This window comes from Variovorax frigidus (assembly GCF_051216515.1).
In the GTDB taxonomy this organism is placed as follows: domain Bacteria; phylum Pseudomonadota; class Gammaproteobacteria; order Burkholderiales; family Burkholderiaceae_C; genus Variovorax.
This window is the reverse complement of the sequence record NZ_JBPJZF010000001.1, coordinates 781887-836711: the sequence shown is the minus strand read 5'-3', so window position 1 is coordinate 836711 and position 54825 is coordinate 781887. Positions and strand designations below refer to the sequence as shown.

Annotated in this window: 57 protein-coding genes and 1 pseudogene (2 of these 58 running past the window's edge); 46 read left to right on the top strand and 12 right to left on the bottom strand. The window is 68.7% G+C overall.

Annotation, left to right across the window (positions count from 1 at the left end):
* The 4 genes in view from ACSFBC_RS03960 to ACSFBC_RS03945 are tightly spaced (at most 46 nt apart) and all read left to right on the top strand, a layout consistent with a single transcriptional unit that may run on beyond the window.
* Positions 1-1842 carry the 3' portion of a TonB-dependent siderophore receptor gene (locus ACSFBC_RS03960; RefSeq protein ID WP_435508994.1) on the top strand. Its footprint begins 558 nt before the window's first position, so only the last 1842 of its 2400 coding nucleotides appear in the window; its start codon lies beyond the left edge, outside the window; it ends in the stop codon at positions 1840-1842.
* A 46-nt stretch (positions 1843-1888) separates the two neighbouring features.
* Positions 1889-2134 carry a DUF3649 domain-containing protein gene (locus ACSFBC_RS03955; protein ID WP_435508993.1) on the top strand — a complete coding sequence of 82 codons (246 nt, stop codon included), beginning with the start codon at positions 1889-1891 and terminating at the stop codon, positions 2132-2134.
* Positions 2135-2168: 34 nt separating this feature from the next.
* Positions 2169-3725: a PepSY-associated TM helix domain-containing protein gene (locus ACSFBC_RS03950; RefSeq protein WP_435508992.1), complete on the top strand. Its 1557-nt coding sequence runs from the start codon at positions 2169-2171 to the stop codon at positions 3723-3725.
* The gene (locus tag ACSFBC_RS03945) at positions 3725-4003 is read left to right on the top strand and encodes a DUF3325 family protein (protein ID WP_435509261.1); all 279 of its coding nucleotides are present in this window, start codon (positions 3725-3727) and stop codon (positions 4001-4003) included. Before ACSFBC_RS03950 ends, ACSFBC_RS03945 begins: the two co-directional genes overlap by 1 nt.
* An 18-nt stretch (positions 4004-4021) precedes the next feature.
* Here the strand turns inward: ACSFBC_RS03945 and ACSFBC_RS03940 are convergent, their stop codons facing one another.
* Positions 4022-5083, bottom strand: coding sequence for an NAD(P)H-dependent flavin oxidoreductase (locus ACSFBC_RS03940; RefSeq protein ID WP_435508991.1), 1062 nt, complete (start codon positions 5081-5083; stop codon positions 4022-4024).
* Between the two features lie 88 nt (positions 5084-5171).
* Between ACSFBC_RS03940 and ACSFBC_RS03935 the strand changes: the two genes are divergently transcribed.
* From ACSFBC_RS03935 to ACSFBC_RS03905, 7 genes are all read left to right on the top strand, one after another.
* Positions 5172-6056, top strand: coding sequence for a LysR family transcriptional regulator (locus ACSFBC_RS03935; RefSeq protein WP_435508990.1), 885 nt, complete (start codon positions 5172-5174; stop codon positions 6054-6056).
* Between the two features lie 9 nt (positions 6057-6065).
* Positions 6066-7232, top strand: coding sequence for a YbfB/YjiJ family MFS transporter (locus ACSFBC_RS03930; protein WP_435508989.1), 1167 nt, complete (start codon positions 6066-6068; stop codon positions 7230-7232).
* A gap of 33 nt (positions 7233-7265) precedes the next feature.
* Positions 7266-8201: a LysR family transcriptional regulator gene (locus ACSFBC_RS03925; RefSeq protein WP_435508988.1), complete on the top strand. Its 936-nt coding sequence runs from the start codon at positions 7266-7268 to the stop codon at positions 8199-8201.
* A gap of 169 nt (positions 8202-8370) precedes the next feature.
* Entirely contained in the window at positions 8371-9081 is a 711-nt protein-coding gene (locus tag ACSFBC_RS03920; protein WP_435508987.1) for an SDR family NAD(P)-dependent oxidoreductase, read from the top strand.
* 9 nt (positions 9082-9090) lie between these two features.
* Complete coding sequence (locus ACSFBC_RS03915; RefSeq protein ID WP_435508986.1) at positions 9091-9327, top strand: tautomerase family protein; 237 nt, start codon at positions 9091-9093, stop codon at positions 9325-9327.
* Between the two features lie 182 nt (positions 9328-9509).
* A complete protein-coding gene (locus ACSFBC_RS03910; protein WP_435508985.1) occupies positions 9510-9971 on the top strand; it encodes an Rrf2 family transcriptional regulator in 462 nt (153 codons plus the stop codon).
* Positions 9961-10884 (top strand): NAD(P)/FAD-dependent oxidoreductase, encoded by a 924-nt coding sequence (locus ACSFBC_RS03905; protein WP_435508984.1) that lies wholly within the window; start codon positions 9961-9963, stop codon positions 10882-10884. The genes ACSFBC_RS03910 and ACSFBC_RS03905 overlap by 11 nt, the downstream gene beginning before the upstream one ends.
* A 76-nt stretch (positions 10885-10960) precedes the next feature.
* On the opposite strand, the gene ACSFBC_RS03900 is transcribed toward ACSFBC_RS03905, so the two are convergent.
* The 3 genes from ACSFBC_RS03900 to ACSFBC_RS03890 form a co-directional block, all read right to left on the bottom strand.
* Positions 10961-12013, bottom strand: a complete 1053-nt coding sequence (locus ACSFBC_RS03900; RefSeq protein ID WP_435508983.1) for an alpha/beta fold hydrolase — start codon at positions 12011-12013, stop codon at positions 10961-10963.
* Between the two features lie 30 nt (positions 12014-12043).
* Positions 12044-13030 (bottom strand): Bug family tripartite tricarboxylate transporter substrate binding protein, encoded by a 987-nt coding sequence (locus ACSFBC_RS03895; protein ID WP_435508982.1) that lies wholly within the window; start codon positions 13028-13030, stop codon positions 12044-12046.
* A 119-nt stretch (positions 13031-13149) separates the two neighbouring features.
* Positions 13150-14184 carry a LacI family DNA-binding transcriptional regulator gene (locus ACSFBC_RS03890; protein ID WP_435508981.1) on the bottom strand — a complete coding sequence of 345 codons (1035 nt, stop codon included), beginning with the start codon at positions 14182-14184 and terminating at the stop codon, positions 13150-13152.
* Between the two features lie 171 nt (positions 14185-14355).
* Between ACSFBC_RS03890 and ACSFBC_RS03885 the strand changes: the two genes are divergently transcribed.
* Complete coding sequence (locus ACSFBC_RS03885; RefSeq protein WP_435508980.1) at positions 14356-14961, top strand: hypothetical protein; 606 nt, start codon at positions 14356-14358, stop codon at positions 14959-14961.
* Positions 14962-14965: 4 nt separating this feature from the next.
* Positions 14966-15421, top strand: a complete 456-nt coding sequence (locus ACSFBC_RS03880) for a hypothetical protein (RefSeq protein ID WP_435508979.1) — start codon at positions 14966-14968, stop codon at positions 15419-15421.
* Here the strand turns inward: ACSFBC_RS03880 and ACSFBC_RS03875 are convergent.
* A complete protein-coding gene (locus ACSFBC_RS03875; protein WP_435508978.1) occupies positions 15418-16296 on the bottom strand; it encodes an ABC transporter substrate-binding protein in 879 nt (292 codons plus the stop codon). The two genes, ACSFBC_RS03880 and ACSFBC_RS03875, sit on opposite strands and share 4 nt — an antisense overlap.
* An 82-nt stretch (positions 16297-16378) precedes the next feature.
* On the opposite strand from ACSFBC_RS03875, the gene ACSFBC_RS03870 reads away from it, so the two are divergent.
* The 4 genes from ACSFBC_RS03870 (at position 16379) to ACSFBC_RS03855 (ending at position 20434) form a co-directional block, all read left to right on the top strand.
* On the top strand, positions 16379-17206 hold the full coding sequence (locus ACSFBC_RS03870) for an NAD-dependent protein deacetylase (protein ID WP_435508977.1): 828 nt from the start codon (positions 16379-16381) through the stop codon (positions 17204-17206).
* Positions 17203-17475: a hypothetical protein gene (locus ACSFBC_RS03865; protein ID WP_435508976.1), complete on the top strand. Its 273-nt coding sequence runs from the start codon at positions 17203-17205 to the stop codon at positions 17473-17475. The genes ACSFBC_RS03870 and ACSFBC_RS03865 overlap by 4 nt, the downstream gene beginning before the upstream one ends.
* 216 nt (positions 17476-17691) lie before the next feature.
* Positions 17692-19821, top strand: a complete 2130-nt coding sequence (locus tag ACSFBC_RS03860; RefSeq protein ID WP_435508975.1) for an EAL domain-containing response regulator — start codon at positions 17692-17694, stop codon at positions 19819-19821.
* A gap of 220 nt (positions 19822-20041) precedes the next feature.
* Positions 20042-20434 carry a response regulator gene (locus ACSFBC_RS03855; RefSeq protein WP_435508974.1) on the top strand — a complete coding sequence of 131 codons (393 nt, stop codon included), beginning with the start codon at positions 20042-20044 and terminating at the stop codon, positions 20432-20434.
* Positions 20435-20560: 126 nt separating this feature from the next.
* On the opposite strand, the gene ACSFBC_RS03850 is transcribed toward ACSFBC_RS03855, so the two are convergent.
* Positions 20561-21862: an amidohydrolase family protein gene (locus tag ACSFBC_RS03850; RefSeq protein ID WP_435508973.1), complete on the bottom strand. Its 1302-nt coding sequence runs from the start codon at positions 21860-21862 to the stop codon at positions 20561-20563.
* Positions 21863-21920: 58 nt separating this feature from the next.
* Entirely contained in the window at positions 21921-22835 is a 915-nt protein-coding gene (locus ACSFBC_RS03845) for a LysR family transcriptional regulator (RefSeq protein ID WP_435508972.1), read from the bottom strand.
* Between the two features lie 101 nt (positions 22836-22936).
* On the opposite strand from ACSFBC_RS03845, the gene ACSFBC_RS03840 reads away from it, so the two are divergent.
* Genes ACSFBC_RS03840 through ACSFBC_RS03830 form a run of 3 tightly spaced genes read left to right on the top strand, consistent with a single transcriptional unit; the run spans position 22937 to position 25694 of the window.
* Positions 22937-24328, top strand: coding sequence for an acyclic terpene utilization AtuA family protein (locus ACSFBC_RS03840; RefSeq protein ID WP_435508971.1), 1392 nt, complete (start codon positions 22937-22939; stop codon positions 24326-24328).
* Complete coding sequence (locus tag ACSFBC_RS03835) at positions 24325-24687, top strand: AtuA-related protein (RefSeq protein WP_435508970.1); 363 nt, start codon at positions 24325-24327, stop codon at positions 24685-24687. The genes ACSFBC_RS03840 and ACSFBC_RS03835 overlap by 4 nt, the downstream gene beginning before the upstream one ends.
* A gap of 35 nt (positions 24688-24722) precedes the next feature.
* Positions 24723-25694 (top strand): Bug family tripartite tricarboxylate transporter substrate binding protein, encoded by a 972-nt coding sequence (locus tag ACSFBC_RS03830; protein ID WP_435508969.1) that lies wholly within the window; start codon positions 24723-24725, stop codon positions 25692-25694.
* A gap of 137 nt (positions 25695-25831) precedes the next feature.
* Here the strand turns inward: ACSFBC_RS03830 and ACSFBC_RS03825 are convergent, their stop codons facing one another.
* The gene (locus ACSFBC_RS03825) at positions 25832-27172 is read right to left on the bottom strand and encodes an MFS transporter (RefSeq protein WP_435508968.1); all 1341 of its coding nucleotides are present in this window, start codon (positions 27170-27172) and stop codon (positions 25832-25834) included.
* Positions 27173-27331: 159 nt separating this feature from the next.
* On the opposite strand from ACSFBC_RS03825, the gene cyoA reads away from it, so the two are divergent.
* From cyoA to ACSFBC_RS03790, 7 genes are read left to right on the top strand one after another with little or no spacing between them, the layout of a single operon-like run.
* Positions 27332-28417, top strand: coding sequence for a ubiquinol oxidase subunit II (gene cyoA / locus ACSFBC_RS03820; RefSeq protein ID WP_435508967.1), 1086 nt, complete (start codon positions 27332-27334; stop codon positions 28415-28417).
* 18 nt (positions 28418-28435) lie between these two features.
* Positions 28436-30439: a cytochrome o ubiquinol oxidase subunit I gene (gene cyoB, locus ACSFBC_RS03815; protein ID WP_435508966.1), complete on the top strand. Its 2004-nt coding sequence runs from the start codon at positions 28436-28438 to the stop codon at positions 30437-30439.
* Positions 30432-31067, top strand: coding sequence for a cytochrome o ubiquinol oxidase subunit III (cyoC, locus tag ACSFBC_RS03810; protein ID WP_435508965.1), 636 nt, complete (start codon positions 30432-30434; stop codon positions 31065-31067). Before cyoB ends, cyoC begins: the two co-directional genes overlap by 8 nt.
* On the top strand, positions 31064-31465 hold the full coding sequence (gene cyoD / locus ACSFBC_RS03805; protein WP_435508964.1) for a cytochrome o ubiquinol oxidase subunit IV: 402 nt from the start codon (positions 31064-31066) through the stop codon (positions 31463-31465). The genes cyoC and cyoD overlap by 4 nt, the downstream gene beginning before the upstream one ends.
* Complete coding sequence (locus ACSFBC_RS03800; RefSeq protein ID WP_435508963.1) at positions 31462-32307, top strand: SURF1 family protein; 846 nt, start codon at positions 31462-31464, stop codon at positions 32305-32307. Before cyoD ends, ACSFBC_RS03800 begins: the two co-directional genes overlap by 4 nt.
* Positions 32288-33622: an ATP-binding protein gene (locus ACSFBC_RS03795; RefSeq protein WP_435508962.1), complete on the top strand. Its 1335-nt coding sequence runs from the start codon at positions 32288-32290 to the stop codon at positions 33620-33622. Before ACSFBC_RS03800 ends, ACSFBC_RS03795 begins: the two co-directional genes overlap by 20 nt.
* A complete protein-coding gene (locus tag ACSFBC_RS03790) occupies positions 33609-34169 on the top strand; it encodes a response regulator transcription factor (RefSeq protein WP_435508961.1) in 561 nt (186 codons plus the stop codon). Before ACSFBC_RS03795 ends, ACSFBC_RS03790 begins: the two co-directional genes overlap by 14 nt.
* On the opposite strand, the gene zigA is transcribed toward ACSFBC_RS03790, so the two are convergent.
* Positions 34162-35364, bottom strand: coding sequence for a zinc metallochaperone GTPase ZigA (gene zigA / locus ACSFBC_RS03785; RefSeq protein ID WP_435508960.1), 1203 nt, complete (start codon positions 35362-35364; stop codon positions 34162-34164). The two genes, ACSFBC_RS03790 and zigA, sit on opposite strands and share 8 nt — an antisense overlap.
* Before the next feature lie 77 nt (positions 35365-35441).
* Entirely contained in the window at positions 35442-35897 is a 456-nt protein-coding gene (locus ACSFBC_RS03780; RefSeq protein ID WP_435508959.1) for a Fur family transcriptional regulator, read from the bottom strand.
* Positions 35898-36091: 194 nt separating this feature from the next.
* Between ACSFBC_RS03780 and ACSFBC_RS03775 the strand changes: the two genes are divergently transcribed.
* From ACSFBC_RS03775 to ACSFBC_RS03740, 8 genes and pseudogenes are all read left to right on the top strand, one after another.
* Entirely contained in the window at positions 36092-36604 is a 513-nt protein-coding gene (locus tag ACSFBC_RS03775; protein WP_435508958.1) for a sigma-70 family RNA polymerase sigma factor, read from the top strand.
* Positions 36604-37602: a FecR family protein gene (locus ACSFBC_RS03770; RefSeq protein ID WP_435508957.1), complete on the top strand. Its 999-nt coding sequence runs from the start codon at positions 36604-36606 to the stop codon at positions 37600-37602. Before ACSFBC_RS03775 ends, ACSFBC_RS03770 begins: the two co-directional genes overlap by 1 nt.
* A 140-nt stretch (positions 37603-37742) precedes the next feature.
* A complete protein-coding gene (locus ACSFBC_RS03765; RefSeq protein WP_435508956.1) occupies positions 37743-40229 on the top strand; it encodes a TonB-dependent siderophore receptor in 2487 nt (828 codons plus the stop codon).
* A gap of 1 nt (position 40230) precedes the next feature.
* Positions 40231-40518: pseudogene (locus ACSFBC_RS03760) on the top strand (metal ABC transporter permease); the annotation flags it as partial.
* A gap of 134 nt (positions 40519-40652) precedes the next feature.
* Positions 40653-42314, top strand: coding sequence for a hypothetical protein (locus ACSFBC_RS03755; RefSeq protein ID WP_435508955.1), 1662 nt, complete (start codon positions 40653-40655; stop codon positions 42312-42314).
* 11 nt (positions 42315-42325) lie between these two features.
* Positions 42326-43054, top strand: coding sequence for a hypothetical protein (locus ACSFBC_RS03750; protein WP_435508954.1), 729 nt, complete (start codon positions 42326-42328; stop codon positions 43052-43054).
* Entirely contained in the window at positions 43051-43788 is a 738-nt protein-coding gene (locus ACSFBC_RS03745) for a hypothetical protein (RefSeq protein ID WP_435508953.1), read from the top strand. Before ACSFBC_RS03750 ends, ACSFBC_RS03745 begins: the two co-directional genes overlap by 4 nt.
* Positions 43789-44019: 231 nt before the next feature.
* On the top strand, positions 44020-44379 hold the full coding sequence (locus tag ACSFBC_RS03740) for a hypothetical protein (protein ID WP_435508952.1): 360 nt from the start codon (positions 44020-44022) through the stop codon (positions 44377-44379).
* 203 nt (positions 44380-44582) lie between these two features.
* Here the strand turns inward: ACSFBC_RS03740 and ACSFBC_RS03735 are convergent, their stop codons facing one another.
* Positions 44583-45323 carry a hypothetical protein gene (locus ACSFBC_RS03735; protein WP_435508951.1) on the bottom strand — a complete coding sequence of 247 codons (741 nt, stop codon included), beginning with the start codon at positions 45321-45323 and terminating at the stop codon, positions 44583-44585.
* 41 nt (positions 45324-45364) lie between these two features.
* Here ACSFBC_RS03735 and ACSFBC_RS03730 point away from each other — a divergent pair, with 41 nt between their 5' ends.
* Together ACSFBC_RS03730 and ACSFBC_RS03725 are read left to right on the top strand one after the other, a co-directional pair.
* A complete protein-coding gene (locus tag ACSFBC_RS03730) occupies positions 45365-45619 on the top strand; it encodes a helix-turn-helix domain-containing protein (RefSeq protein WP_435508950.1) in 255 nt (84 codons plus the stop codon).
* Between the two features lie 214 nt (positions 45620-45833).
* Positions 45834-46811, top strand: coding sequence for a Bug family tripartite tricarboxylate transporter substrate binding protein (locus tag ACSFBC_RS03725; protein WP_435508949.1), 978 nt, complete (start codon positions 45834-45836; stop codon positions 46809-46811).
* Between the two features lie 9 nt (positions 46812-46820).
* On the opposite strand, the gene ACSFBC_RS03720 is transcribed toward ACSFBC_RS03725, so the two are convergent.
* Positions 46821-47264, bottom strand: coding sequence for a universal stress protein (locus ACSFBC_RS03720; protein ID WP_435508948.1), 444 nt, complete (start codon positions 47262-47264; stop codon positions 46821-46823).
* A gap of 108 nt (positions 47265-47372) precedes the next feature.
* Here ACSFBC_RS03720 and ACSFBC_RS03715 point away from each other — a divergent pair, with 108 nt between their 5' ends.
* From ACSFBC_RS03715 to ACSFBC_RS03675, 9 genes are all read left to right on the top strand, one after another.
* Positions 47373-49673 carry a heavy metal translocating P-type ATPase gene (locus ACSFBC_RS03715; RefSeq protein WP_435508947.1) on the top strand — a complete coding sequence of 767 codons (2301 nt, stop codon included), beginning with the start codon at positions 47373-47375 and terminating at the stop codon, positions 49671-49673.
* Positions 49673-49810, top strand: coding sequence for a cbb3-type cytochrome oxidase assembly protein CcoS (gene ccoS / locus ACSFBC_RS03710; protein WP_435508946.1), 138 nt, complete (start codon positions 49673-49675; stop codon positions 49808-49810). The genes ACSFBC_RS03715 and ccoS overlap by 1 nt, the downstream gene beginning before the upstream one ends.
* A 66-nt stretch (positions 49811-49876) precedes the next feature.
* Complete coding sequence (ccoN, locus tag ACSFBC_RS03705) at positions 49877-51319, top strand: cytochrome-c oxidase, cbb3-type subunit I (protein ID WP_435508945.1); 1443 nt, start codon at positions 49877-49879, stop codon at positions 51317-51319.
* 13 nt (positions 51320-51332) lie between these two features.
* A complete protein-coding gene (gene ccoO, locus ACSFBC_RS03700) occupies positions 51333-51959 on the top strand; it encodes a cytochrome-c oxidase, cbb3-type subunit II (RefSeq protein WP_435508944.1) in 627 nt (208 codons plus the stop codon).
* Between the two features lie 23 nt (positions 51960-51982).
* Positions 51983-52120 carry a cbb3-type cytochrome oxidase subunit 3 gene (locus tag ACSFBC_RS03695; RefSeq protein WP_435508943.1) on the top strand — a complete coding sequence of 46 codons (138 nt, stop codon included), beginning with the start codon at positions 51983-51985 and terminating at the stop codon, positions 52118-52120.
* A 10-nt stretch (positions 52121-52130) separates the two neighbouring features.
* A complete protein-coding gene (gene ccoP / locus ACSFBC_RS03690) occupies positions 52131-53042 on the top strand; it encodes a cytochrome-c oxidase, cbb3-type subunit III (RefSeq protein WP_435508942.1) in 912 nt (303 codons plus the stop codon).
* A gap of 13 nt (positions 53043-53055) precedes the next feature.
* Complete coding sequence (ccoG, locus tag ACSFBC_RS03685; RefSeq protein WP_435508941.1) at positions 53056-54483, top strand: cytochrome c oxidase accessory protein CcoG; 1428 nt, start codon at positions 53056-53058, stop codon at positions 54481-54483.
* A gap of 34 nt (positions 54484-54517) precedes the next feature.
* A complete protein-coding gene (locus ACSFBC_RS03680) occupies positions 54518-54793 on the top strand; it encodes a FixH family protein (RefSeq protein ID WP_435508940.1) in 276 nt (91 codons plus the stop codon).
* Between the two features lie 8 nt (positions 54794-54801).
* Positions 54802-54825, top strand: the 5' portion of a protein-coding gene (locus ACSFBC_RS03675) for a hypothetical protein (RefSeq protein ID WP_435508939.1). Its footprint extends 228 nt past the window's final position; the window shows 24 of its 252 coding nt (coding positions 1-24); its start codon is at positions 54802-54804; its stop codon lies off the right edge, out of view.

Here is a 54825-nt window from a genome sequence, read left to right as displayed (position 1 = left end):
AACGACCCCTCGGTGCGCAACACCTACTCGCGCGGCGCCGGCCGGGATGAATTCAACATCCGCGGCTTCACGCTGTTCAACTACGACGTGTCCTTCAACGGGCTCTACGGCATCTCCCCGCGCAACGCCAGCTCCTTGATCGGCATCGAGCGCGTCGAAGTGCTGCGGGGACCGAATGCCCTGCTCAACGGCATGGCGCCTGCCGGTTCGGTCGGCGGCTCGATCAATCTCGTGCCGAAGCGGGCCGGCATCGAGCCGCTCAATCGCGTGACGCTGTCGTACATGGACGATGGCCAGTTCGGCACGCAGTTCGACATTGCACGCCGCCTCGGCGAGGACCAGCGATGGGGCGTGCGCGCCAACATCCTCAAGCGCTCGGGCGACACGCCGGTCGATCATTCCAAGGAAGAGCTCGACGCCTTCACGCTGGGCGTCGACTACCAGGGCGACCGCGTGCGTCTGGAGGCCGACCTGAGCTACCAGAACCGGCTCACGCATGCGCGCAGCGGCCTGTTGTTCCCGCCGGAAGCGGGCACGGCCATCGGCCCCGCGCCCGACGCCAGGACCAACTTCCTGCCGGCGTGGACCTACTGGAAGTCGAAGGAACTCTCGGCCATGGTGCGCGCCGAAGTGGACCTGGCACCGAACCTGACCGCCTTCGGCGCCGTCGGTGCGATGCGCTACGACTTCAGGAGCCTGCAGACCAGCTGGCTGATGCAGGACAGCCTCGGTGCGATCGCCGGGCGCCCCGCGCGGCTCAACGAAGAGGTCGACACCCAGACCGCGGAGGCCGGCCTGCGCGGCAAGTTCGCGACCGGGTCGCTGCGCCATGAAGCGGTGGTGAGCGTGAGCACCCTGAATTCCGAGCAGGGCACGCGCCGGCAGAACGGGGCCTTCATCTTCTCCAATCTCTACCAGCCGGCCGACATTGCGCAGCCCCACATCACGGTCGATGCGTACATCCCGAAGGTGGCCGAAACGAAGCTGCGCAGCGTGGCGGTGGCGGACACCATTTTCTCCAGCGACCGGCGCATCCAGCTGACGCTCGGCGCACGCCACCAGCAGGTCGAGACCTCGGGCTTCGATGCCGCGAGCGGCAACCGCAACGCGCACTACGACAAGTCCGCCGTCACGCCGGTGGCCGCGCTGGTGGTGAAGGCGAGCGACGTCTTTTCGATCTACGGCAACTACATCGAAGGCTTGAGCCAGGGCCCGACCGCACCGTCGGGCGCCTCCAACGCCGGCGAGGTGTTCCCGCCGACCAAGGCCAAGCAGATCGAGCTCGGCGCGAAGTACGATTTCGGCCGTTTCGCCACCACGCTGAGCGTGTTCCAGATCGAACGCGCCAGCAGCTTCCTCGATCCGGCGACCCTGCGCTTCAGCGCCGACGGCCAACAGCGCAACCGGGGCGTCGAACTCATCACCCAGGGCGAGGCCGCGCGCGGCGTGCGCCTGCTGGCCGGCTTCGCCTACACCGAGGGCGTGCTGACGCGCACCGAGGGCGGCGAGAACAATGGCCGCACCGCGCCCGCGACGCCGAAGTTCCAGCTCAACGTCGCCGGCGAATGGGACGCCCCCTTCCTGCCCGGCCTGAGCTTCACCGCCCGCGCGCTGCGCACCAGCGCGCAGTACGTGGACGTCGGCAACACGCAGCAGATCCCGGGCTGGACGCGCTTCGACCTCGGGGCGCGCTATCGCTTCGTCACCGGCAACGTGCCGATCACGGTCCGCGCCACCCTCGAGAACGTGGGGGACAAGAACTACTGGCAGTCCGCGGCGCGTGAAGGCCTGACGATCGGCGCACCCCGCACGCTGCTGGTGTCCGTGTCGGCGGACTTCTGAAGCGTCGGCGGTGCGGTCTGCGCGCTGGGGCGTTCTCTCGCGATGCGTGGCCGCCGCGGTCGGCGGCTATGCACTCGCGACCACCCTGTCCACGGCCATCGTCGCGCTCGTCGAGTCCGGCTTCGGCGCCATGCCGCGCGCCGATGCCGTGCTGGTCGCGATGCCACTGAGCTTCGTGGTCTACACGGGCGCGGTGATGTGGGCCTTCGCGGCCCGCAGTGCCGCGTCCGCATGGCTCGGGCTCGGGCTGCCGACCTTGCTGAGCGCGCTGGTCGCATGGACGCTGCTGTGATGCGCGGGCCCTTGCACGCGACGGCGGAGCGGCGATGAAAGAGCAATTCCGGCAGTCCATGGCATGGCTGCACACCTGGCTGGGCCTGCTGTTCGGCTGGGTCCTGTACTTCATCTTCGTCACCGGCACCGTCGGCTACCTCGACACCGAGATCGATCGCTGGATGCGGCCCGAACTGCCGGTCGCCCGACGTGCTTCGTCCGACGCGCCCGCGATCCTGCAGGCGCTGCGCTATCTGCAGGACCATGCCGCGCAGGCAAGGCGTTGGAACATCACGCTGCCCATCGATCGCAACGAGCCTCATCTGCGCGTGTCCTGGCAGGCGGCGCGCGGTGCGCCGCCCGATGCGTCGGGTACGGCCTACCTCGATCCCGTTTCGGGTCGACCCATCGCGACGCGCGACACGGCCGGCGGCCAGACGCTCTACCAGATGCATTGGCGGCTGCACTACCTGCCGGCGCTGGCCAGCGAGTGGATCGTGGGCATCGCGACGCTAGTGCTGCTGATCGCACTGGTCACCGGCATCGTCGTGCACAAGAAGATCCTTGCGGACTTCTTCACCTTCCGTCCCGGCAAGGGGCAGCGCTCCTGGCTCGACGCGCACAACGTGGCGAGCGTCGTGACGCTGCCTTTCCAGCTGATGATCACCTACTCGGGGCTGGTCTTTCTGATGTTTTCGTTCATGCCGCTGGTCGTGACCCCGTGGTACGGACCGGGCGAAGCGAAGCAGGAGGCCTTCCTGAACGAGGTGTTCCCGCCGCTGGCGCCGAGCCGCAGCGCTGGCCGGTCCGCCCCGCGCGTGCCGCTGGACCGTGTGCTGCACGACGCGCAGCAGCGATGGGGCACGAAGCCGGTCGCCACGCTGACTTTCGAGAACCCCAACGATGCCAACGCCCGCATCCATGTCGTCGGCAACTTTGCCGCCGGCCCGCTGCGCGCCACGGACATCCTGGTCTACGACGGCGTGAGCGGCGAACTGCTCACGCAGCGAGACGCGTGGCAATCGGGCCCCAAGGCCTTTCGGGATTTGATGCTGGGCCTGCACGAAGGCATGTTCGCGGCGCCGATCCTGCGGTCGCTCTATGTGCTGTCGGGCCTGCTGGGCGCGGTGATGATCGCGACGGGGCTGGTGCTCTGGTCCGTCAAGCGCAGGCAGCGCGTCGAACGGCATCGGGGCGTGCCCCACATCGGCCTGCGCCTGGTGGAGCGGTTGAACGTCGCCGTGGTCATCGGCTTGCCGGTGGCCATCGGCGCCTATTTCTGGGCCAATCGGCTGCTGCCCGTCGACATCGCCCACCGCGCCGAATGGGAGGTGCACAGCTTGTTCGGCGTCTGGCTGCTGATGTGCCTGTGGGCCGGGCTTCGCCCACCCCGGAGCGCGTGGAAAGAGCAGGCCCTTCTTGCAGCCATCGTCTTCGCCTCGCTGCCTGTGCTCAATGCCTTGACCACCTCGCGCGGCCTGGTGCAATCACTGACCGATCACGACGCGGTCATGGCCGGCTTCGACCTGGCCGCGCTCGCCATCGGCGCTGCGTTCGCCGGCGTCGCCTGGGCTGTGCGGCGAGGGCAGGCGAGGGCTGCACCGTGCTGATGGCGTTGTGGGTGCCGGCCTTGCTGCTGCTCGGTCTCGCCGCATGGGCGCTCGCCATGGACAGGCATCACGAACACCTGCCGCGCCGTTGGCGTGGCGGCCTCGCACGGTCGATGCTGCGCGCTCTCGGCATTGCCGGAATCGCTTCTTCCTTGGCGTGCGCCGTGACCGACAGCGGCGGATCGCAGGGCGTGCTGCTGTGGCTGGGCTGGGTGGCGCCGTCGGCCCTGGCGGTCATCGGCGTGCTTGCCCGGCGTGCACGCAGGCGGACGCCGTAGCCTGAGCGAGGCCGCGTTTCAGCGGCCCGCCGCCCGCCATTCCTCCGCCAGCACCGCGATCAGTTCTCCGGCAGGCAGTTCGCGAACCATCGACACCCCTTGCCCCGCCCACTGCGCGGCGAAGTCGCTGTTGCCCTTGGCGACGGCCGCGGCAGTCAGCGCCTTCGCGGCGTCGTAGGCGATCGGGTAGTCGGGCAGCGTGGCCAGCGCCTGGGCGTCCGCGTCGAGGTAGAGGCGGTTGGGAATGCCGCGCGCGGCGCGGCCCGAGAGCGTGGCGGTCACGGCCGTCCGGGGCGCAGACTTCAGGGCCGTGCGGTAGGCCGCGTTGGCCGACGATTCCGGGCACAGCAGAAAGGCCGTGCCCATCTGCACGGCCGAGGCACCGAGTTGCAGTGCGGCGGCGATGCCCTGGCCGTCCATGATGCCGCCGGCCGCGATCACCGGCAGCTTCGAACGGCGCGCGATCGCGCGGACGAGTGCGAAGGTGCCGATCTGCGGGTCGCCCTGTTCGGGATCGAACACGCCGCGATGGCCGCCGGCCTCGTAGCCCTGCGCGACGATCCAGTCGATGCCGGCGGCCTCGATCTGCGCGGCTTCCTCCAGCGAGGTGGCGCAGGCGGCCAGCACGATGCCTTCGCCGTGCAGCGCGTCGATCCAGGCCTGCGGCGGGAGGCCGAAATGGAAGCTCACCACGGCCGGGCGTTCGGCCAGCAGCATGTCGAGCATCTCGCGGTCGACCGTGAAGCTCTTGTAGATCTCCGTCAGGCCGGTCGGCGGTGTGGCGCCGAATTCCTCGAAGCGTGGGCGCAGCAATGCGAGCCAGGCCGCCTCGCGGACCGGGTCGGCGACGGCGGGCCGGTGGCAGAACAGGTTGACGTTGAAGGGCTTGTCGGTCAGCGCGCGCGTGGCCGCGATCAGGGCCCGGGCCTGCGCGGGCGCGCCGGCGCCCAGGGCCACCGAGCCGAGCGCGCCGGCGTTCGACACCGCGGCGGCCATCTCCGGGGTGGAGACGCCGGCCATCGGGGCCTGCACGATGGGAAGCGGGATGTGGAGTCGCGCGAGCGCGTTGGAGGCTTGCATGTCGAGGGTCCTTGGATGCGATGACGTCGGACTGTATGATCTCAATAAGAGAACAAGTTGATTTTATACATCTCTTTCAAGGAATGATGTGGAACACGCGACCCTGGAGATATTTTGCGCGGTGGCCGAGGAGCTGAGCGTGACCCGTGCCGCCCAGCGCCTGGGCCGGGTCCAGTCCAATGTCACGACACGGGTGCAGCAGCTCGAGGAAGAACTGGGCGTGGCGCTCTTCCTGCGCGACAACAAGCGCATGGCGCTGTCGCCGCAGGGCGAGCGCTTCCTGCACTACGCCAAGGCCCTGCTGGCGCTGGCCGAGGAGGCGCGCCAGGTGCTGCACCCCGCGGAGCCCGCGGGCGTGCTGCGCATCGGTTCGATGGAAAGCACCGCCGCGAGCCGCCTGCCCGAACCGCTGGCGTCCTATCACCGCCAGTTCCCGAAGGTCCGGCTGCGCCTGTCCGACGGCCCGTCGCGCCAGTTGGTCGCGGCGGTGCACGACCGAATCCTGGATGGCGCATTCGTCGCGCTGCCTCCGGTGGCCGAAGGCGATGCAGCGATCGACCTGGCGGCGCTCGGCCTGGCCTCGGCAACGGTGTTCAAGGAAGAGCTGGTGCTGCTGCTTCCCGCCGGCCATGCGCCTGTCAGGCGCGCGGAGGACGTGACGATCCGGTCGGTTGCCGCATTCACGACCGGTTGCACCTACCGCGCGATCACCGAGCGTCTGCTGGAACGGGGCCCGGCTGCGCCGCCGCTCGATGTGCAGGAGATGGGCTCCTACCACGGCATGCTCGCCTGCGTGGCCTCGGGCGAGTGCGTGAGCCTCATGCCGCGCAGCGTGATCGCGCTGATGGGCAAGCCCAAGGGCATGCGCGAGTTGCCGATCATGAAGATCGACACGTTGCTGGTCTGGCGCCAGGGCTACGAGACGCCGGCCTTCGAGGCATTGCGCGGACTGTTCGCCGCGCCGCGGCGCTAGGTGCACGCCATGAAGACCGTGTCGACTTCCAGGCCGGTGGCGCGCACCACGCTCGGCCCCGCGCTGGCCGCCTCGCTGATCCTCGCGATCGGCATGGGCTTCGGCCGCTTCGCCTTCACCGGCCTGTATCCGGTGATGGTGAACGACGGCTTCCTCACGGTGCACGGCGGCACGCTCGCGGCCTCGGCCAACTATGCGGGCTATCTGCTGGGGGCGCTGCTCGTCAGCAACGCGAAGCCTGTGCATGCGCGCAGCCTGTGCATCCGGGCGACCGCGGGCAGCATCGTGTGCATGGCGCTGCTCGGCCTGCTGCACTCGGCGGCCATGATCATCGCGGTGCGCGGGCTGGCGGGCATCTGCAGCGCGGTGTCGATGGTCGCGGCCTCGCTCTGGCTGCTGCAACACATGGGGCAGGGGCACAGCGCCCCTGTTCTCTACGCGGGCGTCGGCGCGGGCATCGTGCTCTCGGCGGAGCTGATCGCGCTCGGTCACCACGCGGGCCTGGCCAGCCCGGCGCTGTGGATCGTGCTCGCGCTCGCGAGCCTGGTGCTCGCGATGGCCGCATCGCCGGCACTGGGGTTGCCGCCCGTCTCGGCGCAGGCCTCCGATGCCGGCCCCGAGGCGCGCGCCGCCGGTGCCGGCACGCCGCTTGCGCAGGCGGTGCGGCTGATCGCCATCTATGGCCTGGCCGGCTTCGGCTACATCGTGACCGCGACCTACCTGCCGCTCTTCGTCCAGGGCGCTCTGGGCCCGGTGGACCCGATCCACGTCTGGGCCGTGTTCGGTTTCGGCGCGGTGCCCTCGTGCTTCTTCTGGCACTGGCTGCGGGTGCGCCTGGGCACACGCCACAGCCTGGCCTGGAACCTCGGGGTCCAGGGCATCGGCGTCGTGCTGCCGGTGTTCAGCGACAGCGCAGCCGCCTACCTGCTGAGCGCCTTCCTGGTCGGCGGCACCTTCGTCGGCACCGTGACCATCGCGATGCCGGCCGCGCGGCGCGTGGCCCATGCGGTGCGCTTCAACATGCTGGCCGTCATGACCGCGGTCTACGGCGTGGGCCAGATCATCGGCCCGCTGGTGGCCAACGCGATCCTCGCGTCGACCCAGTCCTTCACCGGCTCGCTGCTGGCGGCGGGCGGGGCGCTGGTGGTGGCGGCCGTGCTGAGCGCGGGGCTTTGAAGGCGCCGGAAGCGCCGAACAAGGAGGCCGCGCATGGACCGTATCGACGCGATGAAGGTGTTCGTCGCCGCGCTGGACGCGGGCAGCCTGTCGGGCGCGGGCCGGCGGCTGGGCCGTTCGCCCGCGGCGGTCAGCCGTGCCATCGCCTTCCTCGAGCACCACGTCGGCACCGAGCTGCTGCACCGCACGACACGCATGCTCAAGCTCAGTGAGGCAGGCGAGCGCTATGCCTTTGCCTGCCGCCGGATCCTGAGCGATCTCGAGGAGGCCGACCTGAGTGCGGCCGGCGAGCGTTCGGCGCCGCGCGGGACGCTGACGCTGAGCGCGCCGCCCATCAGCGGCGAGCAGATCCTGCAGCCGATCGTCGACGCCTACCTCGATGCATTCCCCGGCGTGTCGGTGAACCTGGTGCTGCTCGACCGGCCGGTCAACCTCGTGGAGGAGGGCATCGACATCGCGCTGCGCGTGGGCGAGTTGCCCGACTCCTCGCTGGTGGCACTGCGCGTCGGCGGCGACGTCAAGCGCGTGGTGGTCGCGGCGCCGCGTTATCTGGCCGCGCATCCGCGCATCGCCGAGCCCGCCGATCTGCTCAAGCACCGGATCGTGACGACCACCCACTTCGGCCACGACAGCTGGAGCTTCCCGCCGCTAGCGGGCGGTGCCGTGCCGCGCACCGTGCACTTCAAGCCGCGCCTGGTGGTCAACAGCGTGCGGGCCGCGCTGGCGTCCGCGGTCGAGGGGCATGGCGTGACGCGGCTCTACACCTACCACGTGGCCGAGCGGGTGCGGGACGGGTCCCTGACGATCCTGCTGCGTGACGCCGAGGCCGCGGCCATGCCGGTGCACCTGGTCGTGCCGCAAGGGCGGCTTTCGGTGCCGAAGGTGCGCGCATTCGTCGACTTCGCGGCGCCGCGCCTGCGGATCGAATTCGCACGGCTGTCGGCCGAGGCCGGCGCTTTCGGCACGTAGGACGCACGGGCCGCACGGGTGGCGTCTCGCCGATTCTTCCCCTTTCTGCAAAGGTCCTCGCCGTACGACGGCGCTTCTCGCAGCGAGCCCCGAAGCCCAGAATTTCCGGACGGTCCAGACGGGCCGCCGGCGGCAATACCGCCAGCCGGAAGACATCTCCGAGGACATCATGGGCATCGAACAGAAAGTCGCCATCATCACTGGCGCATCCCAAGGCATCGGCGCGGCACTGGTGAAGGCCTACCGCGATCGCAACTACCGCGTGGTCGCCACCTCGCGCTCGATCCAGCAGGGCGCGGACACCGACGTGGTCGCCGTGGCCGGCGACATCGGCGAGGCCGCGACGGCCGAGCGCGTCGTGACCGAAGCCATCGCGCGCTTCGGCCGCATCGACACGCTGGTCAACAACGCCGGCATCTTCACCGCCAAGCCCTTCGTCGAGTTCACGGCCGAGGACTTCGAAGCGAACATCGCGACCAACGTGGCCGGCTTCTTCCACCTCACGCAGCGCGCCGCTGTGGAGATGCTCAAGCAGGGCTCGGGCCATATCGTGAGCATCACGACCAGCCTGGTCGACCACGCGGTCGCGGGCGTGCCGACCGTGCTCGCGAACCTGACCAAGGGCGGCATCAATTCGGCCACCAAGGCGCTCGCGATCGAGTACGCGGCGCGCGGCATCCGCGTCAATGCGGTCTCGCCCGGCATCATCAAGACGCCGATGCATGCACCGGCCACGCATGACTTCCTTGCGGGCCTGCATCCGGTCAAGCGCATGGGCGAGATCCAGGACATCGTGGACGGCGTGCTGTTCCTCGAGTCGGCCGGCTTCGTCACCGGCGAGATCCTGCATGTGGACGGCGGCCAGAGCGCCGGTCACTGAGGTCGCGCCATGCCATTCGTCACCATCCAGGTCACGCGCGAGGGCAGCACGCCCGATCGCGATCGCGTCACGGCCGAAGAGAAGGCCAGGCTCATCGCGGGCGTGAGCCAACTGCTGCTGGACGTGCTGCACAAGCCGCTCGATGCAAGCTTCGTGGTCGTCGAGGAAGTCGAACTCGACAACTGGGGCGTGGGCGGACTGCCTGTCGCCGAGTACCGCCGGCGGCAAGCGTCGCCACCCCGCTGATGCAGCGCTACGGCATGTGCGGCAGCCCCGGCTCGCAGTGCGCAGCACCACCAGCCGGCCCAGCGTCTCGAGGTCCTGCACCACCTCCGCCGGCACGGCGCGCCGCGACAGTCTCCCCATCCGCCGCAGGGACAAGACGACGCTGCGCTGCATCCTTCAACTCATGAAACAAATAATGTTGCATGAAACGAGACAGCAAATTATCCGGCGTGCTGCACGTGCTGCTGCACATGGCCGAGAGCGAGTCGCCCACGACCTCCGAGTCGCTGGCCGTGGCGATGAACACCCATCCCGTGGTGGTGCGCCGCGTGATGGCCGGGCTGCGTCAGGCCGGCTTCGTGAGCTCGGCCAAGGGGCACGGCGGCGGTTGGGTCATTTCGTGCCCGCTGTCGGAGGTGACTCTGGCCGACATCCATGCGGCTTTGGGCGCGCCGTCGCTGCTGGCCCTGGGCAATCGCACCGAGAGCCCGGGCTGCGTGGTCGAGCAGGCGGTGAATGCCGCGCTGGACGACGCCTGCCAGGCGGCCGAAGCCGTGCTGCTGGAACGCCTGGGCCAGGTCACGCTGGCCACGCTGTCGAAGGATTTCCATCGCCGGATGGTGGCCGGCCGTTTTTCTGAAAAGGACATTTCTCATGCGTCATGACGCTCTGGTGATTGGTGGCAGTTTTGCCGGTCTTTCGGCGGCGATGCAATTGGCACGCGCGCGCCGGTCGGTCTGCGTGGTCGACGCAGGCGAGCCGCGCAACCGCTTCGCCGCGGCCGCGCACGGCTTCTTCGGGCTCGACGGCGTGCCGCCGATCGAACTGATGGCGCAGGCCCGCGCCAAGCTGCTGGCGTATCCCAATGTCCACTTCGTGCAGGGCCGCGCCACCGGCGCCCAGGCCGATGAGGCCGACGCTGCCGACGGGGCGGGGGGCTTCACGGTCACGCTCGATTCCGGCGCGCAGCTGTCGGCGAAGAAGCTGCTGTTGGCCTTCGGTGTGGCCGACACCCTGCCGGCACTCGACGGCCTGCGCGAACGTTGGGGCCGAAGCGTGCTGCACTGTCCCTACTGCCACGGCTACGAAGTCGGCGGCGGCCCGCTGGGCGTGCTGTACGCCTCTCCACTGTCGGTGCACCAGGCGGTGCTGATCCCCGACTGGGGGCCGACCACCTTTTTCCTCGACGGCCACGACGATGCACTCGACGAGGCCACACGCGTCAAGCTGCTGGCGCGGAGCATCACGCTCGAGCCGGCGCGGGTTGTCGGCCTGGAGGGCGTATCGCCACGATTGACGGGCGTGCGGCTGGCCGACGGGCGCGTGGTGCCGATCGATGCGCTGTTCGTCGCCTCCCGCACGCGCATGGCGAGCCCGCTGGCCGAGCAGTTGGGCTGCGCCTTCGACGAAGGCCCGCAGGGTCCGGTGATCCGCACCGAAGCCTCGAAGCTGACGACCGTGCCCGGCGTCTACGCGGCGGGCGATGCGGGACAGATCCCGCAGAACGCCACCCTGGCTTCGGCCGATGGGCTGATCGCAGGCGTGTCGCTGCATCAGGCGCTGATCCACGGGCTCTGACCCTCGTGCTGGTGGGCAAGGACGGTGGCTTGAAGATGACCGAGGGCGCGGACGTCGACCTGGACGCGGTCTTTGCCTAACCCATGGCGCCGTCTCCCAGAAGCTCGCGCAGCGCGTCGCTCCACAGCGCGTGCGCCGGCCCCGAGGCCTGGTGGCCGAAAGGCGTGTCCATCTCCACATAGCGCAGCGCGCGCCGGCCGCGCGTGCCGGCCAGCGTGCCGCGCACCGCGGAGGGAGCGAACAACGCATCGGTGCGGGCCACGACGTGCAGCACGTCGCTGCGTATGCGGTGCAGTTGCGCGCGCACATCGAAGGCGAGTGCGGCCTTGAGCAGGACGATGAGTGCATGCGCATCGAATTCGCCGGCCCAGGACCGCGCCATGCCGTCGATCTTCCGCCGCCGTGCTGCGGCATCGAGGCCCTGCGCGCGCAGTACCTCGTCCATGCCGTAGGCCTCGAGCGTGGCCACGCGCAGCCGGCAGAGCGTGCCGCGCACGCCGTCGGGTTCAGGGCGACCGTCGTTCCAGCCCGGGTCGCGGGCAAAGGCCTGCAGCAGCGTGGGCAGGTCCATGTGCGGGCTTGGCGGCAGGAAGGGGGCCGACACCACGGCTGCGATCGCATCGACCTGCCCGGGGTGGTCGAGGGCCCATTGCAGCGCCTGGAATCCGCCATACGAGGGACCGACGACGGCGCGCAGATGGCGCACGCCGAGCCGGTCGAGCAGCCGGTGCTGCACCGCCACGATGTCCTGCAGCGTGATGTCGGGGAAGTCGGGGCCGTAGGCCCGGCCCGAGCGCGGGTCGATGCTCGCGGGCCCGGTGCTGCCGTAGCAGGAGCCGAGCATGTTCGCGCAGACGATGTAGTAGCGCTGCGTGTCGAGCACGCGGCCGGGGCCGATCAACGGCGCCCACGATCCTTCGGCCACGCCGTCGCCGTGGGCGAGCATCCGATGGCTGGCGGTGTAGCCGTGCGTCACGAGGATCGCGTTGCGCCCGTCGGGCGCGAGTTGCCCGTAGGCGGCATAGGCGACGTCGACCGCGGGCAGGATGACGCCGGACGACAGACGGAAGGCGCCGAGGGCGTGTTCGAACTCGGTCGGCGCGGAGGTCGTCGGGATCGGAGAGGGCATGCTTCTTCGAGGGGATGGCACCGCGGGGGGCTATTGATCGATGCGGATGCCGGCGCTCTGGATGACCTGCACCCAGCGCGCCGCGTCCTTGCGCACGAAGGCATCGAACTCGGCCGGCGTGCCGTCGAAGGGGATCCAGCCGTCGGCCTCGAGCGGCTGGCGCACCTCCGGCAACCGGGTGGCGTGGGCCACGGCGGCAGCGATGCGCTCGACGATGGCGGCGGGCGTGCCTTTGGGCGCGTCGATGCCGGCCCAGGAGGTCACGACCATGTCGGGAAAGCCGGCTTCCTTGAAGCTCGGTACCTCGGGCAGGGCGGGGTTGCGCTGGACGCTGCTGATGGCGAGCGCCTTGAGCTTGCCGGCCTTGAGGTAGGGCAGGGCAGTGTCCTGGTTGAGCGCGATCACGCGCACGGTGCCGGCGAGCACGTCCTGCAACGCCGGCGCCGCGCCCTTGTAGGCCACGTGGTTGAGGCGGATGCCCGCGGCGCGCTGGAACATCTCCATCGCCAGATGGCCCGAGGTGCCGTTGCCGCCGCTGGCGAAGTCGATGGCGCCCGGCTGAGCCTTGGCGCGCGCGACGAATTCGGCGAGCGTCGCGGTGCCGAAGTCGGGCCGCACCACCAGCACGTTGGGCCCCTGCGTCATGGGCGCGACGTGCACGAAGTCGTTGAGGTAGTCGTAGGGCAACTTGGCATAGAGGCCGGGGTTGATGGTGTTGAAGGCACCGGTGAAGAGCAGCGTGTAGCCGTCCGCCGGCGACTTGGCGGCCACGGCCGTGCCGAGGGTGCCGCCCGCGCCGCCGCGGTTGTCGACCACGAAGGTCTGGCCGAGGAACGGCCCCATGCCGTGGGCCAGCAGGCGGGCCAGCCGGTCGCTGGCACCGCCGGGCGCGGTCGGCACGATCAGCCGCACCGGGCGGTTGGGCCAGGCCGCAGCAGGTTGTGCGTTGGCGAGCCCGGGCAGCAGGCTGGCGCCTGTGGCGAGCAGCAGCGCGCGCCGGCTTGGGGAAATCGTCATGGGGTGTCTCCGGATCGTTGTGTGTCTGCGGTCAATGGTACCGGTACCATTTCAATGGAGTCTGCTCGTTTTCCATGAGATTGCATGCCCTCGGCGGGCTGCCACGACCGCAGGGGCCGCTATGCCGTGGCGCGTTCGATGATCGAGAAACCCAGGTCCCAGACGCCGGGCGGCGCATCGCGCCCGTCGATGCGGTCCAGCAGCAACCGGCCCGCGCGGGCGCCGATGGCCTGGCCGTCGAGGTGCACGGTGGTCAGCGCCGGCTGCACGTCGGCCGAGAAGGGCAGGTCGCCGCAGCCGACCACCGCCATGCGCGCCGGAATCTCCACGCCGCGGGCCTGGGCCTCGATGAGCACGCCCATGGCCATGAGGTCGGAGTTGCAGAAGATTCCGTCGACCGCTTCGCCGCCATCGGCCAGCAGCCGCGCCAGGCCGTCGCGGCCGCTGCGCAGGGTGGCCGGTGCGGGCACCGCATGGCGAACCGGCGCGGGCATGCCCAGCGCGCCCGCGGCCGCCGTGAAGGCCTCGGCGCGCGCCTGCGAGCGCGCATCGTCGGCACCGAGAAAGGCCAGCCTGCGCCGGCCGCCCGCGTGCAGGAAACGCACCACGGCGCGTGCCATCTCGGCATGCGAGAAGCCCACGAGCATGTCGATCGGGTCGTCGATCAGGTCCCAGGTCTCGACCACCGGCACGCGGCTGGCCCGAAGGCGCTGCCGCCACTGCGGCGAATCGAGCGTACCGGTGAGCACGATGCCGGCGGGCCGGCGGCCCAGCACGGTCTCGAGGATGCCGTCGCGGCGCGCGTTGTCGTAGCCCGTCTGGCCCAGCAGCATCTGGCAGCCGCCGGCTTCGAGCACGTCGCCCAGGGCCTCGAGCATCGGGTGCAGCGTCAGGGTCGAGATCGTCGGCACCAGCGCGGCCACCAGCCGGCTCTGCCCGGACGACAGCGCGCCGGCGATCAGGTTGGGGACATAGCCGCTGGCAGCCACGGCCTCGCGCACGCGTTCGCGCACGGCCGGCGACACCTGCGCAGGCGTGCTCAGGGCGCGGGAAACGGTGATGGGCGCGACGCCCGCGAGCCGCGCGACGTCGCGGATGGTCACATGGCCGGTGCCGCGGCGTCGGCTCACGGGGGCTTGCTCGGGAGAGTCCATGGGCGATTCTAGAAAGGGGTTGCCGCCGAAGGTTCGCGCGTTCGCGCAGACGGCCGTGCCGGACGAAGACGCGTCGTTGCCCGGGCCCTCTCGCGAGAGCGCCGGCCGCACCCGACGCCCTACACTCGAAGCTCGCCACAACGAACGTCTGAACGTCTCTCACCGCATTCCATGGAATTCTTCACCCTGGTGGTCCTGATCGCCATCGGCACCTACGTGCTCAAGACGCGGGACCAAGCCCGCCGCATCCGCCTGCTCGGCAGCCACCTCGGCCAGTACCAGATCGAGAAGCTCATGGAGACGCTCACCGATGGCTACCTGCGCTGTCTCGGCGAGACGGACGAGGCACGGCGCGAGCAGATCTGGGCCTTGCTGGCGCAGAGCGAGCTGTCGCTGAGCTCGCAGTTCGACAAGTTCGCCGCGGGTTTCGCCAAAGTCGATGCCGCGCAGACCCGCGTGAGCAAGTTGCCGATCGCCTTGCCCTTCGCCGACCGGCTGCTGCCCGGCGCGACCTTCGACGTGCGGCAGGTGTTCTCGGTGCACGCGCGCGGCATCGCGGCCGTGGCGGCCAACACGGCGCAGCAGTCGCCCCGGGACAAGGCCTTCATGCTGTCGGCAGAGCTGTTCCTGATGCAGCACACCTGCCACTGGTTCTGCCGCTCGCGTGCGGTGGCCTCGGCCCGGCTGCAGGTGCGCCACCAGACCTCGCACGCGATGGCGCTGGCCTCGGTCTCGCCGGCCACGCGCGAGGCATATCGCGCGCTCACCGGAGTCTGATGCCATGGCCCTTTCCGACAAGCTCCAGGTCCCGACCGCCAATGCCGACGGCAGCTTCGCCGCCCCTGTGGCCGACGGCGCTGCCGCGGCCGAGGCGCTGCGCGAGGCCACGGCACGCCACGAGGCGATGCGCGAGCAGCTCGACGCCGTCAACGAACTGCTGGCCAAGCCGCTCAACGAGATCCTGGCCGACCGCGATCACTTCAAGGAGGCCGCCGCCGCCTGGGACGCTTTCGGCGCCATGTGGATGCTGTCGCAGCGCGCGATGAAGCGCGTGGCACTCGACCTGGCCGCGCAGCAGGGCGTGAGCGAGGAAGAGGTGGTGACCCGCGCCATGACCCATGCCAATGCGGTGCTCAACGGCGACGGCGAAGACCTGGGCGGCACGGTGGCCGAAGCGCAACTCGTGCACATCGGGCGGCACAAGGCGATGCTGCGCAAGCAGTTCCGCCAAGGCTAAGGCTGGCTGCTCCCGAGGGTCTGCAAGCACGCCACCACCGCGTCCGCCGCCTCGTCGAGCCGCGGGCCGGCGCGCATCATGACGTCGAAGCGCGCGGGCGGAAAGCTGCAGCTGCGGCCGCGCCTGATGGCGCTCATGCCCGCCCAACCGGGCCGCGCGGCCATCGCGTTCAGGTCGGCGCTGGCCGGTGCCAGCAGCAGGTCGGGGTCGGCCCGCACCACGAACTCGGGGCTGAGGCGCGGGAACGGCCCCATCGCGGCCGGCACGATGTTCGCCAGCCCGAGCCGGGTGAGCGTCTCGCCGATGAACGAGGCCTCGCCGGCGGCAGAAACCCCATGCACCTCGAAGTAGACGCGCCGGCCCTGCCAGCCCGCGGGCACGCGGGCGCGTGCCGCATCGAGCCGGGTTTCGATGCGGCGCCAGGCCGCCTCGCCCGCCCCAGGGTGGCCGGTGAGCTTGGCCACGCTTTCCATCACGCGGCGCATGTCGGCGTGCGAACGCGCGTCGAAGGCCACCACCTTCACGCCCAGCGCTTCGAGCTGGTTGAGCACGCGGCTGCGCGGGCGCAGCAGCACCACGTCGGGCCGCAGCGCGACGATGCGTTCGAGGTTGGCGTCGTCCATGCCGCCGACCCGCGGCAACTGCCTGACCGACGCCGGCCAGTTCGCGTGCCGGTCGACGCCCACCAGCCGGTCGCAGGCGCCCAGCGCGCAGACGGTTTCGGTGAGGGAGGGCACGAGCGAGACGATGCGCTGCGGCGGGCGTGGCAGTTCGAGCACGTGGCCGCGGTCGTCGACCACGGTCAGCGCGGCGGCCTGCGCCAGGCCGGCCAACGCGAAGAAGAGGAGGAGGGAAGTGACGGCGAAACGGCGCATGGGCCCGTACTGTGTCAGATTCCAGATTTGCGCGAGCAACCCCGCGCCAGCGCGCCGCATGGCCGCACCTTATGCTCGGCGCATGGATGCCGCCACCTCCGCGCTCGCCGATTTCACCACCCGCCACCGCCGGCTGTTCGTGCTCACGGGTGCGGGCTGCAGCACCGACTCCGGCATCCCCGATTACCGCGATGTCAACGGCGACTGGAAGCGGCCGTCGCCGGTCACCTTCCAGGCCTTCACCGGCGAAGATGCCACCCGCCGCCGTTACTGGGCGCGCAGCCTGGTCGGCTGGCCGACCATGGCCCGCGTGCGGCCGGGCGCGGCGCACCGGGCGCTGGCGAAACTCGAGGCGGCCGACCGCGTCGGCCTGCTGCTCACACAGAACGTCGACGGCCTGCACGAAGCCGCGGGCAGCCGCCGCACCATCGACCTGCATGGCCGCATCGACACCGTGTGCTGCATGGCTTGCGATACGCGCAGCACGCGGGCCGAACTGCAACAGGCCTTGCGCGAACGCAATCCGCCCTGGGCCGCGCTCGAAGCGCGCGCCGCGCCCGACGGCGATGCCGACCTCGACGGGCTGGATTTCTCGACTTTCGACGTGCCCGCCTGCACGCGCTGCGGCGGCATGCTCAAGCCCGACGTGGTCTTCTTCGGTGAGAGCGTGTCGCGCGATCGCGTGGCCACGGCTTTCGCCGCATTGGCCGACGCCGATGCGGTGCTGGTGGCCGGTTCGTCGCTGATGGTGTATTCGGGCTTTCGCTTCGTGCAGGCCGCGGTGGCCGCGGGCAAGCCGGTGGCGGCGGTCAACCTCGGGCGCACGCGCGCCGACGATCTGCTGACGCTCAAGGTCGAGCGGCCGGTGGGCGAGTCGCTCGAAGCGCTGGCGGAGGCGCTGAGCGCATGAGCGTCAAGGCGCTGCGCGCGACCTTCGGCCCCCAGTGCCACTGGTGCGGTCTCGCGATGGACTTCGAGCCGCCGGCCGGCCGACCCGAGTCGGCCACCATCGAGCATCTCAACGACGCCACGCTGGGCAGCGTGCGCAAGCAGTCGCACCGGCGGCTCTCGCACGCGGATTGCAATCGCGCACGCAACGAGTTTCGGCTGCAGGCCGAACGGCAGTTCGCCGAGTGGATCCGGCAGCGCGTGGCGGCCGCGCAGGCGCCCGAGTCCTGACGCTGCCGCGCGGTGCCGGCTGACGTCTTTGTTGTGTCAGCGTGTTAATGTGAATTCAGTCACCACCCGTGTGCGCCGACGTGCGTGCGTGCGCATCTTCTCTTTCCCCGCGTCTGCCTCAGTTCCTCGCTGGAGGACGATCCCCATGACCCATCCTTGCGCCTCCGCCTGCACCGCCTGCGTGCACACGCTGCTGGGCAGGCGGGTTCCGTCGCCATGAAGAAAAGCGCGGCGAAGATCCTCATCGTCGACGACCAACCGACCAACCGCCGGCTGCTGGAAGCACTGCTGGCGCCCGAGGGCTACACGACCTGGAGCGTGGCCAGTGGCCGCGAGGCGCTGGCGCGCATCGCGCTCGAACCGCCCGATCTGATCCTGCTCGACGTGACGATGCCGGACATGGACGGCCACGCGGTGGCCCGCCTGCTGAAGTCCAGCCTCGCCACCTCCAGCATCCCGATCATCATGGTGACGGCGTTGGTCGATCGGCAGGCGCGCCTGGGCAGCCTCGAGGCCGGCGCCGAAGACGTGCTCACCATGCCGGTGGACCGCTCCGAACTGTGGCTGCGGGTGCGCAACCTGCTCCGGCTCAAGGCCCTGAGCGACTTCCAGCGCAACCATGGCGTCATCCTCGAGCAGGAGGTGCGCACGCGCACCGCCGATCTGCAGCGCTTTCGTACGGCGATGGATGCCACCGCCGACGGCATCTTCCTGATCGATCGCGCGACCCTGCGCTTCGTGGAAGTCAATGCGACCGCCTGCAGCCTCACGGGCTACACGCGCGAAGAGTTGTTTTTGCGCGGCCCGATCGATCTCGGCATCGGCGAGCCCGACGCGGTGCGTGCCATCGTGGAGGACATCGTTGCCGGCCATGAAGCACACCGTCTGGCCGACATCCTGCTGTGCCGCAAGGACGGCGTGATGGTGCCGGTGGAAGTCACCCGGACCGCGCACCGCTTCGGCGACAACTGGGTGGTCGTGGCGGTGGCACGCGACATCACCGAGCGCAAGAAGGCCGAGCGCCGTCTGCACCAGATGGCGTACTACGACTCGCTCACCGGGCTGCCCAACCGGGCGCTGTTCTACGAGGTGCTGGGCAAGGCCATCGCGCAGGCGTCCGACGGGCGCGGCCAGGTGGCCGTGCTGTTCATCGACCTGGACCAGTTCAAGCAGGTGAACGACACGTTGGGCCACCCGGTCGGCGACCAACTGCTGGTGCAGTTCAGCGACCGGCTCTGGGGCTGTCTGCAACTGCGCGATGCGGTCGGGCGGCTGGGCGGTGACGAGTTTGCGGTGATGCTGGTGCGTGATGACCCGCAGGCCGGCGCGATGGCGGTGGCCCAGGCGCTGCGCGAGGCGATCCGCGCACCCTTCGAGCTGGGCGGGCGCAGCGTGGTGTCGACGGCCAGCATCGGCATCAGCATCTTTCCGGACGACGCGAGCAACGCCGAGCAACTGATGCAGTACGCGGACATCGCGATGTACCAGGCCAAGCAGGGCGGCCGCGATGCCTGCCGCTTCTTCACGTCGCAGATGAACGCCGATGCCATGACCCGGCTGGAGCTCGAGATGGCGCTGCGCCGAGCGCTGGACAACGAAGAGTTCGAGCTGCACTACCAGCCCAAGGTGGCGCTTGCGAGCGGCCGCGTCGTCGGGGTCGAGGCGCTGTTGCGCTGGAACCGCCCGGGGCACGGCGTGATTTCGCCCTCGGAATTCATCCCGGTGCTCGAGGACTGCGGGCTGATCGTGCGCGTCGGCGACTGGGTGATCGAAGCCGTGTGCCGGCAGATCCGCCTGTGGCGTGCCTCGCCCATCGGCGACCTGCCGGTGGCGGTGAACGTCGCACAGCGGCAGTTCATCGGGGGCGACCTCGAAGCGACGATCGCGCGCATCCTGGCCGAAAACGACGTGCCAGCCCCTCTGCTCGAACTGGAGCTGACCGAGAGTTCGCTGATGGCCAACACCGCGCACACCGTGTCGGTGCTGCAGAGGCTGCGCCGCCGCGGCCTGCAGATCTCGATCGACGACTTCGGCACCGGCTACTCCAGCCTGGCCTACCTGCGACGCTTTCCGGTCGACAAGCTCAAGATCGACATCGACTTCATCCGGGACATCACGACCCGGCCCGACGATGCCGCGATCACGCTGGCCATCATCGGCCTGGCCCACAGCCTGAAGCTCGAGGTGATCGCCGAGGGCGTGGAAACCGCGGCGCAACTGGACTTCCTCCTGCGGCACGGGTGCGATCAGGTGCAGGGCTACTACTTCAGCCGCCCGCTGCCATTGGCGGCGCTGGAAGCCCTGCTGCACGGCGGCGGGGGCATCGCGCGGCTGGCGACGGCCTGAGGGATGGGCTCGTTTTCACGGACCGAAACGTGTCCGCGTGTTAACGTTGGGGTATCGGACGCGAGCTCCCGGGTTCGCGTGCACCTTTCCATGCAATCCCCTGTTCGCCTCAATTCCGGGGCGGCGGCGTTGGTGGAGAAGGTGGCGGACTTCGACCGCGCCGATGCGTCGTGTCGGTGCGATGCGCATCACCGCCCGCCGACCTCCACGGAATATCCTCTTGGCTCTCGTCCTGATCATCGAAGACAACCCGGCGACCATGAAGTTGGCGTCGTTGCTTTTGCACAACGCCGGTCATGCGACGTTGCGAGCGTCCGACGCCGAGCGTGGGCTGACGCTGGCCTGCTCCGAGCAGCCCGACCTGATCCTGATGGACGTGAAATTGGCGGGCGTGGATGGGCAGGCGGCGACAGCGCTGCTCAAGGCGACGCCGGCCAGCGCCGGCATTCCCGTCATCGCATTGACGCCGACGACCATGGACAACGAGCAGCAGAGGACCGAGGCGGCCGGCTGCGATGCCTGCATCGTCAAGCCCATGCGCTACCCCGATCTCTACGCGACGATCGATGCCCTGCTGGCCAGGAAGCGCGCGGCCGTTCCGAACGAGATGTGACCGGGCGGTTCAGATCGTGTCCGCACGATCGACGAATGCCTTGAACTGAAGCGCTGACGGGGGATTCCGCGATTCCCCGGGTTCGGCCGACCCGATGCCTCGCCCGATCGATGCCCGACAGGCACTCTATCGCGTGATAGCTGCGCTCGCGGTCCGCGACGGCATGAAGGCGGTGCCGCCGTCGCGCCCGGCGATGTGCAGGTTCGCCACAACCGGCGGTGTCTCGGCCAGCAGCACGCCCTTGCGGTACACCTTGAGTCGCGTCGCCCGCAACCGGATTGCCTCGACCGGATCGCGCGCTTGCAGCAGCACGAAGCTCGCGTCGCAGCCGGCTTCGAGGCCGTAGTTCGGCAGGTGAAAGACCTTGGCGGCGTTGGTCGTCACCGCATCGAAGCAGCGCCGGATGCCGGCCTGGCTGGTCATCTGCGCGACGTGCAGGCCCATGTGCGCCACCTCGAGCATGTCGCCCGAGCCCATGCCGTACCAGGGGTCCATCACGCAGTCGTGGCCGAAGGCGACGTTCACGCCCGCGGCCATGAGTTCGGGCACGCGCGTCATGCCGCGGCGCTTGGGGTAGGTGTCGTTGCGGCCTTGCAGTGTGATGTTGATCAGCGGGTTGGCGATCACGCTCACGCCGCTCTCGGCAATCAGCGGGATCAGCTTGCTCACGTAGTAGTTGTCCATGCTGTGCATCGAGGTGCAGTGCGAGCCGTTGACCCGGCCCTGCAGGCCCAGGCGCTGGGCCTCGAAGGCCAGCGTCTCGATGTGGCGCGACAGCGGGTCGTCGGACTCGTCGCAGTGCATGTCGACCAGCTTGCCGCGCTCGGCCGCGATCTCGCACAGCAACTTCACGCTGGTGGCGCCGTCGGCCATGGTGCGCTCGAAATGCGGAATGCCGCCCACCACGTCGACGCCCTTGTCGAGCGCGCGCTTCAGGTTGTCGAGCCCGCCCTTGCTGCGCAGCACGCCGTCCTGCGGGAAGGCCACCAGCTGCAGGTCGAGGTAGGGCGCGACGCGGCGCTGGACCTCGAGCAGCGCATCGACCGCCAGCAGGCTCGGGTCGCTGGTGTCGACGTGCGTGCGGATCGCAAGCAGGCCCTTGGCCACGGCCCAGTCGCAGTACGCCAGCGCGCGCTCGATCAGCGCCTCCTGCGTGAGCAGCGGCTTGAGCTCGCCCCACAGCGCGATGCCTTCGAGCAGCGTGCCGCTTTCGTTGACGCGCGGCAGGCCGTAGCTCAGCGTGGCGTCCATGTGGAAGTGCGGATCGATGAAGTGCGGCGTGAGCAACTGGCCCTGCGCATCGAGTGTCTGGTGCGCCGGCGCGTCGAGGCGGGCCATGACCTCGGCGATGCGACCGTCCTGCACGGCGATCGACATGCCGGTGCGGCCGTCGGGGAGGGTGGCGTTGCGTACGAGCAGGTCGAGCATGGGCGGTGCGATTCTTTGGGGTGATCGGGGGGTGCGGGGATTATCGGCCGCGTCCCGTTCAGCGCAGCGCCAGCGAACCCAGCCGCGCCACGATCAGGTCGTGCAATGTCTGCGCCGCCACCGACAGGCTGCCTTCGCGCCGCTGCACGATGTAGACCGTGCGCTTCAGGCCCGGCAGGGGCAGCGGCCGCGTGACCAGCGTGTCGCGCTGGAAATGGAACAGGGTGAGGGCCGGCACCACGCTGATGCCCAGCCCGGCCTCGACCAGGCCCATGACCGTGGCCAGGTGCTCGACCTCGAAGGCCGTGTGGAGCCGCAGCGGATGCAGGGCCGCGTCGAGCGACTGCCGCACGCTGCTGTGACGCGCCATCTGGATGAAGGGCCAGGGCGCAAGCTTGCGGGCATTGAGCCTGGATTCGGTCGCGAGCGGGTGGTCGGCGCGGCACACCAGGTGGAAGCCGTCGCTGCACAGCTTGCGGCTGCGCAGGTCGCTGGCTGCTGCGCTGCCGGCGCCCGAGGCCGCCAGCGCGAAATCGGCCTCGCCGCTGCGCACGCGCGCGATGCAGGCGTCGGACAGCGCATCGTCCAGGCCGACCGTGATGCCGGGCCAGGCGGCCATGAACTCGGCGAACACCGCGGGCAGCCAGCCGGCCGCGAGCGAGGGCAGAGCGGCCACGCGCACCCGGCCTGTGCGGCGCTCGACGTGGTCGGCCAGGTCGGTGACCGCGTCGCGCATGTCGTCGAGCAGGCGCTGCGCCGCGGGCTCGAACAGCCGGCCCTCGGGCGTGAGCTGCACGCTGCGCGTGTCGCGGTCGAACAGGCGCGCGCCCAGCGCCTCTTCCAGTCCGCGGATCAGCGCGCTGAAGGCCGGCTGAGACAGGTGGCACAGCTGGGCCGCGCGCGTGAAGTTGCGCTGCGCCGCCAGCGCGACGAAGGCGCGCAACTGGCGCGACGAGAGCTCGGGTGTTTTCATGTTGGTGATCCGAATTTCAGATGAATCAATCTGAATTTTCGATTTTACGGATGGCTATTGCAGCCCTACATTGAATCCAAGACGAGACAAGAGAAAGCGCCATGACAGCCCAGGCCACCTTAGCCCCACCCTTGCTGATCGGCTGCGCCGCCGGCTTCTCCGGCGACCGCACCGACGCGGCCGGCCCGGTGGTCGACACGCTGATCGCCCGGCTCGCCGACGGCCCTGCGGGCCAGCGCGCCTTCCTGATCTTCGAGACCCTCGCCGAGCGCACGCTGGCGCTGGCGCAACTTCGCCGCCGCGCCGACCCCGAGGCCGGCTACGAACCGCTGCTCGACGCGATGCTGCGCCCGGTGCTGGCGCGCTGCCTCGCGCACGGCATCCGCATCGTGAGCAACTTCGGCGCGGCCAACCCGCGCGCCGCGGCCCGCCACATCGCACGCATGGCGCGCGAGCTCGGCCAGCCAGCCCCGCGCATCGCGGTGGTGGAGGGCGACGACCTCTCGTCGCCCGCGCACCAGGCGCTGTTGCGGGCGGAACTCGGCGCGGCACTCGACGGCCTGCGCATCGTCAGTGCCAATGCCTACATCGGTGCCGAACCCATCGCCGCCGCGCTCGACGCTGGCGCGCAGATCGTGGTCTGCGGCCGCGTGGCCGATCCCTCGCTGACCGTCGGCCCCGCGATGTCGCACTTCGGCTGGGCCGCCGACGACTGGGACGTGCTGGGCCGCGCCACCATGGCCGGCCACCTGCTGGAATGCGGCGCGCAGGTCTGCGGCGGCTACTTCGCCGATCCGGGCTTCAAGGACGTGCCGGGCCTGGCCGAGGTGGGCTTCCCGATCGCCGAGATCGCGGCCGACGGGCAGTGCACCGTCGGCAAGTCGGCCGGCACCGGCGGCTGCGTGACCGAGGCGACCGTCAAGGAGCAGCTGCTCTACGAAGTGCACGACCCGGCCGCCTACCTCACCCCCGACGTGGTGGCCGACATCGCCGAAGCCGAGGTGCAGACGGCGGGCACCGACCGTGTGCTGCTGAGCGGCGTGCGCGGTCATGCGCGGCCCGACCACTACAAGGTCAACGTCTGCCACGAGGGCGGTTGGCTGGCCGAGGGCGAGATCTCCTACGCAGGCCCGCGGGCCGAGGCGCGCGCCCGGCTCGCGGCCGATGTGCTGCGCCAGCGCCTGCGCGGACTCGACCTGCGCGTCGACCTGATCGGCGCGATCAGCATCCTGGCCGACGACGCCGGCCGTGCGCTCGCGGCCACACCCGACGGCGGCGCGCGCGACGTGCGCCTGCGGGTGGCAGCCACGCATGCCGAGCGCGCCGAGGCCGAACGCCTGGGCCGCGAGGTGATGGCGCTCTACACCTGCGGCCCGGCCGGCGGCGGCGGCGTGCGCAGCACGCTCACGCCACGGCTCAACACCCTTTCCTGCCTGCTGCCGCGCGATGCGGTGCCGGTCGGCTTCGCGTTCGTGGAGGGCGCACCGGCATGAACACGCTCACTGTTCCCCTCTACCGCGCCGCCCATGGCCGCACCGGCGACAAGGGCGACCGCTCGAACATCAGCGTGATCGCCTGGCACGCCGAACTGTGGCCGCTGCTGGTCGAGCAGGTCACGCCCGAGGCCGTGGCCGCGCAGTTCCGCCACCGTGCACCCCACCGCGTGCAGCGCTTCGTGCTGCCGAAACTGCAGGCGATGAATTTCGTGCTCGACGCGGTGCTCGACGGCGGCGTGAACGACGCGTTGAACCTCGACACGCACGGCAAGTCGCTGTCCTTCCTGCTGCTGGACTTGCCCCTCGTGGTGCCGGCCGACTTGCAGCACCGGCTCATCGGCCCGTCCGAAGGCTGATTCCTTTTCGATTCCAAACTCAGGAGACAACACGCATGAACCACATCCATTCGATCGCCTTCGCCATCGCCGCGCTGGCCCTGGCGCCCGCCGCCAGCCAGGCCCAGGGCAGCTTCCCCGACAAACCGATCACTTTCGTCGTGCCCTTCGCGGCCGGCACCGCCACCGACCAGATCGCGCGCGCGCTGGGCAACGGCATCACGGCCGAATCGAAGCAGGCCGTGGTGATCGACAACAAGGCCGGCGCCAGCGGTTTCATCGCCTCGCAGTTCGTCGCCAAGGCCGCGCCCGACGGCTACACCGTGCTCATCACCACCAACACCACGCATGCGGCCAACGAGCACCTGTACAAGAAGCTGCCCTACGACCCGGTGAAGGATTTTTCGCCCGTCGCCGCGCTGGGCAAGGGCGGCCAGATCATGGTCGTGAACCCGTCCTTCCCGGCCAAGACCGTGGCCGAGTTCGTCGCGCTCGCGAAGAAGGAACCGGGCAAGTACAGCTTCGGCAGCGGCAGCTCCTCGAGCCGCATGGCCGGCGAACTGCTGCAGCAGATGGCCGAGATCCAGCTGCTGCACGTGCCCTACAAGAGCAACACGCTGGCCGTGACCGACCTGCTGGGCGGCCAGATCCACATGATGATCACCGACACCGCGACCGGCTTGCCGCAGATCAAGGCCGGCAAACTGCGCGCGCTGGGCGCGTCCGGCGCCGTGCGCTCGCCGCTGGCACCTGACGTCCCCACCATTGCCGAAGCGGGCGTGAAGGGCTACGAGATGGGTTACTGGTTCGCAGCCTACGCGCCGGCCAGGACGCCGCCCGCGGTGGTCAAGCGTCTGAACGAACTGCTGGTGAAGGCCGCGAAGAGCGAGGCTGCCAAGGCCGCGTTCTACGAGCCGACGGGCACCGAGGTGTTCACGAGCTCGCCCGAAGAGCTGGCGAAGTTCCAGGTCGGTGAATCGCAGAAGTGGGGCCGCATCGTCAAGGCCGCCGGGATCACCCCTGAGTAACTAACCCCACCCCCCGAAGCGCCTTCGGCACTTCCCCCTCGAGGGGGCGATACCGGCGGCCCGGCAAAGCCGGTTCCGCGGTATCTCTGGAAAGGAACGGGAGGCGGGGAGAGCGCGCGGTCTTGCGCGCCCTGAACTCAGTCGCGCTGCTGTTGTTCCAGCGCGCGGTTCAGCCCCAGCGCGCCCAGCGTGCAGGCGGCGCCGGACAGCAGGTAGACGCTGACGTAGCCCAGCCCGAAGTGGGCCGACAGGCCGAGGGCCACCAGGGGCGCGAAGGCCGCGCCGACCAGCCAGGCCACGTCGGCCGTGAGGGCGGCACCGGTGTAGCGGTACTTGGCCGGGAAGTTCGAGGTCACGGTCCCCTGGGCCTGGCCGTAAGACAGACCCAGCAGCACGAAGCCGACCAGGATGAAGGTGTCCTGGCCGAAGGCGCCGCCGTCGAGCAGCGTGGGCGCGAAGCCGCTGAACACCGCGATCAGCACGGCCAGCGAGCCCAGCGTCATGCGGCGGCCGATGCGGTCGGCGATCTTGCCGGACGCCACCATCGAGGCCGCGGCCAGGGCCGCGCCGATGATCTGCACCACCAGGAACTGGCTGACCGACTGGTCGGAGTAGAGCGTGATCCACGACAACGGAAAAATCGTGACGATGTGGAACAGCGCGTAGCTGGCCAGGGCTGCGAAGGCGCCGATCACGATGTTCACGCCCTGCGAGCGGCCCAGTTCGATCACGCCGGTGGGCGCCAGTTCGCGCTCGTCGAGCAGGCGCGAATACTCGGTGGTCGCCACCAGCCGCAGCCGTGCGAACAGGGCCACCACGTTGATTGCGAAGGCCACGTAGAAGGGATAGCGCCAGCCCCAGGTGAGGAAGTCGTCCGAGGTCAGGCTCGACACCAGGTAGGCGAACAGCGCGCCGGCCACGATGAAGCCCACGGGCGCACCCAACTGGCCCAGCATCGCGTACCAGCCGCGGCGGTTGGCCGGCGCATTGAGCGCCAGCAGCGAGGGCAGGCCGTCCCAGGAGCCGCCCAGCGCCACGCCCTGGGCGATGCGGAACAGCGACAGCAGCACGATGGCGGCCGGGCCGATGCTCGCGTAGCCGGGCAGGAAGGCGATGCCGGCGGTGGCGGTGCCCAGCAGGAACAGGGCCGAGGTCAGCTTGGCCTCGCGGCCATACCGGCGCTGGATGGCCATCGACAGCGCGGTGCCGAAAGGGCGTGCGATGAAGGCCAGTGCAAAGACCGCGAAGGCGTAGAGGGTGCCCGTCAGGCGGTCCGCAAAAGGAAAGAAGATGGCGGGAAACACCAGCGCCGACGCGATGCCGTAGACGAAGAAGTCGAAATACTCGGAGGCACGCCCGATCACCACGCCGACGGCGATCTCGCCGGGGTGGACATGCGTATCGGCGCCAACCGCGCGGGCGATCTCGCCGTCGGGCGAGGATTCGCTGTTGTGTGTACCGATGGAGGTCGTCGTCATGGGCTGTTCGCGGTTCTGTTCCGGGTGTCGTTGCGGCAACGCAGAGCGTCTCACTGTCCGGCGTTTGATGCCATAGGACAAAACGTCCAATGCCCATTCGCGGCCGATAGCCGTAGATTCGCAGGCTCCACGCGCAAGCACAAGCTTCAATTTCACGGCATGCCCTTTCTCAAGAACCCCCGAGCCTGGCTTTTGCTGCCCGCCTTCCTGTTGGCAGGCTGCAACACGGTGCTGCTCAGTCCGTCCGGCGACATCGCCGCCCAGCAAGGGCAGCTGATCGTCATCTCCACCGTCCTGATGCTGCTGATCATCGTGCCGGTGATCGGGCTGACCTTCTTCTTCGCCTGGAAATACCGCCAGTCGAACAAGGCGGCCGAGGCCGAGTACGCCCCCGACTGGGACCATTCGACCCAGCTCGAACTGGCCATCTGGGCCGCGCCGCTGCTGATCATCATCGCGCTGGGCGCGCTGACCTGGATCAGCACCCACACGCTGGACCCGTACCGTGCGCTGACCCGCATCGACGCCAACCGCCCGGTGCCCGCGGGCACCCAGCCGCTGGTGGTCGAGGTGGTCGCGCTCGACTGGAAGTGGCTGTTCCTCTACCCGGAGCAGGGCATCGCGACGGTGAATGAACTGGCGGCGCCGGTCGACCGGCCGATCCAGTTCAAGATCACCTCGTCCACGGTGATGAACTCGTTCTTCATTCCGGCGCTGGCCGGCCAGATCTACGCGATGGCGGGCATGGAAACCAAGCTGCACGCGGTGATCAACAAGCCCGGCGAGTACGAGGGCTTCTCGGCCAACTACAGCGGCGCGGGCTTCTCCGGCATGCGCTTCAAGTTCCACGGCTTGAGCGACGGCGACTTCGACCGCTGGGTGCAGAAGACCAAGGCCGACGGCAAGGAACTGAGCCGCGCCGCCTACCTGCAGCTCGAGCACCCGAGCGAGCGCGAACCGGTGCGCCACTACGCGACCGTGGCGCCGGGCCTGTACGACGCCATCCTCAACCGCTGCGTCGAGGCCAACCGCATGTGCATGAAGGACATGATGGCCATCGACGCCAGCGGCGGCCTCGGCATGCCGGGCGCTTTCAACGTGGCCTCGCTCGACAAGTCGACGCGTGCGCTGATCGGCCTCGATACCGGCGCGACGCTCGGCCCCGCGCGCAATTACGTCGGCGCGATGTGCTCGGTGAACGAAGCGCCCGACCTGTTCACCCCTGCGCCCGCACCGTCGCTGTAACCCGTTTCCCGGATGTCCATGTTCGACTCACTCGACCTCATGAAGCTCGTCTTCGGCCGCCTCACCTGGGAGGCGATCCCGCTGCACGACCCGATCCTGCTGGCCACCTTCATCGGCGTGGTGCTCGGCGGCGGCGGCCTGCTGGCCGTCATCACCTACCAGAAGGCCTGGGGCTATCTCTGGCGCGAATGGTTCACCAGCATCGACCACAAGAAGATCGGGATCATGTACGTGATCCTGGGCCTGGTGATGCTGCTGCGCGGCTTCGCCGACGCGATCATGATGCGCCTTCACCAGGCCTTCGCCTTCGGCGACAACGCGGGCTTCCTGCCGCCGCACCACTACGACCAGATCTTCACCGCGCACGGCGTGATCATGATCTTCTTCGTGGCGATGCCGCTGGTCACGGGCCTGATGAACTACGTGGTGCCGCTGCAGATCGGCGCGCGCGACGTGGCCTTCCCCTTCCTCAACAACTTCAGCTTCTGGATGACCGCCAGCGGCGCCGTGCTGGTCATGGCTTCGCTGTTCGTGGGCGAATTCGCACGCACCGGCTGGCTGGCCTATCCGCCGCTGTCGGGCATCCTGCACAGCCCCGATGTGGGGGTCGACTACTACATCTGGTCGCTGCAGATCGCGGGGGTGGGCACGCTGCTCTCGGGCATCAACCTGCTGGCGACCATCGTGAAGATGCGCGCGCCGGGCATGACCATGATGAAGATGCCGATCTTCACCTGGACCTCGCTGTGCACCAACGTGCTGATCGTGGCCGCGTTCCCGGTGCTCACCGCGGTGCTCGCGCTGCTGTCGCTCGACCGTTACGTCGGCACCAACTTCTTCACCAACGACTTCGGCGGCAACGCCATGATGTACGTGAACCTGATCTGGATCTGGGGCCACCCCGAGGTCTACATCCTGATCCTGCCGGCCTTCGGCATCTTCTCGGAAGTGGTGTCGACCTTCTCCGGCAAGCGCCTGTTCGGCTACGCCTCGATGGTCTACGCCACGGTGGTGATCACCATCCTGTCGTACCTGGTGTGGCTGCATCACTTCTTCACCATGGGCTCGGGCGCGAGCGTGAACTCGTTCTTCGGCATCACGACGATGATCATCTCGATCCCGACGGGCGCGAAGATCTTCAATTGGCTCTTCACCATGTACCGCGGCCGCATCCGCTTCGACGTGCCGATGCTCTGGACCATGGGCTTCATGGTCACCTTCGTGATCGGCGGCATGACGGGCGTGCTGCTGGCGGTGCCGCCGGCCGACTTCGTGCTGCACAACAGCCTGTTCCTGGTCGCCCACTTCCACAACGTGATCATCGGCGGCGTGCTGTTCGGCCTCATGGCCGGCATCACCTACTGGTTCCCGAAGGCCTTCGGCTACAAGCTCGACCCGTTCTGGGGAAAGATGTCCTTCTGGTTCTGGCTGGTCGGTTTCTGGCTCGCCTTCATGCCGCTGTACGTGCTGGGCCTGATGGGCGTGACGCGCCGCATGAGCCACTTCCAGGACATGTCGCTGCAGATCTGGTTCCAGGTCGCCGCCTTCGGTGCCTGCCTGATCGCGCTGGGCATCCTGTCCTTCATCATCCAGCTGGTGGTGAGCTTCCGCCGCCGCGAGTCGCTGCGCGACGTGACCGGCGACCCGTGGGACGGCCGCACGCTGGAGTGGTCGACCTCGTCGCCGCCGCCGGCCTACAACTTCGCGTTCACGCCGGTCATTCATGACAACGACGCCTGGTCCGACATGAAGCGCCGCGGCTACCAGCGCCCGACGACCGGCTTCCGCCCGATCCACATGCCCAAGAACACCTGGGCCGGCATCGTGATCGCCGGGCTGAGCACGGTGGTGGGCTTCGCGCTGATCTGGCACATGTGGCCGCTGGCCGTGCTGGCGATGCTGACGCTGGTCGGCACCACGATCTTCCATACCTTCAACTACAAGCGCGACTATCACATCGACGCGGACGAAGTCGTCCGCACCGAAGGATTGCGCACCCGTCTCCTGGCCAGCCATGTCTGATACCGCCACCTTGAACGCCGGCGCCGACGCGCCGGACAACCTGCGCTTCTACGTTCCCGGGGACCACCACCCGCAGAACGCCACGGGACTGGGCTTCTGGCTCTACCTGATGAGCGACTGCCTGATCTTCGCCTGCCTGTTCGCGGTGCATGCGGTGGTGGGGCGCAGCTACGCGGCCGGCCCCTCGGGCGCGGACCTGTTCGACCTGCCGCTGGTGGCGCTCAACACCTCGATGCTGCTGCTGTCCTCGATCACCTATGGCTTCGCCATGATCGAGATGCAGAAGAAGCGCGTGAAGCCGGTGCTGGCCTGGCTGGCCGTGACCGGCCTGCTGGGCGCGGCCTTCATCGGGCTCGAACTCTACGAGTTCGCGCACCTGATCCACCAGGGCGCGGTGCCGCAGCGCAGCGCCTTCCTGTCGTCCTTCTTCACACTGGTCGGCACGCACGGCCTGCACGTCACCTTCGGCCTGATCTGGCTGGTCACGCTGATGGTGCAGGTCTCGCGCCACGGGCTGCTGCCGGAAAATCGCCGCCGGCTCATGTGCCTGTCGATGTTCTGGCATTTCCTGGACGTGATCTGGATCGGCGTCTTCACCTTCGTCTATCTGATGGGAGTCCTTCCATGAGCGCACACGATCTGGACCATCACGGTCGCGATTCCCACGGCCACGACGACCACCATGACGAAGGTGGTGCGGCCCACAGCACCGTCGGCGGCTACGTCACCGGCTTCATCCTGTCGGTCATCCTCACGGTCATCCCCTTCTGGCTGGTGATGGGCAAGGTGTTCGACAGCTCGAGCACCACGGCCTTCGTGATCCTGGGCTTCGCCGCAGTGCAGATGGTGGTGCACATGGTGTACTTCCTGCACATGAACACCAAGGCCGAGGGCGGCTGGTCGATGCTGGCGCTGATCTTCACGCTGGTGCTGGTGGTGATCACATTGGCCGGCTCGCTGTGGGTGATGTACCACCTCAACCACAACATGATGCCGTCGATGCACGACATGAAGAACATGCCTTGAACCTGCGGCAGCGCGAGCATGGCGATGGCGATTCGGCGCCCGAACGGGGCCCGCGCTCCGCGGCCGTGCGGGCCGTGCTGGCGGTCATCGCGCTGGCGCTGTTCGGCGCTTTCATGGCGCTGGGCGTCTGGCAGGTCGAGCGCCGAGCCTGGAAGCTCGCGCTGATCGACAGCGTCGACCAGCGCGTGCATGCAGCGCCCGTCGATGCGCCCGGGCCCGCCAGCTGGCCAACCTTCGACGCCACGTCCCAGGCCTACCGCCATGTGCGGCTCACCGGCACCTTCGACCACGCCCATGAGACGCTGGTTCAGGCCAGCACCGCCCGCGGCGCCGGCTTCTGGGTGCTGACACCCTTGCGGCTGGCCGGTGGCGGCACCGTGCTGGTCAACCGCGGCTTCGTGCCGCCCGAACGGCGCGAGCCTGCGAACCGCGATGCGGGGCCGCAGGGCGAAGTCGGCGTGACCGGGCTGTTGCGCGCCAGCGAACCGGGCGGCATGTTCCCGCGCCGCAACGATCCGGCCATCGGACGCTGGTTCTCGCGCGACGTGCCCGCCATCGCGGCCGCGCGCGGCCTGGGCGCGGTGGCGCCGTACTTCGTCGATGCCGACGCCACGCCGGGCGGCGAGGGCGCGCCGGTCGGTGGCCTCACGGTCATCGCCTTTTCCAACAGCCACCTGGTCTATGCGCTGACCTGGTTCGGCCTGGCGTTGATGGTGGCGCTGGGCGCCGGCTACGTGGCGCGCGAAGAGCTTCGCCTCAGCCGCCGGATGAGGGCCGGCCGGCCTGGCGACAATGGGTCTTCCCGCCCAGGAGACGACCCGGATGCCGACCCCCACCCCTGACAACGCGCCCACGTGCCCACCCGAAGCGCCGCGCATCCAGGATGCGAGCGGCCTGCAGAACCTCGAGCAGCTGATCCAGCTGCGCTGGATCGCGGTGGTCGGCCAGATCGTGACCATCGAGGTGGTGCACTACGGGCTGCAGATCCGGCTGCCGCTGGGCACCATGCTCGCGATCCTGGGCTGCCTGATCGTCTTCAACATCGCGAGCCTGCTGCGCTGGCGCACCGGCCGCGCCGTCACCAACAGCGAACTGTTCGTCGCGTTGCTGGTCGACGTGGCCACGCTGACCGTGCAGCTCTACCTGAGCGGCGGCACCACCAACCCCTTCGTCTTTCTCTACCTGCTGCAGGTGATCCTGGGCGCGGTGCTGCTCGAGGCCTGGTCGAGCCTGACCATGGTGGTCATCACCAGCCTCTGCTTCGCCGGCCTGGCGCTGTTCTCGCGCCCGCTGGACCTGCCGCTGGACCACGACCGCGGGCTGGCCAGCCCCTATGTGCAGGGCATGCTGGTCTGCTTCGCGCTCAACGCCGCGCTGCTGCTGATCTTCGTCACCCGCATCAACCGCAACCTGCGCGAGCGCGACGCGCGGCTGGCCGGCCTGCGCCAGCGCGCAGCCGAGGAGGAGCACATCGTGCGCATGGGCCTGCTGGCTTCGGGCGCGGCGCACGAGCTGGGCACGCCGCTGGCCACGCTGGCCGTGATCCTGGGCGACTGGCGGCGCATGCCCGAGTTCTCGGCCAACCCCGAACTGCTGCAGGAGATCGGCGAGATGCAGACCCAGCTCCAGCGCTGCAAGGCCATCGTGAGCGGCGTGCTGATGTCGGCCGGCGAGGCGCGCGGCGAATCCTCGGTCGAGACCACCGTCAGCACCTTCCTCGACGAGCTGGTGCAGGCCTGGCGCGAGACGCGGCCCGTGACCTCCTTCGTCTACGACAACCGCTTCGGGCACGACCTGCCGATGGTGTCGGACTCGGCGCTGCAGCAGATGATCTGCAACGTGCTGGACAATGCGCTGGAAGCCTCGCCCTACTGGGTGCGGCTCGAAGCCGACCGCGAGGGCGACATGCTGCTGCTCACCGTGACCGACAACGGCCCGGGCTTCGCGCCCGCGATGCTGGCCGAGCTGGGCAAGCCCTACCGCTCGAGCAAGGGCCGCCCGGGCGGCGGCCTGGGGCTGTTCCTGGTGGTCAACGTGGCGCGCACCCTGGGCGGCACCGTGGCCGCGCAGAACCGCGAGGAGGGCGGCGCGGTGGTGGAACTGCGACTGCCACTCTCGGCGATCGTCCTGGAAGAGGAAGCCGATGATGGTCATTGAACAGGCAACCGATGCGGAAGAACGCCTGCTGCTGGTGGTCGAGGACGACGCCGCCTTCGCGCGCACGCTGGGCCGTTCCTTCGAACGCCGTGGCTACCGCGTGATCCTGGCCAACAACCTCGACGACGTGAGCCTGCTGCTGCAGCAGCACTCGCCGGGCTACGCGGTGGTCGATCTCAAGCTCAGCGGCGAGGCTTCGGGCCTGGCCTGCGTCCAGACCCTGCATGCGCACGACCCGGGCATGCTGATCGTGGTGCTGACCGGCTTCGCCAGCATCGCGACCGCGGTCGAGGCGATCAAGCTCGGCGCCTGCCATTACCTGGCCAAGCCCTCGAACACCGACGACATCGAGGCCGCCTTCGGCCGCGCCGAGGGCACGACCGAGGTGGAACTCACGAATCGCTCGACCTCGATCAAGACGCTCGAGTGGGAGCGCATCCACGAGGTGCTGGCCGAGACCGGCTTCAACATCTCCGAGACCGCGCGCCGCCTGGGCATGCACCGCCGCACGCTGGCGCGCAAGCTCGGCAAGCAGCAGGTCAAGTAGGCGCGTCGTCGGTCCAGGCGGGGAAGGGGTCGGGCCAGGTCTGCCATTGCACCGGGCCGGCCGCCATCTCGGCGTCCGTCAGCAGGCAGGCATCGAGCCGTGCGTGCAGCGCGGGCTGGTCCATGCCGATGCCGATCAGCACCAGTTCCTGGCGCGCATCGCCCACCGTGTCGCTCCATTTTTCCTCGATCGTGGCCAGCGATTCGGTGTCGGTCGGCCAGTGTTCGCGCGGCACCGCGGCCCACCAGTAGCCGGCCGCGCCGTAGCGGCAGGCGCCGCCGGCCTGCGACCAGTTGCCAGCGAAACCGGGCCGGCTCGCGAGCCAGAAGAAGCCCTTGGAACGGATCACGCCGGGCCATTCGCTCTGCACCCATTCCCAGAAACGCGCGGGATGGAAGGGCCGGCGCGCGCGGTACACGAAGCTGTCGATGCCGTATTCGAGCGTCTCGGGCTTGTGCTCGCCGCGCATCTCGCGCAGCCAGCCGGGCGCGTCGGCCGCCTGCTCGAAGTCGAACAGGCCGGTGTCGAGCACGCGATCGAGCGGCACGCGGCCGAAGTGCGCGTACTCGATGCGCGCGCGCGGGTTCAGGTGGCCCAGGATGCCGGCCAGACGCAGCCGCTGGTCCTCGCTCACCAGGTCGGCCTTGTTCACCACCAGCACGTCGCAGAACTCGATCTGCTCGATCAGCAGGTCGACCACGGTGCGCGTGTCGGCATCGCCCAGCGATTGCCCGCGCGCAACCAGGCTGTCGGCCGAACCGTAGTCGCGCAGGAAGTTGAAGGCATCGACCACCGTCACCATGGTGTCGAGCCGCGCCACATGCGCCAGGCTCTTGCCGTCCTCGCCCTCGAAGGTGAAGGTCTCGGCCACGGGCAGCGGCTCGGAGATGCCGGTGGACTCGATCACCAACTGGTCGAAGCGCCCGGCCTTGGCCAGCCGCTCGACCTCGATCAAGAGGTCCTCGCGCAAGGTGCAGCAGATGCACCCATTGCTCATCTCGACCAGCTTCTCCTCGGTGCGCGACAGGTCGGCGCCGCCGTCGCGCACCAGCGCGGCGTCGATGTTGACCTCGCTCATGTCGTTGACGATGACCGCGACGCGTCGGCCCTCGCGGTTGTTCAGGATGTGGTTGAGCAGCGTGGTCTTGCCGGCGCCGAGGAAGCCGGAGAGCACGGTCACGGGAAGTCGATGCATCGCGATCCTAATTGATATTTGATTATCAATTAGAACCGATTCGCCGTGCGGATGCACGCCGGCGCGGGAGACGGGGGTCAGCGCTTCGCGGCGGTCTTGCGGGGTGCGGGTGCGGTGCAGTCGGCGCAGGTGCCGTAGAGCGTGAGCTCGTGCGCATCGACGCTGAAGCCCTTGGGGGCGAGCGAGGCGAAGTCGCCGGGGCACTGGTGCACGTCGAACACGCGCGAGCATTGCCGGCACTGGAAGTGATGGTGGTGCGCATGCCGCGCGCTCTCGTAGCGCGGCGCTTCGCCCGGCAGCTCGACGATGCGGATCTCCTGCGCATCGGCGAGCAGCTTGAGGTTGCGGTAGACGGTGGCGATGCCCATGGCCTCGACCTCGCGCTGCGCATCCTCGAGGATTTCAGCGGGCAGCAGGGGCCGCGCCGAGCGGTCGATCACCGCGCGGATCGCCGAGCGCTGGCGCGTGGCGCGCTGTCCGCCGACGACGGCGTCGGCAGCAGGTGCGCCGGCATGGGATGGGGCTTTGTTCAACGGAGGACGGCGCGTGGTGCAGGGTGGGTTCGTGGCAGTTTAGCGGCGTCGCTCCGTAGACGCGTCAAAGGCCCGACGCTGTTCCGACGCATGTCGGGCGGCCCCTGACGCCGGCCCCGAACTTCACAACATGCGCGGGCGGCTGCAGTGCATGCATAAAATGAGAGTAATTCTCATTCATGAATTTCGAAGCCATGCCATCTTCCGTTGCGGCCGACCCCGTCCACGCGCTGTACCGCGAGCACCGCGCCTGGCTGCAGACCTGGTTGCGCCGTCGGCTCGGCGACGGCCACACGGCCGCGGACCTGACGCAGGACACCTTCGTGCGCGTGATCACCGGCGGTCAGGCACAGGCGATCCAGGAGCCGCGCGCCTACCTGACCACGCTGGCGCAGCGCGTGCTCTACAACTTCTGGCGCCGGCGCGAGCTGGAGCGCGCCTGGCTCGATGCGCTCGCGGCCCAGCCCGAGGAACTGGCGCCTTCGCCGGAAACCTACGCCCTGGTGCGCGAAGCCGTCGAAGCGATCGATCGCTGGCTCGACGGCCTGCCGCCCAAGGTGCGCGAGGCCTTCCTGCTGCGCCGCCTCGAGGGCCTGGCCCACGCCGAGATCGCGCAGCGCATGGGGCTCTCGATCCGCACGGTCGAGCGCCACATCAAGCAGGCCATCGTGCACCTCTACACCTGCCCCGCGCAGCCGGGGGCCTGATGACGGCGCGTGCCACCGCCTTGCCGCTCGACCCCGTGATCGAACAGGCGATCGACTGGCTGGTGCGGCTCGACTCGGGCCACAGCGACGACAGCGAGCGCCGGGCCTTTGCGCGCTGGATTGATGCCGCGCCTGCCCATGCGGCCGCCTGGGCATCGCTGCAGCAGCGGCTGGACCAGCGCATCGCGCCCGCGCTCACGCAGTTGCAGGCCGGCGGCCAGATGCCGCCGGTCGTGCGCGCGCTGAGTGCACCGCCCGATCACCGCGCCCGTCGGCGCGCGCTGCTGGGCGGCGCTGCGGTCGCGCTGCTCACGGCCACGGGCGGCGGGCTCTGGGCCGACCGGCGAGCACCGCTCATGGCCTGGTCCTCCGACCTGCGCACCGGCACCGGCGAGCGCCGCCGCTTCGTGCTCGCCGACGGCAGCGACCTGCTGCTCAATGCGCGCTCGGCCGCCGACCTGGACTTCGGCGCCGCCCAGCGCCTGGTGCGCCTGCGCGCGGGGGCGCTGATCGTCAACGTCGCGGCCGATGCGCAGCGACCCTTCGTCGTGCAGAGCGCCCAAGGCGCCGTGCGCGCGCTCGGCACCCGCTTCATGGTGCAGCAGGAAGAAGGACGCACGCTGGTGTCGGTGCTCGAACACGGCGTGCGCCTGCGCCCACTGAACGACAGCGCGCCGGTCGAGTTGCCGCAGGGCGCGAGCGCCTGGCTGCACGCCGATGGCGTCGAGCCCGTGGCGACGGCGCGCGTCGATCCCAGTGCCTGGTCGAGCGGCGTGCTCGAAGTGCACGACCAGCCATTGGCCGATGTGCTCGAGGCGCTGCGCCCCTACACGCCGGCGATCCTGCGCGCCAGCCCCGAAGCGGCGCGCGTGCGCGTCTACGGCGTCTATCCGCTGGACCGGCCGATGCAGGCCCTGCAGGCGCTGGTCGACACGCTGCCGCTGCGCGTGCGCCACTGGGGCGACTGGGTGGTCTACGTGGACACGCGCACGGCCTGAGTATTTCTTTGCGCATCGGCTGTCGGGTTTGCCCGCCTCGCGGGACATACAGGGTTGAACGCTCCGATCAACCCGAACCGACCAGGATGTCCGACGTGACGCTGTCTCTCCTTCCCCCCCTGTCCCGTCCTCGCGCCCCGATGCGCAAAGCCTCGCTGGCACTGGCGGCCGTGCTCGCCTGCGCCGCCACCTCGTCGTTTGCGCAGACGGCAGCTGCCGCGCCGTCCGGCACCGTCGCCGACGGCGTGATGGACTGGAACCTGCCGGCCGATGAACTCGGGGTCGTGCTGGCGCGCATCGCACGCCAGGCCGGCCGCAGCATCAGCGCCGCGCCGACGCTGGTGGCCGGGCGCCGCGCGCATGCGGTGCAGGGGCGCCTCACCGTGGCGCAGGCGGCGCAACAGGCGCTCGCGGGCAGTGGCCTCGCGCTGGCGCAGACACCCGGTGGCACGCTGACCGTGGTGGCTTCGGAGCGCAACGCGCCCGTGGCCGAGGGGGTTGCCGCGTCGGGCACCACGCTGGCCGAGGTGCGCGTGACTGCGCAGGCCGACCGCTCGGGCACCACCGAAGGCACCGGCGTCTACACCGCGCGCGGCCCGACGGGGGTGGCCAGCGGCTTGAACCTGAGCCTCAAGGACACGCCGCAGTCGGTCAGTGTGATGACCCAGCAGCGCATGGAAGACGGGAACCTCACGACCATCGACCAGGTGCTGGCGCGCACGCCGGGCATCTCGATGGCCGTGCTCGGTACCGAGCGCAGCAACGCCAGCGCGCGCGGCTACCCGATCAGCAACTACCAGCTCGACGGGGTCAACACCCACAGCGAGTTCCTGGGCCTCGACGCGCTGGCTTCGCAGACCATCGCCGACATGGCGCTGTACGACCGCATCGAGGTGCTGCGCGGCGCCTCGGGCCTGAGCACGGGCGCGGGCGATCCCTCGGGCATCGTGAACATGGTGCGCAAGAAGCCCACCGCCGCCTTCCAGGGCGTGGCCGAGCTCGGCATCGGTTCGTGGGGCAACCGGCGCGGCATGCTCGACCTCTCGAGCCCGCTCAATGCGTCGGGCAGCGTGCGGGGCCGGCTGGTCGCGGTGCACGAGGAGGGCGACAGCTACATCGACTACTACGGCAAGAAGAAGGACGTGTTCTACGGGGTGATCGAGGCCGACCTGACGCGTTCGCTCAAGCTCACCGCCGGCATCGACCTGCAGAAGAACCGCTCGCACGGATCGCTGTCCTACCTGGGCTTCCCGCTGTTCGACAGCGACGGCAAGCAGACCGAATTCAAGACGTCCTTCAACGCCGCGAGCCGCCACAACCGCTTCAACACCGATTCGACCAGCGCCTTCGTGGCGCTCGAGCAGACTTTCGACAACGACTGGAAGCTCAAGGTCTCGGCCAACGACCTGCATTCCAAACAGCGCGAGGACTCGGTCTACATGGCCGTCAACAACAGCGTGTTCGACCCGGCCACGGGCGACGGCCTGCGGCTCAACGCCGAGCGCCGCGACTACCGGCTGAGCAACAAGACGCTGGACGTGAAGCTGGGCGGGCCCTTCACCCTGTTCGGCCGCCAGCACGAGGCCCTGGTCGGCGTCGAATACAACGACTTCCGGAGCCTGACCCACGGCAGCTTCGACACCACCGGGCTGCGCAACCTGCCGGTCAACGTCTACCGCTGGGACAACAGCGGCGCGCCGGTCTATGGCGATCGCTCCGTGACCTTCGACAGCCCGCGTCGCCAGACCAGCGTCTACGGCGCGGGCCGCTTCCAGCTGGCCGACGCGCTCAAGCTCATCGTCGGCGCCAAGGTGTTGAATTACGACAGCGACTACGTCACGCGGAACACGAGCGGCTACTTCAGCAATTCGCCCTCGTCCGAGCGCCGTGTGTTCACGCCCTACGGCGGCCTGGTGTACGACCTGAGCGCGCAGCACACGCTGTATGCGAGCTTCGCCACCATCTACAAACCGCAAGCCTCGCTCGACCGCAACGGCGTGATGCTCGACCCGCAGGAGGGCAACACCTACGAGGCCGGCATCAAGAGCAGCTTCCTCGACGGCCGCGTGACGACCAGCGCCGCGCTCTACCAGATCCGCCAGGACAACGTGGCCGAGTCCGATCCGGGCCAGTTCGTGCCCGGCACCACCGACACCGCGTCGCGCGCGGTGAAGGGCGTGAAGACGCAGGGCGTCGACCTGGAATTCAACGGCATGCTGGCCACCGGCTGGAACCTGAGCGCGTCGTACAACTTCAGCAGCTCCGAGGATGCGACCGGCCGCCGCGTCAACACCACCTTCCCGCGCCAGATGGCCCGCGTCTGGACCACCTATCGCCTGCCTGGCGACTGGCGCCAGCTCACGGTGGGCGGCGGCGTCGACTGGAACAGCGGCATCACCTACACCGGCGAGATCTGGCAGATCGGACGCACCGTCGTCGCACGGCAGGGCGCCTATGCCGTGGCCGGCCTGATGGCGCGCTACGACGTCAACGAGCAGCTGTCGGTGTCGCTCAACGTGCAGAACGTTTTCGACCGCAAGTACATCGCATCGATGTCGGGCTGGTGGTACTCGGGCATGTACGGCGCGCCGCGCAGCGCGCAGCTGACGGCCCGGTACAAGTTCTAGCACGCTGCTCAAGAACCCGCCGATCGTGATCTTCGACGAAGCCACCTCGGCGCTGGACTCGGCCAACGAGCGCGCGATCCAGTCGGAGCTCAAGAGCGCGGCGCAGAACAAGACCACGCTGGTCATCGCACACCGGCTGTCGACCGTGGTCGATGCGCACGAGATCCTGGTGCTCGAGGCCGGCGTGATCGTCGAGCGCGGCACCCACGCGGAGCTGCTGGCGCGCCAGGGGCGCTATGCGCAGATGTGGGCGCTGCAAAAAATCGAGGCGGCGCCGGTCAATCTTTGAACACGTTTCTCATCGCTTTGTAGCTTGCTTGAGGGGAAGTAGCATGCGCCAAAACGGATGGTGTGCGGCGGCATGGCCCGCTGTCATTTCGTCCGGGATGTGCATGCTTCAGCCATCACAGGGAGCCTCAAAGAATGGGCGATTACAGACACCAGGCCGATCAGAGCCTGCCGCCGCGCTATGGCAATTCGCCCGGCGCCGACTACTTAGGCGGGGTCAGCCAGATCCATGCCGCCAAGGGCAGCCGGCCCGATCTGTATGGCACCGTGCTGCCGAATGGCGACCGGGTCTACAACCTCGATGCGCAGGTGGCGGCGCACTACACGATCCGCCAGCAACTCGCCGACCCCGAGGTGCCGCGCACGACGGGTGCAAATTCCTATGCGGACACCATCGCCCAGCGCCACGACATCGAATGCTGGTATGCGGCCGACCAGCGCGATCGCATGCTGCAAGGGCACAAGGCATTCGAGCGCTCAGGCCGTCCCGGTGAATACCGCACCTGGGCAGAGCTGAGCGGCTGGGAGCAAGGCACCAACGCCATGGCCTTGGCGGCAGCCGCCCGCTACCACGACATCCGCACCACGGCCGAAATCGAGTTTCTGCATGGCCTGCAGGAGTGGAAGCCCGAAGGCGCCGCAGCCAGCTATTTCAAGAACAAGGGCGTGGCCGGGTTCGAAGCGCTGGCGGGCAGCTACCCCGCGCCTTATCGCGAGCGCATGCTGGGAGAGATGCCGGCCTTGCGCGACAAAGGGGGGCGCGTCGACTTCGATCCCCTCTCGATGGTGGGACACGCCATGGGGGCCTCGGGCCTCAAGAAAACCGAGTTCGAACAGTTCGCCACGCTGCCCCTGAGCGATCGAGAGCGCGACTTCTTCCACCCCAGCATCGACAGCATCAAGCAGCATGGCGCGCCGGTGTGGGAGCCTCATCCGGACCATCCGGCCAACCAGGCAGGCGCCATGGCGCATGGCCGCTTCAGGCTCGGTTATACCGACGCGCAAGGCCACCGCATCGAGAAGGTGCTCGACCTCGACCAGGGGCGGCGCTTCAGCACGACGACGAGCGATCCGGCGACCGGGCAGACCTTGAGCACCGAGACCAAAATGCCGACGGGTCCGCTCATTGCCCAGAACTATTTCACGCCGAGCTACGCCATTGAAGCGCGCGATGGGCAGGGGCAGCTTGTCAGCCAAAGCAAGCTGCCCGAGGGGAAGAATGACCATCCGAGTGTGGATGGCAGTCCGTTGTATCGGGAGGCGCTGCGGGACTTGGAGGTGAAGTATCGGGAGATAAGGAATGATCCTGATGACAAGCGGACTTCCGTGATTATCAAGGTTGAGGAAGATATCAAAGCCCAACACCAGCAAGCCCAGCAGCATTACCTCGCCAAAGACCACCCGCTGTATCAGGACGTGGTGCCGCATCCGCACGGCAAGCAAACGCAGCAAGAACAACCCCAAGCACCTGCCCCCACCGTCGAGCCACGGACCACGACAACGCCCACGGTCGCAAAAAATCAGCCGCTGGCCGCATCCATCACCCACCAGAGTTCCATTGGCGAGCGGTTCAAGGCGCTGGTAGATGCCATCCAGCGCAAAGACGACAAGGCCTATGACCAGGTGCTTGAAGCGCACCAGGCTTCGCCCCAATGGCAGGCCTTCCAACAGCAGAGTCGTGATCACGAGCAAGCCCTGATCGCGCAGCAGCAGCGCGAGCGCGAGCAACAACTCGCCGCACAGCGGCAAGAAGAAGCTCAACAGCAGCAACAGCGTGGCCCGGTGATGGGTCGATAGAGGGAAGCGCGATGAAGAACAATGCTTTGCACCAGTCCAAGTGGCCCGCTATTGCGCTGGCGGCGCTGACCTTGGCGGGCTGCGCCATGGTTGGGTACGGCAAATGCTTTAGCCGCTGCGGGGGCAATATGCCGACAAGCTATGTGGCGCCAGTCGACCCGACTCGGGGGGCACTATGGAACGCTGCTGCTTTTGACAAGACCGAGAAATACACCATTTTTGGTTTTATCACCATGGACCGCATTGGCGAGCCGCCCGGCGCAGGCAAGGTCAACGCCCAAGCCTACGTGCCCACCCTAAGTGCGCAACAAGCCCAAGGCAGTGCATGGTTTAGCGTCACCTTTGGCAGCGACTATGTCGATCCTGTCACTCTGATGTCAAAAAAGGGGCGAATACCATCTGATGCCCCGCTGATGCCGCCCGGCCTCTACAAATTGACCGCCCAAGCCAGCGTGATAGAAAAGTCCACGCTTCCCGGTAGGTACTACCCCTTCCGCAGCCCCCCGCAGAGCACCATCATCGTGGTCGAGGCGGGCAAGTGGTCGATCCTGAACAACAGCGTTGTCGAGATCGATGAAAGCACCCAGCCCATGACGGTCACGATCAAGATCACGCAAGCGGGCAAGGCGTCTCTGCCGGGCATGAGAAAAAGCGGTGGCTCCTCCTTCAGCCCCGAGTTTGTGATTGCCGATCCTTTGCCGGCAACTCAAGCCCCATCCACTGCGCCCGCTACGCGATGAGCACCGAACTTCGACCATTGGCAAGAGCCTGCTGCAAATGGACCGTTGCTGCACTGGCAACGCTGATGTTGACGGACTGCGCCATGGTGAGGTACGGCGAATGCTTTAGCCGCTGTGGCGGCAATATGCCTACGAGCTATGAGGCACCCGCTGACCCCACACGTGGGGCGCTATGGGGCGATGGCATCCACGGTGAAACGGAAAAATACAGAATTCATGGCTTTGCCACGTTGGAACGTATTGGCGAGCCACCGGGTGTTGGCAAGGTCAACGCTCAAATCTATGTGCCCAACGTGAGTGCGCAGCAAGCCCGAGGGAGTGCATGGTTTAGCGTCACCTTCGGCAGCGACTATGTAGATCCCGTCACCTTGGGGGCAAGGGAGGGACGCATTCCTTTCCGCGCTCCTTTGATGCCGCCCGGCATATATAAGGTGACGGCCCAAGCCAGCGCAGTAGAAAAGCTGACACTCTTTGGCAAGTACTACCCCTTCCATAGCCCCCTCCGAAGCACCACCATCGTGGTCGAGGCTGGGAAGTGGACCGTCCTCTGGCACAAGGTGATGGTTGACGAAAGCACCGAACCCATGACTGTCACCGTCGACTTTGGGCAATCAGGGCAGGATGCCCTGCCCCGGCTGAGAAAAAGCGGTGGCTCCTCCTTCAGCCCCGAGTTCGTGATTGCCGATCCCTTGCCGGCAACGCAAGCTCCAACCCCTGCGCCCGCCACACGATGAGCAACGGGTATGGATCATTGGCGAGCGCCTTCTGCAAGTGGCCCGCTATCGCATTGCCGATGTTGACCCTGGCAGGCTGCGTCATGGTCGGGTGCGGCGAATGCTTCAGCCGCTGCGGTGGGCAGCATGCCCCGAAGCTTCGGGGCGCCGTCCGACCCGACGAGGGGGGCGCTGTGGAATTCTGCCGCGTTCCACGTGACGGACAAATACACCATCCGCGGATTCATCACCATGGAACGCGTCGGAGAGCCGCCTGGCGCAGGCAAGGTGAACGCCCAAGCCTATGTGCCAGAGGTGAGCGCGCAGCAAGCCCAAGGCAGCGCATGGTTTAGCGCCACTTTCGGTGATGACTACGTCGATCCAGCTACTTTGAAGTCAAGGGAGGGGCGCATTCCCTTGCTCGCTTCCTTGTTCCCGCCCGGTATTTACAAGGTAACCGCTCAAGCCAGCTCAGTGGTAACGACGACGTTTCCAGACACCTACCGCCCCTTCCGCAGTCCGGCCCAGAGCGCCACCGTCGTGCTCGAAGCGGGCAAGTGGTCGATATTGAAAAAAGCGTTGTCGAGGTCGATGAAAGCACCCAGCCCATGACGGTCAGGGTCAAGATCGCGCAAGCGGGCATGAGAAAAAGAGGTGCTTTTTCCTTCAGCTCAGAATTCGTGATTGCCGACCCCTTGCCAGCAATGCAAGCCCTGCCCATTGCGCCCACCACGCGATGAGCTCCGAGCTTCGCTCAGTGGCGAGAGCCAGAATCCCCTTACATGCGCCGGGTGGCGTACACGGTGGCACTCTTCTCAATCGATCGGGCGCCAGCGGCCTGAAGCCGGGCAGACCTCGGCCGCCGCGCCGTGGCATCGCACATGTTCTTCTTCGAACCGCGACGCGGTGGCCGGATCGGTGTCGAAGGCGACGCCGAGCGCACGTGCGAGTTCGGGCTGCTCGATCGGCAGCTCCCAGGTCAGGAACACCTGCGTGCGCTCGCGCCCCGCGGCGAAGTCGGCCGCGTCGAAGCCCTCGCCGCGGCGCTGGACCACGGCGTGCGGCTGGCCCGTGTCGAACAGCAGCACCGTCCCGCGGACCAGCGGGATGCGCTGGCCCGTGCCGGGGAAGTGCACGTCCAGGTCCTGGTCTTCGCTGAGGAAGAGATTGCAGAAGGCCGCACCGCCGTACTGCGCGGCGTCGTGGTGGTAGCGCGCGCCGCGGCAGGCCATCAGGGCCACGTCGCTGGTGTCCAGCAAGGTCGGCGGCAGGCCCAGTGTGTGCACCCAGTCGGCCACCGCCTGCACGCAGCGCCGGTAGTCGGGCCAGCGCATGCGGGCGCGTGCCAGGGGCAGCGGTTCGACGTCGCCAGGCGCGAGTGTCGACGCGGTCTCGCGCGCCCAGTCGGCAGCGAGCCGGGCCGGTGGTGCCGGCACATCGACCACGCCCGACAGCAACCGCGTGCCCACGCTGCGACTGCGGATCGCCTCGCCGCTGAAGAAGTAGGACGTGAGGGCATCGTCCTGCATGGGCGGCGGTGACGCGGGGAGAGGCATGCGGGCCAGTGTAGGCCGTGCGCTCCGGCGACAATCCGCGCATGGCCCAAGGCAAACGAATCTCTGCAGACATCGGCGGCGACGCCCTTCAATCCATCAAGGACCTGGGCGCGGCCGCCAAGCGTGCGCGCCTCGACGCCGGCGAGGGCCAGGCGGCGGCCGCGGCACGGCTGGGCGTGCATGTCCAGACCATCGCGCGCATCGAGTCCGGCGAGCCGGGCGTGGCGATCGGCCACATGGTGGGGCTGCTCGCGCTCTACGGGATTCAAGTGGTGAGCGTCCCCGCGTCCAGCTGAAAAAGGCCGAGGAGCACTTGGGCATTGGGCATCGGCGTCGTCAGCGAGGCCGCGACGAGGCAGAGCAGAGGGACCAGGAAGAATGGCTTCGGCCTGCCGGCACAGAACCTGCAAGACACCCGGCGCCCGGCAGCGCAGACGCTGCCGCGAGCGGCTCGGCGAGCGCGCCGGGTTTCCTCTCCATCGTTTTTTCAGCCTGAAAGCGACCCGTCCCATGCCCTTCGCCCGACCCCTTCTCATCGCGCTCGGCGCTGCGTCCAGCCTGATTCCCCTGGCGGCCCTCGCGCAGGAGGCCTACCCCAGCCGGCCGGTCAAGGTCGTCGTCGCGCTGCCGGCCGGCGGCAGCGTGGACATGGTCGCGCGGCTGGTCAGCCAGCAGCTCGCGGCCGAGACGAGGCAGCCCTTCGTGGTCGACAACCGGGCCGGCGCCTCGGGCCAGATCGGCACGCCGGTGGTCGCGCGGGCCGTGCCCGACGGCTACACGCTCATGGTGTCCCCGGCTTCCTTCCTGACCACCAACAAGAGCATCTTCAAGACGCTGCCCTACAACCCGGAAACCGACTTCGTCGCCGTGACCAAGCTGGTCAACCAGGCCATGGTGCTGGTGGTGCGCGACAAGGCGCGCTTCTCGACGCCGGCCGAGCTGCTGGCGGCGGCCAAGGCCAACCCGGGCAAGCTGAGCTACGCATCCTCGGGTGATGGCAGCCCGCAGCACCTCGCCGGCCTGCTGTTCGAGAGCCGCACCGGCGCCCGCATGCTGCACGTGCCGTACAAGGGTGGCGCACCGGCCATCACCGACCTGATGGGCGGCGTGGTGGACATGGCGTTCGCGCCCTTGCCCGAAGCCTTGCCGCACATCAAGGCCGGCAAGCTCCATCCGCTCGGCGTGCTGAGCGAGAAGCGCGCGGTGTCGGCGCCCGAGATTCCGACGCTGCGCGAAGGCGGCATCGACAACGTGGTGCTGTCGGCCTGGATCGGCCTGCTCGCCCCGGCAAAAACACCGCAACCGGTGGTCGATCGGCTCAACGCCTCGGTGAAGGCGATGCTGCGCGGTGGCGAAGCCAAGGCGCGGCTGCTCGAGGTGGGGATGGAGCCGGCCGTGGACGATGCCAAGCCCCTGGCCCAGGTCATCTCCGAGGAGATCCGGCTGCATGGCGAGCTGGTGAAGGCAGCCGGCCTGGTGCCGCAATAGCGCGGACCGTCAGCGCAGCACGAGCACCGGCAGGCTCGAGTGCGTCAGCACATGCTGGGTCTCGCTGCCCAGCAGCAGGCGCTTGACGCCCTTGCGGCCGTGCGAGGCCATCACGATCAGGTCGCATTGCTGCTTCTGGGCGGCGGCGATGATGGCCTCCGCCACGCGGTCCGAGCGCACCGTCACGGTCTTCACCTTCACGCCGACGCGCTGCGCACGCGCGTCGACGGCGGCCAGCATCTCCTCGGCCGCGGTGGTCCACTGCTTCTCGATGCGCGCGATGTCCTCGGGCGCGAAGACCATCGCACCCTCGAAGTAGTTCATCGGATAGCGCGGCACCACGGTCAGCGCGACCAGCTCGGCGCCGTGCGTGGCGGCCAGCGAGATGCCGCTGGCCACGGCCTTGCGCGAGAGGGCCGAGCCGTCGGTGGCGATCAGGATGCGTTTGAACATGGGTTTTCTCCGGGATGAGCCACTGAAGTGTCGAGACTAGACCCGTGCGGCGGCATCGGCTTGATCCAGATCAAGGACCTGGCGCGCATCGGCCCCTAGTCTCGGGACATGGACGCTGCGCTCTCCTTCCCCCCCGTGGCGGCCCCGCCCGACGATGGCGTGGCGTTGGACGATCCGGCCGAATGGTCGGCCTTCGGCCATCCGGTGGATGCGGCGTCCCCGACGGGCCGTTGGGAATCGCAGGTCGTGATCGAGGGCATGCATTGCGCGGCTTGCGCCTTCACCGTCGAAGCCGCACTGTGCGCGGTGCCCGGCGTGCTGCGGGCCGATGTGAACGCCGCGAGCCGGCGCGCGCGCGTGCTGTGGTCGGCCGATGCGGTGCGGCCCTCGCGCTGGTTCGCGGCCTCGGCCGCCGCGGGCTACCGGCTGGTGCCGGCCGGCGATCTGCAGGCCCGTGCCCGCCGTGCGCGCGAGGGCCGCGCCGCGCTGTGGCGCTGGCTGGTGGCGGGCTTCTGCATGATGCAGGTGATGATGTACGCCTACCCCGCATACATCGCGCAGCCCGGCGAGATGACGGCCGATGCGGTGCAGCTGATGCGCTGGGCTTCCTGGGTGCTCACGCTGCCCGTGGTGCTGTTCTCCTGCGGCCCCTTCTTCCGTAGCGCCTGGCGCGACCTGCGGCAGCGGCGCATCGGCATGGACCTGCCGGTCGCGCTCGGCATGCTGATCGTGTTCGTCGTCAGCACGGCCGGCACCTTCGATCCCGAAGGGCCGCTGGGCCACGAGGTCTACTTCGACTCGCTCACCATGTTCGTCTTCTTCCTGCTCACCGGCCGGTGGCTCGAGACCCGCCTGCGCGACCGCACGGCCGGTGCGCTGGAGGCATTGATGAACCGCGTGCCCGAGAGCATCGAGCGTCTGGCCGCCGACGGCACCTTCGTGCGCGTCGCGGTGCGGCGCCTGGCCGTGGGCGACGTGATCCGCGTGCGGCCGGGCGAAGCCTTTCCCGCCGACGGCTGCGTGACCGACGGCGACACCACGGCCGACGAGGCGCTGCTCACCGGCGAGTCGCGGCCCGTGCCGCGGGGTCGCGGCGAGCGCGTGCTGGCCGGCAGCCACAACCTCTCGGCCGTGGTGCAGGTGCGCGTCGAATCGGTGGGGCAGGGCACGCGCTTCGCGCAGATCGTCGCGCTCATGGAGAGCGCCTCGCTGGGCAAGCCGCGGCTGGCCCGGCTGGCCGACCGCGTCGCGCGGCCCTTCCTGATCGGCGTGCTCGGCGCGGCCGCGCTGGCCACCGTGCTCTGGTGGCCCGTCGGCCCGGGCCAGGCCTTGATGGTCGCGGTCGCGGTGCTGATCGTGACCTGTCCCTGCGCGCTGTCGCTGGCCACGCCGGCCGCGATGCTCGCGAGCGCCGGTGCGCTGGCGCGCGGCGGCGTGCTGGTGCACGACTTGCAAGCGCTCGAGGCGCTGGCGTCGGTCAACACCGTGGTGTTCGACAAGACCGGCACGCTCACGCGCGACACGCCGCGGCTCGACCGCGTCTACTGCCGCGCGGGCCTCCGGCCCGGCGATGCGGTGGAACTCGCGGCCGCGCTCGGTGCGCAGTCGCTGCATCCGGTCGCGAAGGCGCTGGTCCGTGCGTGGGAAGAAGCACACCGCACACCGCCCGATTGGCAGGCGCTGGAGGTGACCGAGCACGCAGGGCAGGGGCTCGAAGGTCGTTTGCAGCGCCGCGGATCGAATGCCATGCCACTGGGCGTGCGGCTGGGCTCGGCCGCGCATTGCGCGGTCGAGGCGCTACCCGTCGATTCGCCGCAGCTGCATCTGTCCGACGACAACGGGTGGATCGCGAGCTTCGTGCTCGCCGAAGAGCTGCGCGAGGACGCCGCTTCGGCCGTCGTCGCATTGAAGGCACAGGGCATCGCGGTGCAGCTGCTGTCGGGCGACCGCGCCGCGGCGGCCCGCGAGGTGGCGGCGCGCGTGGGCATCGCGCAGGTGCAGGGCGATTGCGCACCCGAGGACAAGCTGCGCGCGCTGCAGCAGCTGCAGGCCGAGGGCCGGCGCGTCGCGATGGTCGGCGACGGCCTCAACGACGGGCCGGTGCTGGCCGCGGCCCACGCGTCCTTCGCGCTCGGCAACGCCGTGCCGCTGGCGCAGGCGCGCGCCGACTTCATCGTGATGGGCGGTGCGCTGTCGGCGGTGCCCGAGGCGATCGCGCAGGCGCGCCGCACGCTGAAGATCGTGCGCCAGAACCTGGCCTGGGCCGCGGGCTACAACGCGCTGTGCGTGCCGCTCGCGCTGGCCGGCTGGCTGCCGGCCTGGCTGGCCGGCATCGGCATGGCGGGCAGTTCGTTGTGGGTGGTGCTCAATGCGGCGCGGCTCGCGCGACCGGCGGAGGCTGCGTCCTGATGGACATCCTGTTCCTGCTCGTGCCCTTCTCGGTGGTGCTGGTGCTGGTCATCCTCGGCGGCCTGTGGTGGGCTGTCGATCGCGGTCAATTCGAAGACGTCGAGCGCGAAGGCGAACGCATTCTGCACAACGATTGATCTAGCGCAAGAAGCCACGCGTGCCGCGGCCGGACACTGACCGGGTCCATTGAAAAAGGCCCGACGATGCAAGCTTCCCACCCTCCCGCGGCGGTCTACGCCGACACCGCCGTCAGGCAGTTCGCCCTCATGTCCGTCGTCTGGGGCGTGGTCGGCATGCTGGTCGGCGTGATCATCGCGTCGCAGCTCGCCTGGCCCGAGCTCAACCTCGGCATCTCCTGGCTCAGCTACGGCCGCCTGCGTCCGCTGCACACCAATGCGGTGATCTTCGCTTTCGGCGGCTGTGCACTCATGGCGACCAGCTTCCACGTGGTGCAGCGCACCTGTCAGGTCCGCCTGTTCGCACCGGCACTGGCGTCCTTCGTGTTCTGGGGCTGGCAGCTGGTCATCGTGGCCGCCGCCATCAGCCTGCCCATGGGCTACACCAGCGGCAAGGAATACGCCGAGCTCGAGTGGCCGATCGACATCCTGATCACCGCGGTGTGGGTGGCCTATGCGATCGTGTTCTTCGGCACCATCGCGATGCGCAAGGTGCGCCATATCTACGTGGCCAACTGGTTCTACGGCGCCTTCATCATCGCGGTGGCGCTGCTGCACATCGTCAACAGCGCGGCCATTCCCGCGGGCTGGATGAAGAGCTACTCGGCCTATGCCGGCGTGCAGGACGCGATGGTCCAGTGGTGGTACGGCCACAACGCGGTCGGCTTCTTCCTCACCGCGGGCTTCCTCGGGATGATGTACTACTACATCCCCAAGCAGGCGGGCCGCCCGGTGTATTCGTACCGGCTGTCGATCGTCCACTTCTGGGCGCTGATCTTCACCTACATGTGGGCGGGTCCGCACCACCTGCACTACACCGCGCTGCCCGACTGGACGCAGTCCATCGGCATGGTGTTCTCGCTGATCCTGCTGGCGCCCAGCTGGGGCGGGATGATCAACGGCGTGATGACGCTGTCGGGCGCCTGGCACAAGCTGCGCACCGACCCGATCCTGCGTTTCCTGATCGTCGCGCTCTCCTTCTACGGCATGGCGACCTTCGAGGGTCCGATGATGTCGATCAAGACCGTCAACGCGCTCTCGCACTACACCGACTGGACCGTGGGCCACGTGCACGCCGGTGCGCTGGGCTGGGTCGGGCTGATCACCATGGGGTCGCTGTACTACCTGATCCCGCGCCTGTGGGGCCGCACCGAGATGCACAGCACCCAGGCCATCGAGCTGCATTTCTGGATGTCGACCGTGGGCATCGTGCTCTACATCGCCGCCATGTGGATCGCCGGCGTGATGCAGGGCCTGATGTGGCGCGCGGTCAATGCCGACGGCACGCTCACCTACACCTTCGTCGAGAGCGTGAAGGCCACCTACCCGTACTACGTGGTGCGCCTGCTCGGCGGCCTGCTGTACCTGGGCGGCATGCTGGTCATGGCCTGGAACGTCTGCATGACCGTGATCGCGGGCCGCTCGGTGCGCGCATCCATTCCGCCGGTGGCCCTGACCGCCCACGCCTGAAGAAAAGCACACCATGAGTTCCAACGCACCCAAGACCGGCTTCTCGCACGAGAAGATCGAGACCAACAACTTCCTGATGATCGTGCTGATCCTGCTGGTGATCGCCGTCGGCGGCCTGGTGGAGATCGTGCCGCTGTTCTTCCAGAAGTCGACCACCGAGGCCGTGACCGGCGTCCGGCCGCTCGAGCCGCTGCAGCTGGTGGGCCGCGACATCTACCTGCGGGAGGGTTGCTACAACTGCCATTCGCAGATGATCCGCCCTTTCCGCGCCGAGACGCTGCGCTACGGCCACTACTCGGTGGCCGGCGAGTTCGTGTACGACCATCCCTTCCAGTGGGGCAGCAAGCGCACCGGGCCCGACCTGCACCGCGTGGGCGGCAAGTACAGCGACGAGTGGCACCGCATCCACCTGAACAACCCGCGCGACCTGGTGCCCGAGTCGAACATGCCGGCCTACGCCTGGCTCGAGAAGACGCCGGCCGACGCCGCCAGCATCGGCACCCACATGACCGCATTGCGCCGCGTCGGCGTGCCCTACACCGACGAGCAGATAGCGGGCAGCCAGGCCGCCGTCAGCGGCAAGACCGAGATGGACGCCATCGTGGCGTATCTGCAGTCGCTGGGCCTCGCGCTCAAGTAAGAAAAGACAAGAGGAGAGAAGAGATGGACATCACCACCCTGCGCATCGCGGCCACGCTGGCCTCCTTCGTGACCTTCATCGGCATCCTGGCCTGGGCCTTCTCGCGCCGTCGCAGCAAGGGCTTCGACGAGGCCGCACACCTGCCTTTCGAGCAGGACTGAAACGAACACCATGAGCGACTTCATCAGCGGCTTCTGGTCGCACTACGTCACCTACCTCTCGCTGGCCAGCATCGCGGCCTGCGCACTGCTGCTGTGGGTCACCAACCGGGCCCGCGTGCCCGGCGGCAGCGACAACACCACCGGCCACGTCTGGGACGAGGACCTGCGCGAGATGAACAACCCGCTGCCGCGCTGGTGGGTGGGCCTGTTCGTGCTGACCATCGTCTTCGCGCTGGGCTACCTGGTGGCCTACCCGGGCCTGGGCAGCATGCAGGGGCAGCTGGGCTGGAGCACGCAAGGCGAATACGAGAAGGAAATCGCCAAGGCCAATGCCGAACTGGCGCCGGTGTATGCGAAATACACGGCCATGCCCCACGAGGCCGTGGCCGGCGAACCGCAGGCCATGGCCATCGGCGAGCGCCTGTTCCTCAACAACTGCGCCCAATGCCACGGCTCCGACGCGCGCGGCAGCAAGGGCTTTCCGAACCTGAGCGACAGGGACTGGCTCTACGGCGGCGCGCCCGAGCGCATCCAGGAGACCATCACGCAGGGGCGCACCGGCGTCATGCCGCCCATGGCCGCGGCCGTGGGCACGCCCGAGGACGTGAAGAACGTCGCGAACTACGTGCTGAGCCTGTCGGGCAGTCCGCACGACTCGGTGCGCGCCGGCCTGGGAAAGAGCAAGTTCAGCGCCTGCGCCGCCTGCCATGGCGTGGGCGGCACGGGCAACCCCGCGCTGGGCGCGCCCAACCTGGCCGACCGCGTGTGGCTGCACGGCTACGGGCAGGACGCGATCGTCTCGATCATCAACACCGGCAAGACCAACGTCATGCCCGCGCAGCAGGGCAGGCTGACCGAGGCGCAGATCCATGTGCTGGCGTCCTACGTCTGGGGCCTGTCGAACACCGCGGCCACGCCCTGAGTTGCCTTCCGCCATGTCCGCTTCCCCCCGACCCGTGCCGCGCAAGGTGATCCCGATCGCCCCGGCCGAGAGCGCGCCCGTCGGCCTCTACGAGGCGCACAAGAAGATCTATGCGCGCAGCATCCAGGGCGTGTTCGCGCGCTGGCGCTGGGCCATGGTCTTTGTCACGCAGATCGTGTTCTACGGCCTGCCGTGGCTCGAGTGGGGCCAGCGCCAGATGGTGCTGTTCGATCTGGCCGCGCGGCGCTTCTACCTGTTCGGGCTGGTGCTCTACCCGCAGGACCTGATCTACCTCACGGGCCTGCTCGTGGTCTCGGCCCTGCTGCTGTTCCTGTTCACCGCGGTGGCGGGACGGCTGTGGTGCGGCTATGCCTGCCCGCAGACGGTCTACACCCAGATGTTCATGTGGGTGGAAGAGAAGATCGAAGGCCCGCGCAGCGCGCGCATGCGGCTCGACAAGGGTGCGTTCTCGATGGAGAAGGGCGTCAAGAAGAGCTTCAAGCACCTCGTCTGGCTGGGCATCGCGCTGTGGACCGGCTTCACCTTCGTCGGCTACTTCACGCCGATCCGCGAGCTCGGCATGGCCTTCCTGCAGACGCAGATGGGCTCGTGGGAAGTGTTCTGGGCCTTCTTCTACGGCTTCGCGACCTACGGCAACGCGGGCTTCATGCGCGAGCAGGTCTGCAAGTACATGTGCCCGTATGCGCGCTTCCAGGGGGCGATGTTCGACCGCGACACGCTGATCGTGAGCTACGACACGGCACGTGGCGAGCCCCGCGGCGCGCGCGGCAAGCAGCACGAGCGCGGCGGCCTTGGCGACTGCATCGACTGCACGCTGTGCGTGCAGGTCTGCCCGACCGGCATCGACATCCGCGAGGGCCTGCAGTACGAGTGCATCGGCTGCGGCCTGTGCGTGGACGCCTGCAACACGGTGATGGCCAAGATGGCCTACCCGCCGGGCCTGATCCGCTACGCCACGCAGAACGGCATGGCCGGCGGCTGGTCGGCGCGCCAGGTGCTGCGTCGCGTGCTGCGCCCGCGCGTGCTGATCTACAGCGCCTTGCTCGGCGCGCTGTGCCTGGGCCTGCTGGCCAGCCTGGTGGTGCGCACGCCGCTCAAGGTCGACGTGGTGCGCGACCGCGCCTCGCTCGCGCGCATCGCCGAGGGCGGCATGCTGGAGAACGTCTACCGGCTGCAGGTGATGAACGCGACCGAACGGCCGCAGCGCTATGCCATCGCCGCGAGCGGACTCGAGGGACTCAGCGTGGCCGCGGGAGCCTCGCTCGAGGTGCAGCCGGCCGAGTCGCGCTGGGTCGCGGTACGGCTGCAGCTGCCCTACGGCACCGCGGCACCGGGCTCGCACACCGTGCATTTCGATGTGCGCTCCGAAGACGGCGCATCGCATGTCTCGGAAAAGGCCATCTTCCTGGTCCCGCGCTAGCGCACACCGCCACGTTCAATAGAAAGAGATCTTCATGAATGCTCCCGGCCTCCTGCCCACCGTCGCCGAACCCTGGTGGAAGTTTCCCTATGTCTGGATGGTGATCGCCGGCCCGGCCATCGTCGTGGTGGCCGGTTTCGCCACGCTGTGGATCGCCATCCGCACGCCCGACCCGGTGGTGGCCGAGGACTACTACCGCCAGGGCGTGGAGATCAACAAGACGCTGGCCGACAAGAAGCTGATGCCGGCGCAGGCGGGCCGCAACCATGCGGCCACCCCGAGCGACGACGTCCCGCTGCCGAAGCACTGAGGACCGCCATGAAGCAACGCATCCGTCGCCTG

Bases quoted from the DNA above. Each gene is read 5' to 3' on its own strand.
- zigA (WP_435508960.1), bottom strand. From the start codon at position 35,364: ATGCATCGACTTCCCGTGACCGTGCTCTCCGGCTTCCTCGGCGCCGGC.
- ACSFBC_RS03830 (WP_435508969.1), top strand. From the start codon at position 24,723: ATGAACCACATCCATTCGATCGCCTTCGCCATCGCCGCGCTGGCCCTG.
- ACSFBC_RS03835 (WP_435508970.1), top strand. From the start codon at position 24,325: ATGAACACGCTCACTGTTCCCCTCTACCGCGCCGCCCATGGCCGCACC.
- ACSFBC_RS03750 (WP_435508954.1), top strand. From the start codon at position 42,326: ATGAAGAACAATGCTTTGCACCAGTCCAAGTGGCCCGCTATTGCGCTG.
- ACSFBC_RS03680 (WP_435508940.1), top strand. From the start codon at position 54,518: ATGAATGCTCCCGGCCTCCTGCCCACCGTCGCCGAACCCTGGTGGAAG.
- ACSFBC_RS03745 (WP_435508953.1), top strand. From the start codon at position 43,051: ATGAGCACCGAACTTCGACCATTGGCAAGAGCCTGCTGCAAATGGACC.
- ACSFBC_RS03885 (WP_435508980.1), top strand. From the start codon at position 14,356: ATGGAATTCTTCACCCTGGTGGTCCTGATCGCCATCGGCACCTACGTG.
- ACSFBC_RS03735 (WP_435508951.1), bottom strand. From the start codon at position 45,323: ATGCCTCTCCCCGCGTCACCGCCGCCCATGCAGGACGATGCCCTCACG.
- cyoD (WP_435508964.1), top strand. From the start codon at position 31,064: ATGAGCGCACACGATCTGGACCATCACGGTCGCGATTCCCACGGCCAC.
- ACSFBC_RS03720 (WP_435508948.1), bottom strand. From the start codon at position 47,264: ATGTTCAAACGCATCCTGATCGCCACCGACGGCTCGGCCCTCTCGCGC.
- ccoO (WP_435508944.1), top strand. From the start codon at position 51,333: ATGAGTTCCAACGCACCCAAGACCGGCTTCTCGCACGAGAAGATCGAG.
- ACSFBC_RS03945 (WP_435509261.1), top strand. From the start codon at position 3,725: ATGGCGTTGTGGGTGCCGGCCTTGCTGCTGCTCGGTCTCGCCGCATGG.
- ACSFBC_RS03770 (WP_435508957.1), top strand. From the start codon at position 36,604: ATGACGGCGCGTGCCACCGCCTTGCCGCTCGACCCCGTGATCGAACAG.
- ACSFBC_RS03790 (WP_435508961.1), top strand. From the start codon at position 33,609: ATGATGGTCATTGAACAGGCAACCGATGCGGAAGAACGCCTGCTGCTG.
- ACSFBC_RS03860 (WP_435508975.1), top strand. From the start codon at position 17,692: ATGAAGAAAAGCGCGGCGAAGATCCTCATCGTCGACGACCAACCGACC.
- ACSFBC_RS03795 (WP_435508962.1), top strand. From the start codon at position 32,288: ATGCCGACCCCCACCCCTGACAACGCGCCCACGTGCCCACCCGAAGCG.
- ACSFBC_RS03905 (WP_435508984.1), top strand. From the start codon at position 9,961: ATGCGTCATGACGCTCTGGTGATTGGTGGCAGTTTTGCCGGTCTTTCG.
- ACSFBC_RS03740 (WP_435508952.1), top strand. From the start codon at position 44,020: ATGGAACGCGTCGGAGAGCCGCCTGGCGCAGGCAAGGTGAACGCCCAA.
- ACSFBC_RS03870 (WP_435508977.1), top strand. From the start codon at position 16,379: ATGGATGCCGCCACCTCCGCGCTCGCCGATTTCACCACCCGCCACCGC.
- ccoP (WP_435508942.1), top strand. From the start codon at position 52,131: ATGAGCGACTTCATCAGCGGCTTCTGGTCGCACTACGTCACCTACCTC.
- ACSFBC_RS03925 (WP_435508988.1), top strand. From the start codon at position 7,266: ATGGACCGTATCGACGCGATGAAGGTGTTCGTCGCCGCGCTGGACGCG.
- cyoA (WP_435508967.1), top strand. From the start codon at position 27,332: ATGCCCTTTCTCAAGAACCCCCGAGCCTGGCTTTTGCTGCCCGCCTTC.
- ccoN (WP_435508945.1), top strand. From the start codon at position 49,877: ATGCAAGCTTCCCACCCTCCCGCGGCGGTCTACGCCGACACCGCCGTC.
- ACSFBC_RS03895 (WP_435508982.1), bottom strand. From the start codon at position 13,030: ATGACGATTTCCCCAAGCCGGCGCGCGCTGCTGCTCGCCACAGGCGCC.
- ccoS (WP_435508946.1), top strand. From the start codon at position 49,673: ATGGACATCCTGTTCCTGCTCGTGCCCTTCTCGGTGGTGCTGGTGCTG.
- ACSFBC_RS03840 (WP_435508971.1), top strand. From the start codon at position 22,937: ATGACAGCCCAGGCCACCTTAGCCCCACCCTTGCTGATCGGCTGCGCC.
- ACSFBC_RS03845 (WP_435508972.1), bottom strand. From the start codon at position 22,835: ATGAAAACACCCGAGCTCTCGTCGCGCCAGTTGCGCGCCTTCGTCGCG.
- ACSFBC_RS03850 (WP_435508973.1), bottom strand. From the start codon at position 21,862: ATGCTCGACCTGCTCGTACGCAACGCCACCCTCCCCGACGGCCGCACC.
- ACSFBC_RS03910 (WP_435508985.1), top strand. From the start codon at position 9,510: ATGAAACGAGACAGCAAATTATCCGGCGTGCTGCACGTGCTGCTGCAC.
- ACSFBC_RS03765 (WP_435508956.1), top strand. From the start codon at position 37,743: ATGCGCAAAGCCTCGCTGGCACTGGCGGCCGTGCTCGCCTGCGCCGCC.
- ACSFBC_RS03900 (WP_435508983.1), bottom strand. From the start codon at position 12,013: ATGCCCTCTCCGATCCCGACGACCTCCGCGCCGACCGAGTTCGAACAC.
- ACSFBC_RS03890 (WP_435508981.1), bottom strand. From the start codon at position 14,184: ATGGACTCTCCCGAGCAAGCCCCCGTGAGCCGACGCCGCGGCACCGGC.
- ACSFBC_RS03920 (WP_435508987.1), top strand. From the start codon at position 8,371: ATGGGCATCGAACAGAAAGTCGCCATCATCACTGGCGCATCCCAAGGC.
- ACSFBC_RS03950 (WP_435508992.1), top strand. From the start codon at position 2,169: ATGAAAGAGCAATTCCGGCAGTCCATGGCATGGCTGCACACCTGGCTG.
- ACSFBC_RS03880 (WP_435508979.1), top strand. From the start codon at position 14,966: ATGGCCCTTTCCGACAAGCTCCAGGTCCCGACCGCCAATGCCGACGGC.
- ACSFBC_RS03915 (WP_435508986.1), top strand. From the start codon at position 9,091: ATGCCATTCGTCACCATCCAGGTCACGCGCGAGGGCAGCACGCCCGAT.
- ACSFBC_RS03730 (WP_435508950.1), top strand. From the start codon at position 45,365: ATGGCCCAAGGCAAACGAATCTCTGCAGACATCGGCGGCGACGCCCTT.
- cyoB (WP_435508966.1), top strand. From the start codon at position 28,436: ATGTTCGACTCACTCGACCTCATGAAGCTCGTCTTCGGCCGCCTCACC.
- ACSFBC_RS03725 (WP_435508949.1), top strand. From the start codon at position 45,834: ATGCCCTTCGCCCGACCCCTTCTCATCGCGCTCGGCGCTGCGTCCAGC.
- ACSFBC_RS03755 (WP_435508955.1), top strand. From the start codon at position 40,653: ATGGGCGATTACAGACACCAGGCCGATCAGAGCCTGCCGCCGCGCTAT.
- ACSFBC_RS03875 (WP_435508978.1), bottom strand. From the start codon at position 16,296: ATGCGCCGTTTCGCCGTCACTTCCCTCCTCCTCTTCTTCGCGTTGGCC.
- ACSFBC_RS03775 (WP_435508958.1), top strand. From the start codon at position 36,092: ATGCCATCTTCCGTTGCGGCCGACCCCGTCCACGCGCTGTACCGCGAG.
- ACSFBC_RS03825 (WP_435508968.1), bottom strand. From the start codon at position 27,172: ATGACGACGACCTCCATCGGTACACACAACAGCGAATCCTCGCCCGAC.
- ACSFBC_RS03930 (WP_435508989.1), top strand. From the start codon at position 6,066: ATGAAGACCGTGTCGACTTCCAGGCCGGTGGCGCGCACCACGCTCGGC.
- ACSFBC_RS03940 (WP_435508991.1), bottom strand. From the start codon at position 5,083: ATGCAAGCCTCCAACGCGCTCGCGCGACTCCACATCCCGCTTCCCATC.
- cyoC (WP_435508965.1), top strand. From the start codon at position 30,432: ATGTCTGATACCGCCACCTTGAACGCCGGCGCCGACGCGCCGGACAAC.
- ACSFBC_RS03865 (WP_435508976.1), top strand. From the start codon at position 17,203: ATGAGCGTCAAGGCGCTGCGCGCGACCTTCGGCCCCCAGTGCCACTGG.
- ACSFBC_RS03695 (WP_435508943.1), top strand. From the start codon at position 51,983: ATGGACATCACCACCCTGCGCATCGCGGCCACGCTGGCCTCCTTCGTG.
- ccoG (WP_435508941.1), top strand. From the start codon at position 53,056: ATGTCCGCTTCCCCCCGACCCGTGCCGCGCAAGGTGATCCCGATCGCC.
- ACSFBC_RS03715 (WP_435508947.1), top strand. From the start codon at position 47,373: ATGGACGCTGCGCTCTCCTTCCCCCCCGTGGCGGCCCCGCCCGACGAT.